Origin of the sequence: Winogradskyella marincola, from assembly GCF_029624125.1 — a bacterium.
Taxonomy (GTDB): Bacteria; Bacteroidota; Bacteroidia; order Flavobacteriales; family Flavobacteriaceae; genus Winogradskyella; species Winogradskyella marincola.
In genome coordinates, this window is record NZ_JARSBN010000003.1 from 1 (window position 1) to 57,220 (window position 57,220).

Sequence of the window (57,220 nt, forward strand, 5' to 3'; positions counted from 1 at the left end):
ATAAAACACCGAATATGGTATATTTAAAAACAGCGTAAATCAATCTTTAACCTGTAGCCATATTTCAGGACTAGACATTTCCCAAAAAATGAAAATTCGAGTTTTAACTATATTATTTTTAGCCTTTTTAAGTTGCAAGAATGCGACTGAAAAGGAAACTGAACAAATCCAAATCGTTACTGATTCGACTGAATTTAAAACTGCAGAAAAACAAATCGAAAAGATTAAACCTGAATTGGAATTTCAAAAAATTTCGGAAACAATAAAAACAAATTTCGGAATTGAAAATCCAAAATTAAAAGAAGTATTTAAGCCTTGGAAAACAGAATATTACAAACTTATAGATTCAACTAAAGTTAAAAGCTTTAAACACTATTCTGAATTTCTAATTATTGAATTTGAAAACCAAACTGACTCTGACATTGAATTTAAGAAAATAAAAACAATAGCAGAAAAATCGCTGAAAGACAAAAAAGAACTATTCGACTACTATGGAATTTTCAGTAAAGGCGGAATTAGTTTTAATAAAGTTGATAAGTGGATTATAGCGCATCTACTTCGTTGTAATATGTACCCTAAAGATTATGATATTGACAAAAAATTCACATCTGAATTAGAAAAATTTGATTCTGAAACAGATTGGATTAGGTCTTATTGTGGTTGGGGAAAAATGGAAATAAAATAAAAAACGTTGTACAACAACGTTTGTACGTCATTTGAGAAATGAAATTCTATAATAAATTAACAGACGGAAAAAAAAGTGCCTTAATAGGAGGAATATTAATTGTGATATTATTTTCTGTTCTTTTTTATGTCTCGGATAATCGAAAAGAAAAATTGGAATCTGACTATGTTTGGACTGAAGCAACAATTACGGATATTGAACTCAATGTTTCTAAAAGTACGATAACGAAAAAACATATTTTTCATTTTGAATATATCTACAACGGAAAAAAATATAAAAAGGTAAGACAAGTTTACCGACCTGAATTATTAAAAATTGGACAAAAATTTAAACTGAAAGTTCACAGAAAAGACCCTGAATTAATTGGATATGAACTGGAAGGAACTTAAAACGAATAAAAAAACGCCGTACAACAACGTGTATAATTAATTGCGGCTGAATTTCCTCTCGGAAATTCAATCTTATTAATTATCTTTCGCTTACGGCGGAAAAACCTCGCAGGTTTTCCCGCAACTAATCATACACAAACACGTTACCACACATTTGACCAAACAATGAGCAGATATTTAATAATGAGCAGATATTTAATATTGACAATAATTCTAACTTTTTTTACAGCTTCTTGCCAAAAGGAAATAGGAAAAGTGGAAAACGTGAAGTTCTTCTACGATAAAGAAAAAACAAAAATTGAAAAAGAAGGAACTGTTCTAAAAGTTGGTGGTTTAGAAACAGGCTATTGGAAATTATATTTCGAAAATGGAAATCTAAAAAGCGAAGGAGATTATCACGGAGGAAGGCAAACTGGAGATTGGAAATTTTATCACGAATCAGGTGAGCTAATGTCAAAAGGAAAAATGATTGAAGGAGCTAAAAATGGATTTTGGGAACAATATTTTACTAATGGGAAAATAGCTTCTCAAGGAAACTACGATAAAGGAAAAGAAACAGGAACTTGGAAATACTATTATGAATCTGGACAGTTAGAACAAGAAACTGATTTTGTTAATGGAGTTCTAAATGGTTTAGTCAAGAATTACTATCCCAATGGACAGCTAATGAATAAAGGAAGTTCTTTAAATGGTGTAAAACACGGATTTATGACAACTTATTGGGAAAATGGCAATGTAGCTGGTCAAAATAATTTTGAGAATGGAGAAATGAAAGGACTATATCGAGAGTATTATAAAAATGGACAGCTATCAGTTGATGGAAATTGGAATATTGATAAACCAATTGGAGAAATGAAAACTTATACAGAAAAAGGAGAACTGAAAGCTGTTTATGTAATTGACAGTATAGGAGAAATAATCGACAAAAAAATATTAATAGAATAAAAACGTGTGGTAACAACGTGTATAGCTCATTGCGGCTGAATTCCTAATCGGAATTCATTGCAATTTTGCTATCTTTGGTTTACGGCGGAAAATCATAGCTGATTTTCCGCAACGAGCCATACACAAAACCGTTGGCAGTAATGTGGAAAAACGAGATAAATTGAAAAAAGTATAAATATGGACAGAAAAGAATTTTTAAGAAACACGGCAATTTTAGGTGGAGCGACAATCCTACCAATGAACAACGTTTTTTCACAAAATGTAACGGAAAACGGAATTGACAGATTAGTGGACAGTAATGGAAATTTCATTCAAAAATCACTTCCATACAATAAAACTTTTTTGGAGCCACATATGGATGAAGAAACCTTACATCTGCACTTTGAATTTCATCACGGTGGAGCAGTAAAAGGGGCAAACACAGATTTGATTAAAATTAAGGAACATCTAAAATCGGGCGATTTAGACCAAGTGGATTTGTGGACCCGAAAGTTAGCTTACCACTTTTCAAGCCACGTGCTTCATTCCATCTTTTGGACGAACTTAACGAATAAAAAAACTGAACCCAAAACTGAACTCTTAAAACAGATAGAAAAGGATTTCGGTTCATTTGACAAACTGAAAAGCTATATCGGGAAAATATCAAAAACTGTAGAAGGAAGCGGTTGGGGTATTTTGGGTTACCAACCTTATTCGGATAGCTTGACATTGTTACAATGCGAAAATCATCAAAAATTAACACAATGGGGAGTTGTTCCGATTTTGGTGATTGATGTTTGGGAACACGCCTATTATTTGAAATACAAAAATAAAAGAGCCGATTTTGTTGATACAGTTCTTGAAATTATCAATTGGGACAATGTAGCTGACCGATTTATGACAGCAAAACGACTGACAAAATAAACACTACTGCCAACAATGGCTATAAGTAATTGCTTGTTCTCGCCTACTTCTGAAAATCCTCACGGATTTTCAGTTTGGTGTGTACTTGCAAAGTTAAGTGCTAAACCACGCAACTACTCATAGCCGGAGCCGTTAGCCTACAATAGCCATCGAGGCACGCAATCAGCCTTTTAAAACCCATTCCAAATACATAATGCAGTTTTCATAACCAGCGATAGCGTCTTTTGTGCCACAAATTTGATTCATATTCATTTTATCATAATCAATACTATCTTCAAGTTCACGGTTGTGTTTTTTTAGTTCATTTATTTTCCCCAAAATTTGTTCTGGTGTTTTCATAATTCAAAGAGGTTTTAAAATTCTAAAAGATTGCTTATTGTAGGCTAACGGGCAACTTATGGCTCTGCATCAGCAATCGTCGGTTAATATTTATTTTGTTCGCTTCTTAATCGAGGGCAACAGATAGCTAACATTTTGTAAAGCTTATAGATGCACAGCTCAATCGGCTTTAACGTGTCTGCTGCGCATCCACAAGCCTTACAAGTTGCCCGTTGTAAATAATTTAAAACAAATATTATGAAAAAAACAAACATTTACTTATTCTTACTTATTAGTCTAACACTTGCATCTTGTTCATCAGACGATGATAATAATGAAAGTATAACTAATGGCTCAATTATTGGTCTTTAGGAAATTGAAAGTGCAACATACAATGGACAATCAATAAACGATACAGAAACAGTATTTTTTAAGAATGACAATACTGTAAGATTTGATTATGTCGGAAATGATTTTGGTAATGCTACTTGGACTAAAAGTGGAACTCAAATTGTTATGGAGTTTGGAGACCCAGAACCATTCGTAGTTGAGATTTTAGAACTTACAGAAACAAGATTAAAATGGCGTGAAGATGACAATGGAGATATACTAATCGAAACGTTTACTAAGCAATAAAATATTAGAGAAGTATATTTGGTGGTTAATCATAATTATTTATTAAGAACATTTAGGTTTATTGGAATGAAATAAAAATATTGACAAAATATTAAATGGTATATAATACGAGAACAGCGAAAAAGATTTTTAAACATAATGGACATTTGAATATGATAATTAAGAGCTAAAGTGGGAAAAACATCAAAATTGGAAAAGCTGAAAGTAAAAAAACTATTTACAACACCGTATATAATTTATTGCTAGTTCTAGCCTACTTACGAAAATCCTCGCGGATTTTCTATTCGGTTTTTATTTGCTAACTTTAGTGCTTAAACACGCAACGTATCATATACAAAACCGTTGTACACAAGCTACCGAATGAAACGAAATCTGATATTAATATTATTGACTTTGACTTTTACAAGTTGTTTTTTTAGCGACTATGAAAGTGAAAAGACCCAATCGTCAACTGGAAATTTTGAAATTTACGCAACCGTAAATCGGACTGACAAAAATGCGGATAATTACGCTGACGTTATCATTCACTTATATGATAAGAAAAATGAAAAACTAACTGAATTGAATACAGGAGCTGGAGATGCAAATAAATGGACAATTGGCTGGACTGAACTAGGAGATACAATTGTACTACAAAGTAGCGATATCGGAAATAAAGCGTGGATTTTACAAAACGACCAACCTACTGAAATAAAAATGACGGATGAATTGAATGAACGTGCTGAATTTCTGAAATCAATAAAATATGAATAAAAGCCAGTGTACAACAACGTGTATAATTAATTGCTTTTTATGTGCTTACTTGCGAAAATTCCTGCGGAATTTTCTCGGGTTCGTAAAAGTTTGCTAAATTAGCTACACAACCACGCAACTAACCATACACAAGACCGTTACCTACAATATTGAAAAAACTGCTTCAAATATTAATTCTGACTTTAATCACAGCTTGTGGTTCAACTAAAAATACGTCTGACCTAATTGCGGACGAAAAATTTGAATTATGCTCTGAAATCAAATATAATCGACTCGTAACGGAATTTGGACCAATTGAAGGAAAACTGATTTATAAACAGAATATTCATAGCTTATTTGAAAATTCACTGATTACCGAAAAATATCTAACTGAAATAAGTAAAAATGGATATTCGGAATTATTAAAAAAAGTAACCCGAAAAGAAATAAAACCAGAATTTTTTGAAAAACTTAAATCGGATTTAGGTTTTGACCCAGATTTGTTATTTCCAGTTAATTCTGATTTATCCTGTTATGGCTATTTAATCGAACAATTAAATATTCTAGACAAATCAAGTTGGCAATATGAATTTTGTTTAGCTCATAACAAATATGAGGCTTATGGAAATTTAAAAACTGATAGTCAATATCTGATTGATGTGCTGAATAAAATTCCAGATGATAAATTTAAATTAATAATGTATCGGAAATTATTCTTGGATATAATATATAGGACTCTGAATTAAAAATACTGTAGGTAACAACGGCTATAATTCATTGCGGCTGAATTCCTAATCGGAATTCAACGCAATTTTACTATCTTTCGGCTACGGCGGAAAGAATCCTGCGGATTTTTCCGCAACGAAATCATAGCCAAAACCGTTATAGCCAATGCTTAAAAACAAACTTGATCTAATGCTGTAGACAACTTTGATACAACTGCATAAAAAATTAATTGGCACTAAATTTAATTGTCATGGAGAAAATAACAGATTATAAATATGCTCTTGATGAATCATCAATTGTTGCTATTACTGACCAGAAGGGAGTCATCAAATATGTAAATGATAATTTCTGCAATATATCGAAGTATAGTGCTGAAGAACTAATCGGACAAGACCATCGGATTATAAATTCAGGGTATCATTCAAAAGAGTTTATCAAAGAGCTTTGGACAACTATTGCCAATGGAAAAGTATGGAAAGGTGAACTAAAAAACAAAGCGAAAGATGGTACTGCTTATTGGGTTGACACCACTATTGTACCTTTCTTAAATACGGATAAAAAACCTTATCAATATGTTGCCATTCGATCAGACATAACAGATAGAAAAAAGGGAGAAGAAGACCTTAAAAATACCTTAAAAGAAATTTCGGACTATAAGTATGCTCTTGACGAATCGGCGATTGTGGCAATTACCGACCAAAAAGGAATCATTACCCACGTAAATAATAACTTTTGTAAAATATCAAAATATTCCACCAAAGAATTAATTGGACAGGATCATCGTATTATAAATTCGGGACATCACTCGAAAGAGTTTATTAAAGAACTTTGGACCACTATTGCCAATGGGAAAGTATGGAAAGGCGAACTAAAAAACAAAGCAAAAGATGGGACTGATTATTGGGTGGATACCACTATTGTTCCTTTTTTAAATACGGATAAAAAACCTTACCAGTACGTTGCCATAAGGTCTGACATTACGGAACGAAAAAAAGGTGAAGATCTCATCAAAAAAAGCAACCAAAAAGCGATTGAACATGCCCATATATTGGAACTCAAAAATGCACAACTTGTTGACTTCTGTAATATTGTTTCCCATAATTTAAGAGCACCATTGATAAACATATCCATGCTAGTTGATTATATAGAACAATGCCAAGATGAGATTGAACGTAAAGAAGTACTGGTAAAAATAAAACCAGTTATAAATCATTTAATGGAAGTTTTTAATGAATTAGTGGAATCGATACAAATAAAGCAAGACACCGAAATAAAAGCCGATCGGATAATTTTAAAAGATTGTTTAGATAAAGTTTTGAGAGGGTTTGAAACCCAAATTAAAGAATATGAGGCGGATATTCAACTAGATTTAAATAACGCTCCTATAATCTATTTTCCTCAAAAATACATCGAAAGCATTCTTACAAATTTAATAAGTAATTCTCTTAAATATAAATCCCCAAAAAGGAAGCCTATAATTACAATAAAAACTAAAAAAGAAGTAAATAATGTAGTAGTATTATCGGTAACTGATAATGGATTGGGGATTGACTTAGTATTACATAAGGATCAAATTTTCAAAATTCGTAAAACATTTCACAAACATCCTGATGCAAAAGGATTTGGTTTGTTTATGACAAAAACCCAAGTTGAAGCTATGAATGGAAAAATTTGGGCTGATAGCCAGCCAGAAAAGGGCAGTACTTTTTTTATAGAATTTAAAAACCAAAATGTATGACCACAATAAAAACCCTTACACTCGTTGATGACGATGACATTTTCGTTTTCCTAACAACAAAAATAATTGAACAAACTAATCTTGTTGACCTAATAAAGGTTTTCGGAAATGGTTTAGACGCTATAAATTTTTTGAAAGAAAATAAAAACAATGTTGACGCATTACCTGAAATTATACTGTTAGACCTTAGTATGCCAATAATGAACGGTTGGCAGTTTCTTGAGAAATACAATAAACTTAATCCAACAATAGGAAAAAAAATTACAATTTATATATGTTCCTCATCTATTTCGCCTGACGATATTACACGCGCCAAGACTATTAGCGAGGTTTCTGATTATATTATTAAACCTATTACAAAGGACAAATTGATAGATTTGATAAAAAAACTATAAAAAGACGAATGACAAAAAAGCACTGGCTATAACAATGTATAAAATTAATTGCTAGTTCTAGCCTACTTACGAAAGTCCTCGCGGACTTTCTATCTGTGATTTATTTGCTAACTTCAGTGCCTAAACCACGCAACTAATCTTATACAAACACGTTAGCAACAATATGAACGAAACGAACAACATAGAAAAAATTAAGACTGAATTGATTAATTCGTGTGTGAATTACAACACAAAATCATTCATTCCTTTTCTAATGTCAAAAAACGTTCTGACTGCAATGCCAAATAAAACAAGATTTTACAGTTTTTTTAAATATATGGTTAGTTGTACAAAACAATGTTCTGAAGGACAACTAACATTCAAAATAGAACACGAGAAAAGAACAAATAATCGAAAAAAATATTATTTAAATTTTTACGACAAAATTCATAAACATTCTCGTTTATCAATCGAAGTTAGAGAGACGAAAGAAAATATTTATTTCGACACCTTACCTTTTTAAAATATTAAACCTAAAAATGAAAAAAGATTACAGAGTTTTAGAAATAAGAGAGGCTGAATTGAAAACAGACGGAACAAAAATTATCGTATTTAAATTATCAGAAGTTGAATATAGCAAATACAAATCCATGACTGGACAAATCTACTATGATTTCGGATTAGACGGTAGTGATTTTGCCTTTGACTACAAAGCTCATTCGGAACTTATAGACGACATAGTTTATTCGGCTCAAAATGAGGAAATTGTTTCTTTAGATTTAGCAGATTTTAATTTAAGAAAAGAAACAAAAAATGGAATTAAAAATGATACTTATTATCATAAATCATTGAAAATAGAATAAAAATACTGTTGCCAACACCGTATATAAAAAATTGCTGGTGTTTGGCTGTAACAAAGGAGGTTGCACGTTTGCTACATCTGATTTTCCTACGGAAAATCCTCGCTGGCAAACACGCAACTTTCCATATACAAAACCGTTGGCTGTAATGTAAAACGACATTCCCGAAAACAAAGAAAATGACCCAATCTGAACTTATAATTTTAAATTTTACAGAAATAAGGAGAAGAAGTATAAAACTTTGGAATGGACTACCTGAGAAATATTATAATTGGAAACCTGACGAAAAAGCAATGAGTGCGTCAGAAATGATAAGACACGTTTTGGAGGCTGATTATGGATGGAATCTTATTATTAATCAAGGTGATATGACAAATTATAAAACACCTTGGGAAAACCGAGCATTTATTAGCCTTACTGATGAACTTGAATTTGCCGAACCTTATAGAAAAACATTTATAGAAAGTATTGAACATTTTTCGGATAAGGAATTAAACGAAACCGAAATCGTTCACCCTGGAAATGGAGACAAGAAAATCCTTGCAAAATATTTGTTACGGATTGGATATCACGAATCAGTTCACGCAGGACAATTTCTGTCGTATTTAAGAGCAATGAAAATTGATAGACCAAACATATGGGATTGAAAAAAACACTACAGCCAACAATGTATAACCGCAATTTGCTTACGCCTGTTCGCTACGCTCGGGTCAGCGGATTCGACTACGTCCGAATCCACTCGGAGTTGGCTACGCCGAACCTAAAGGTTTGCTAACGTCTGTGCTTAACCGAAAAATTTGCGTACTTTAACCCGTAACTGACGGTTATACGAGACCGTAGCCATATACGAAAATCGACTAAAAAACGTTATTTTTGAACTGTGTTAAGTCGAATAAGAAATAGCGTATTTACGAAAATCCTATGGGGAATTATTGGGTTATATCTGTTAAACATAAGTATTGATCCGGCTGACCCAAACCCTGAACATATTCCTGAAGATTTAACTTTCAATGACCAAGAAAGTATAATTGAAATAGTTCTTGAAAAAGTATTGGGTTATGAAGATGCTATTAAAGAATATGATGATTATGATACTGAAGACCACAATACAAAAACAAATGTTAAAATTGATTTAGCAACGCATTACATAGTTAACAATAATCTAAATCAATCATTCGTTGAAATAAAAAAGCACAAATTTCCAGAGCATAAGATTAATTTAACAAAAGGCTTTCAAAAGCTCGATATTCCACCACCCAAGGTTTGATTTGTTTTACGAATAGACTAATCCCTGCCTATTAAATAGGTGTGGGATAATATCATAATGCTTAAAAAACAAATCAAAAAATGTATTTAAAAAAATTATTAATGCTAATAATACTATTAGCATCTTCAACATATTCAATTGCCCAAATTACAAAGGCTGAAAAGGACAGTATTTATATCCAACAAGTAGAAGACCATAAAGAACCTGACAAAGTTTTACATGCTGAACCACTTTACATTGATCTTATACGCGATTTGGGAGCAAGAAAAGGAGAGAAAGAATGGAACCTAGGTTTAGGCTTGACTGACAATTTAAGATTTGATGCTTATGAAGCATTAATTGAATATGAATGGGCACCTATTAACAGGTTGGGTTTTGAAGTGGAATTACCTTTTACTTTTTATTCCCCTCAAAGTGGAGTAAGCCGAGATTCAGTTCCTTCAAACAGCTTAAATAGTATTAAAATAGCAACTCAATGGTCATTCTTTGTTCGTGAAGCAATGGCAACATCAATGGCAATTGGATATATAAATGAGTTTGAGCTTTCAGATTTTAGTAATTTTGGAAGTCCTTTTATTAAAGGAAATATCTATAACCCTTTTTTAGTTGTTGCAAAACGTTGGGGAAACAACTTTCATTCATTGATTTATACAGGTCCAATGATTGAACAGAATTTCATTACCAATAAATTTCATACAACTTATGATATTAACACAAGTTTTCATTATATGATAACAGGTACAAGAAACTTCATTGGTATGGAATTTAACAAGACTCTTGACAACGAAGACTTCTATATGACAATACGACCACAAATGCGTGTAGGTGTAACCAACAACTTATTGATTGGTATTGTAGCAGGAATTCCTGTTAGTAGAGAAAATGAAAGGTTTAGTTCTTTTGTAAGACTCATTTGGGAGCCGAAACATAAGCATAAATAAAAATACGGTTACCAACAATGTATGTAAAAAATAGCGGTTTAGGTGTGAATTTGAACCGCTATTACCTTTAATATGAGTATATTGCTTTCCGAAAAGCTAGTGCTTAAAATCCGCTACTTTCCATACACAAAACCGTTACCCACAATTTGAGAAAACTATATTACATACTTATAATTTTGGCTTTAACTTGATGTACTTCGGTAAAAAAAGCACAATCAAATTATGATGTGACTCAAATTAAAAGTAATGAGTTAATAATATTTAATGGTACATATCAGAACAAATGTGAGAAATGCAAAGCAGAAATTTATTCACTTTGGTCATCCATAGATTATAGGTCAGAAAAACTCGAAGATTGGGAGGATTTGATTGTTAAGATAAAAGTTACCAATAATTTAAACTTAAAGGCAGAACTCTTTCGAAACGGGAAGATAATTGACAAACGAATTCTTAAAGGTAAAGTCTCGGGTAATTATTTTCAGCTTAAAAGACAGTGGAAAACGGATTTTAAATTTGTTGTTTTATGGTTTTTAGGCGATAGTTCGGTCAAACTGGCTATGAATGAGAAAAAAGAATTAGTAGTTTTAAGGGAAAGTAGTGGAGTTGCATTATTAGTTGCTTTTCCTGTATTTGGTGCTGACTCACGGTTAATTGAAACTAACTATAAACGTGTGGAATAAGCTGTTGGTAACAACATGTATAATTAATTGCATCTAATTTTCCTCCCGCTGAACTATCGCCAGTTTTATTTAATAAATTAATAACTAATCAACTCAACTACTCATAGCCGAGACTTATATAAACAGCTAAATCAAAAAAGTAGATGAATAATACTTCAATTTTAGAATCTAAATTAAAAAGACATAAAATTTCCTACTCAAATGAAAATGGAAAAATAATTATTGGGAAATCAAAGACCGATTTTACAACACTAATCGGACTTGTTATTCTTCCAATACTAGCTGGGCTTGGAATTTGTTTGTTTATACTTATTAATAATATAGAATTACGTGGTAAAATTATTGCTGGGATTATATTATTGTTTAGTACAGGATTTTTTAGCTATTCTAGATTAAGTGCAAAAAAACAGTCAAATGACAACTTAAAAACACTTGAACATAAAGTGATAAAAATAAAAAACGATTTTGGCGAATACATTTTTGACTCAAAAAGCATAAAGGATTTTGAATATTCTGCCGAACAGATTGACGAAGACTCCTATGAGGGAACTCTTTTCTTAATAGACAAAGACGAAAGGAAACATCAAATCCTAGGATTTGACGATGAGAATGAAAAATATGTCCTTAATGATTTAAAATGGTTCTCGGAATATTTAATCAATCATGTAGAATTGACAATAACTGTTGCGAACAATGATTATAAGTAATTGTTTATTCTTGCCAAATTTTCTTTAAGCTCAAATCGTCACTTCTTAAAATTTAGTAATACCAACATTAGAGGTTTGCTAAAGTATAGTTTACTACTCTTATCCGATAACGTTATACCAAAAAAAGCTCTTTAAACATAGCTGTTTTTGTTACCGGAGAGAATCATTTTTTATTATCAAAATTTTGCTTCTTTTCAATGATTTGGAGCTCTTTGTTCCTTTTTTATCTTACCGTTTGCAGTTTTATTAACAATAAAATGAGAAATTTTTATTATATTCAGTAGGGGTTTTAAAATTTGTTTTGGTTTGTTTATCTGAAATTAATGTATTGATATTCAATTTAATGTGTAAATTAAGGTTATGGGTAGTCTCAAATCAAAAATTAAAAGAAAGTACATTCAATTTGGTATTGCAGCTGTAGTACTATTTGTTGTTGTGTTTTCAATTATTCTTAGTCAGATTCTTGATCAGAATAATGATGCATTTTTAATAAATAAGTCTGGAAAACAGCGTATGCTCAGCCAGAATATAGCAAAAGTTGTTTATGCTATTAATGCAGAGTCCACCTTTTCTGAAAGACAAAACTCTATTAATCAACTGAAATTGTTGGCCTCAGAGATAGAGGCATCTCACCACTATTTGTACACAAAATTTAAAGAAGATAAGTATAGAAATGATAGGTTAGATTCCTTATTTAATGTGCTTACTGCATATCTAGATAAAATTTTGGCTTCATGCGAAAGTGTGATAGACTCAGAAAATTCAGAAAATCTTAAAAAAGGATTAAGCGCTATAGTAGAGGCAGAAGCACCATATTTAATAACTATGGATGCTATTGTTGATGAGTATCAGAGTATAGCAGAGGGCAATACGCAAAGGCTGAAAATTCACTTTTATATATTGTCTTTGCTCTCTTTTTTATTGTTGTTTGGCGGTTTTTTCTATCTCTTTAAACCAACGGTGAGACAATTGATACGAAAAAACGAAGATTTAGTTTTGGCAAATTCTGAGCTAGAAACATCTAAGTCTAAGATTAAGAAAAACTTATCTGACCTAGAGACTTTAAAGCAAGAGTTAGAAGCATCTAACCATTATAATAGAATTTTTATAGAGCAAGCACCACCATCTTTAGCCATGCTAGATAAAGACATGCGCTACATTGCAGTATCAAAAAAATGGAAGACTGATTATAAAATGGAAGGTGTTGATATTATTGGTCGTTCTCATTATGATATTTTTCCAGAGATAGGCGAGGATTGGAAAGAAAGACACAGAGCTTGCCTAAATGGAGCTACAGATGTCTGCGATGAAGCCTCGTTTGTAAGATTAGATGGTACAACTCAATGGATTTTTTGGGATGTTAGACCATGGTACAATGAGGTGGGTGAGATTGGAGGTTTGCTCATGTACACAGGAGATATTACGCATCTAAAAGAACAACGAGAAGCTAAAATAAGGGCAGAAGAGATATTAGATAGTACAACTAAGGTTGCCAGAATAGGAACCTGGGAACTAGACTTAAAAACCGATGAATATACACTAAGTAATATAACTAAGGAAATTTTGAAATTTCCGATTGGTTATGAAGTAAAAGGTAATGATAGTCTTTTATTTTATAAAGAAGGAGCGAGCAGAGATAGAATTATTAAGCATGTAAATGAACTTATAAAAACGGGAAAACCTTTTGATATTGAAGTTGAGGTTGTTGATTTTCAAGGAAACACTATTTGGGTAAGAGATATAGGCCAAGCCGAGTTTTCTGGTAATGAGTGTGTAAAGATCTTTGGTATTTTTCAAGATATTTCTGATGTTAAACAATCTGAAGCAGAGCTTTTGCGAAAAAATCAATTATTGAGTTTTGCAGAGAAGATTTCTTTAATGGGAAATTGGCAATGGGATGTTGTAAACAATACTGTTAAGTGGTCTTCTAATCTTTATAGAATCTTTGGGTTAGACGAGAGCGAAATGAACCTTACTTACGAAACGTATTTTAATTTTGTGCATCCTAACGACAAAAAAAAGGTTACAGGATTTGTAGAAAAGTCTATAGCAGAGAAAAAATTTCCTAATAATTTTATTCATCGTATTGTTACATCTACAGGCGAGGTTAAGACCGTTCATTTATTGGGTGAAGTATTTGAGGAAGAAGGAGCGGTTGTTGAGCTGATTGGTACCTGCCAAGATGTAACTGAGCAACGCTTGGCCGAAATAAAATTTAGAGGTTTATTAGAGTCTGCACCAGATGCTATGGTTATAATAAACCATAAAGGCAATATACACTTAATAAATAAGCAGGCCGAGTACTTATTTGGCTACACTGTAGAAGAGTTAGTAGATAAACCTATAGAAACACTTATACCTAACAAGATTATGGATGAGTTTATAAAGTATAGAGACGGCTTTTTTAAAGACCCTAAGTCTATTAGAATGGCAGACAAAAAAGAGCTTATAGGTATTAATAAAAAGGGAGGAGAGTTTCCTGTTCAGATTAGCTTAAGTCCTTTACAAACCGAAGAAGGTTTGCTGGTTTCTGCTGCTATAAGAGACGTCACAAAACAAAAACGATCTGAGCAAAAAATTATAAACACTAATGAAAGTTTACAGATATTAACCAAAAAACTTAAACGACAGAATACACAATTAGCCGATTTTGCCCATATAACATCGCATAACTTAAGAGCACCAGTAAGTAATCTTAATTCGCTTTTAGATATCTATCAAAATTCTGATGATGCAGAAGAAAGAGTGGCAATTTTTCAAAAATTAGAAAAAGTAATAAGCCACCTTACACTAACATTAAATACGCTAGTAGAGGCTATAAAAGTTAAAAATGAGGATGTTAACAAAGAGGATGTGTATTTTAATGAAACACTAAACAAAACCAAAGAGTTACTTACAGCTCAGATATCTGAGACAGAAGCAGTAATAACATCAGATTTCTCTGCAGTAAATAAAGTGGCTTATAACAAAATATACTTTGAAAGTATTTTTCTTAATTTAATCGAAAATGCAATAAAATATAAGTCAAAAGAAAGAAAACCTCAAATACATTTAGTATCTTCAATAAACGAAGGAAAAATAGTATTAAAGGTGTCTGATAACGGATTGGGTATAGATCTTAAACGACACGGACACAAACTATTTGGGCTAAACAAAGTCTTTCATAGGCATCCAGATGCTAAAGGAGTAGGACTGTTTATGACTAAGCTTCATGTAGAATCTATGGGAGGTACCATTAAGGCAGAAAGCAATGTTAATGTTGGTACTACATTTATAATTAATTTTAACTAAAAAAAGCAATGAACAGTTATTTTAAAGTATGTATTGTAGATGATGATGAAATTTACCAATACACCGTTGTAAAGGCTCTCGAAACTATAGGTCTTAAAGAGAAGATACAAGTCTTTTCTGATGGAGATGAGGCATTTACCTTTCTCTTAGATAACATTGATAATCCTGAAGCATTACCAGACGTTATATTATTGGATATTAATATGCCAATAATGGATGGTTTTCAGTTTATGGAAGAGTATGTAAAAATAAAACCCAAGGTTGGAAAGAAAATAGTTATTTATATGGTATCTTCATCTGTTGATTCTGTTGATATAGAACGCGCTAAAAGCATAAGCGAGATTTCAGATTATATTATAAAGCCAATAAAACCAGGCGAACTTAGAAGAATTATTAATGAACTTTACGAAGAAGGTAAGTTATAGTGTTGTTTGTAGACTACCTATACATAACATATTTTTATACTATAACTAATGAGTTTTTTTAGCAAAATTTTTGACACAAAATCTTCACAAAATAAAGAAGAAAAAATATTACCCTGGATTCCGCTAACTTCCACTGATGAGCTAGATCATATAGTCGAGCGCTCTAAAACTAAAACGCAACTTATTTTTAAACACTCTACACGTTGCGGTATTAGTCGCATGGTAATGAACCAGTTTGTAGCTAGTTACAATCTAGATCTTAATACAGATTTGTATTACCTAGACTTATTGAGCTACAGAGAGGTCTCTAACGAGGTTGGTTATAAATTTCAAGTACTACACGAGTCACCACAACTTCTGGTGATAAAAAATGGAGTAGTGGTAGCACATGCTAGCCATGGAGCTATTAATGATATGGATTTGGTAAAGTTTATTTAAAACTACGTAAGGTTACGTATTGATTTGTTGGGATAAAAAGGTGTACTTTGTTCATTGATTAGATATAGTTCATTGAAACGGAACTGTATCATTACTTTAGCAAACATTAAACCCAAATATTAACAAATGAAACAATTTTACACTTTTTTGAATTTAGCAGCTTTAATGCTTATTATCCCTTCACTTTCTAATGCTCAAACCACTTTATACTTCAATGATTTTGAAGGAACTGATTTTGATACATATCAACTATACAATGCATCTGGGAGTTCAGTCAACTTTATGACTGTAGCAGCAGATTATATAACTAGAGCTATACCTTCTAGCTTACCTCTGGGAAACGCCACTTCAGGATTTTCTGGAAATGTGATTGCATTAGAGGATTACGATGGAGCTGGCTTTTCAGCTGAGGATCATTATATCCAAACAAATCCAATAGATATTACTGGAGCTAGTGGTTTAGCTTTTGAATTTCGTCTAGCTGCACCTAGAGGAAACGATGGAAATAGGTATGAAACTAATGATATATTGCAAGTACAAATATCTATTGACGGTGGAGCATATCAAACGATAATAAGTTGTGGTGGTGGAACAGATACCCGTTTTTATTACGATTCAGGTTCAGATGGTATTAACATTGATGGTAATGATATATTAGTTGACCAAAATTCTCAAATAATTTCAAGTTCAATTTCAAGTACAGGAAATTCTATGTCTGTTAGAATTCTTTTTAATTCTTTAGGTTCTCAAGAGGAAATGCTTTTTGATGATATAAAAGTTAGCGCTACAAATGTATTAGGATTAAATGATCTTAATTATGATACTAAAATTAAAGTATTTCCAAACCCATCAAAAGAATTTATTCAAATTTCAAATTTAGATTCAAAAGAGCCATATACCATTTTTGGAGTTCTTGGAAATGAAATTAAAAAAGGAATTATTTCTGAAAATGAACAAATTGATATTAGCAATTTTACAAATGGAATGTATTTCTTGAAATTTGAAAATGGAAATACAATTAAATTTATAAAAGAATAAAAAAACGTTTGCAAACAATGGTGATAGGTAATTTGCTTGTTCTTGCCCACTTCTGAAAATCTTTGAGGATTTTCAGCTTAGTGTGTACTTGCAAACTTAAGTGCTAAACCATGCAACTACTCATAGCCGAGAACGATAAGCGTAATCAATAAAAAAACCTCTCAAATTTTGAGAGGTTTTTTATTACTAACTATTCAAACGATACGAACTGATAATGTTTTTTAGTTTCAGTTTTAGGTCTTCACCAGAGTCGTAAACCATTTGCTCATCACTTGGGAAATTAACTTGTCTTTGTCTTAATAAGTTAACATCGTCTCTGTTAAGTGCTCTTCTATCTCCTTTAAAACGTCCAAAAACATTTTCAAACGTAAATCCGCTATCTATAGTAAAGGCATCAATAACCTGGTTTTGTTTTAAGTCTTTATAGACCACATCTGCAATAACCTGTGAGGATTTGGTTTGTAACACTTCAAAAAATCTCGCTCTAACATTTACAATCTTATCCACTTTAATATCGTTGCCTAAGCTGTCTTTGGCTACATTACCGTTGTCATCCAAAAGGTATTCCCAACCATCAACAATTTGCTTTTCTCTTAATAACTGTCTTTCGTTAACACGCTCTGGAGATATGTTGATACGCTTTAATTGTAGCTCCATAGCAAAGTCATAGTCTATGGTGTTGTCTGCGATAGCGTGGTATGTTGTCCAGAATTGATTAAGACCATAGGTGTTAAAATCTAAAAGTTCAGCTTCTAAACGCTGTGGTATTATTTGGTGCGTTTCGTTTAAAATAGACACCTGTACATAGTCCATACCTTTAAAGTGTGCTTCTTGCATTAAGTCTCTAACATCTTCAAAATTTAGGTTAATGCTATCTACGTAATCAAAAAGGCTATAGGCTTCACGTGCGTTGAATTTGTCTTCAGTATCTAGCAAATCCAAGCCTTTATCCATTAAATAGTCTGAGGTTTTGTATCTGTACTCAACCAATGCGTTGCTATAATCGTTAAAACTAAAGCTAATAGTTTTACCATTTATTTTTAGAGGCATTACATGTTTTATAGCATTTTGTCTAGCTTCTAAATCGGCATAGCTTTCATAGATAGTTTTGTATAACTCAGGATTGCCATCTTTTTTTAGATGTTCAATTTGTGCCAAATCTTCCATTAAGACTTTATCATAAGCTTCTTTTAGCATGATTACATAGTCTTGCTTACGCTTTTTGTCTTTGTTGTTTTCTAATTTTCTTAGCGCTTCAGAAATGGCTTGGTCATAATTACCATGGCTGATAGCTTCTTCAATTTGTTTTTTGGCACTACAAGATACGAGTACCGAAACAAGGACTGTAAATAGTAAAAATCGTTTCATAATCTTGTATTTTATTGGTTATACAAAGTATAAACCAATGTTCGTGCCAAAAAAATAAAGCGCTAATTAATAGCGCTTTATGGTAATGTGTATGTGATTAAATCTTACTTTTCTTTTTAGGATTAAAAACAGGAAGTAACTGTGTTTTTACTTGACCAAAACCAATGCGAACATCATCATTTTCGCAATAGCCTCTCATTACCACAGTGTCGTAATCGTTGATGAATTTGCGCTCAGTACCATCCTTTAATTTCACAGGCTTAGTCCCTTTCCATGTTAACTCTAGCATAGAACCGTAAGAGTCTTCTGTTGGTCCAGAGATGGTACCACTACCCATCATATCTCCAGCATTTACAGGACAACCATTAACAGTATGATGTGCTAATTGCTGAGCCATATTCCAGTACATGTGCTTAAAGTTGGTTTTACAAACCGTAGTTTCTTTTCCGCCTTGAGGAATAATTCCGGCTTCTAAATGAATATCAAAACTGTGTTTTCCTTTAGTTTTTAAATACGGAAGCGGTTCTGGATCTTGCTTAGGACTTGCCACTCTAAAAGGCTCTAAGGCATCTAGCGTTACAATCCAAGGCGACATAGATGATGCAAAATTCTTAGCCAAGAAAGGTCCTAATGGTACGTATTCCCACTTTTGAATATCTCTTGCAGACCAATCGTTAAAAACAACCAATCCAAAGATGTATTCTTCAGCTTCTTCAATAGGAATAGGCTCTCCAAGATCATTAGCATCTGTAGTAATAAATGCCATTTCTAATTCAAAATCTACCAGTTTACTAGGACCAAAAACAGGTTTGTCTGCACCTTCTGGCATTGTTTGCCCTTGTGGTCTGTGTATTGGTATATGTGTAGTAACGATAGAAGAACTACGACCATGGTAACCAACCGGAATATGCAACCAGTTTGGTAAAAGAGCATTGTCTGGATCTCTAAACATGGTACCTACATTTGTTGCATGCTCTTTACTAGAATAAAAATCTGTGTAATCGCCAACAAGCACAGGCATTTGCATTTCAATCTCGTCTAGTCTGAAACAAATAATCTCTTTGTGCTTAGTATTGTTTTTTAATTCATCATTATTAGAATCAAAAATTTCAGCAACTCTGTTTCTAACAGCGCGCCAGGTTTTACGACCATCAGCGATAAAATCGTTTAATGAATCTTGAAGGAAAATATCGTCAGTTAAAGGAATTCCTTCAAAATACCCTAACTGATGTAATGCACCAAGGTCTATTGCTGTATCACCTATACGTGTCCCTATAGTAATAATGTCTTCTCTGGTTAAAAACACACCAAAAGGAATATTCTGAATAGGGAAGTCTGAGTATTTATTAACGTATAACCACGATGTTCTATTTGGGTCGTTGGCTGAAATTGGCATAATATATTTGTTGATTAAATGTTCATTATTTTCTATTCAAACCTACATAATTTTTGATATTAAAACTAATGTATTGCTTATTTTTGTTTTGTTTTAACAAAGACTTTATTTATGCAACGCGACGAACAAATTTTTGAACTTATACAGGCTGAAAAAGAACGCCAAACAGAAGGTATAGAACTTATTGCCTCAGAGAATTTTGTAAGCAACCAGGTTATGGAAGCTGCAGGTTCTGTATTAACAAACAAGTATGCTGAAGGCTATCCAGGTAAGCGTTACTATGGTGGTTGTGAGGTTGTAGATGAAGTTGAGCAAATTGCTATAGATAGAGCTAAAACGTTGTTTGGTGCTGCTTATGCAAATGTTCAGCCTCATTCTGGAAGCCAGGCTAACACTGCTGTTTTTCATGCGTGTTTAAAACCAGGTGATACTATTTTAGGTTTCGATTTATCTCATGGAGGTCATTTAACACATGGTTCTCCGGTTAATTTTTCAGGAAAATTATACAGACCTACATTTTATGGTGTAAAGAAAGATACAGGCTACATAGATTATGATATGTTGGCAGATCAAGCACAAAAAGAACAACCAAAACTTATTATAGCTGGTGCTTCGGCATATTCTAGAGATATAGATTTTGCAAAGTTTAGAGAGGTTGCCGACAGTGTTGGTGCTGTGCTTTTAGCAGATATTTCGCATCCTGCTGGTTTAATAGCAAAGGGTATTCTTAACGACCCAATGCCACATTGCCACGTGGTAACTACAACGACGCACAAAACATTACGTGGTCCTAGAGGAGGTATGATAATGATGGGAGAAAATATCGATAATCCATTTGGTATTACTTTAAAGAATGGTAAGCTTCGTAAGATGTCTGGTTTATTAGACTCTGGTGTGTTCCCAGGAAATCAAGGTGGACCTTTAGAGCATATTATAGCAGCTAAGGCGATTGCTTTTGGAGAAGCGCTTACAGACGAGTTTTTACATTATATGCTACAAGTTAAAAAGAATGCTGATGCTATGGCACAAGCTTTTGTGGCTAAAGATTATAATTTAATTTCTGGTGGAACTGATAACCACATGATGCTTATAGATCTTAGAAATAAAAACATTACCGGTAAAGATGCTGAAAACGCTCTAGTAAAAGCAGACATAACAGTAAATAAAAACATGGTACCGTTTGATACAGAATCTCCTTTTGTGACTTCTGGTATTAGAGTAGGCACACCAGCCATTACTACAAGAGGTTTAAAAGAAACTGATATGGCTTATGTTGTGGATTTAATTGATGAGGTTATCAATAATTTTGAAAATGAAACGGTACTAGAAGGTGTTGCTGAAAAAGTAAATGAACTTATGGGAGGCAGACCTTTATTTAATGCTTAATTAAAAAAGATTCTGAAACAAGTTCAGAATGACAATTATAAGAAAGCCTTTCAATTATCTTGAAAGGCTTTTTGTTTTTTACAATTTTGAAAGCAATTCATTTAGCGTTTCAAAATCTTTTCTTTTGTAATTCGTGCCATCCCTTTTATTAATGTAGTTGATGACATCTTTTTTTGGTCCTGAAGACCAAAAGTTATTGATGCTTATTAACTCATTGTCCTCTAAAACATAAACGTCGTTCATTGTTTTATTGTCAAACGGTTGTTCTAAAAGGTCGTAAATAGCATTAGCATCATCTTTTTTGTACAGCTCTCTGTAAAATTTGTTACTGTTTTCAAACTTTATAAACTCTGACTTATAAAGTTCATCATTTTCACTGCCAAACAGCGTAATAGAGGCTATATCTTCATTGCTGATATAGGCATATCCTTTATCTGTTTGTAGTATGGTTTCGTAATCTTCCTTGTTGTTGTGATTAATACTGATGTTACCTGTAAGAACTTCATTATTTTCTAAAATTAGCTTACCCTCAAAGAAAGAGATGTCTTCACTAAGATTTTGAATAGTAATAAAGTTAATGAGGTTGAGGTCGTTAGATTGTGCCTTAGTTTTAGAGACAAAGCATAAGAATAAAAGTACGACTAGACTTTTTTTAATGATTTTTGATTTCATAACTTAATTCGTTTAATGATTAATAATTGATTCTTTAAATGAATCAATTATTGTACCACAACAGAATAAAGGTTATTTATTAATCATTATCTTCAAAAATTACACTTTCATAAGCGCCAGAATCTGAATCTGCACTACGAGAAGTTCCCAAAATATCAGCAAATGTGCTAAATGTTGAATCTGCAAGTCCATTAGCACCAGAATCTTCACCTATACGCATTAGGTTTTCAAAAGGATTCTCAAAATCCGGATCTACATTACGGATAATACCTTCGTAACGTGTTGCATCGCTAAACACATAATTTCCGGTGCCTTCCAAATTAGAGTTGTTGAATCTTATAAGGCAGTTGGTAAATTTAAAGGTAAAGTCATCTCCTTCATTTTCTAATAGTAATTCAGGATTGTCGTTACCGTAAATGATACAGTTTGTAAACTCAGCTTGGGTAGTGTTAGTAAAAACTGTGTTGTTTTCTCCTACTGTATAATCGTTAAGTAGAAGTGAAGGGTATTGTCTAAAACTGCTATTCCAGTAATTGGCAATGGTACAGTGTGTAAAATTATATTTTCCACCCAAAGTGCCAGCAAAGGACGATTGACCAGAGTTATTAATCACTAGGTTTTCTGCTGTGATAGAGGTGGCTCTTCCCAATAAACCAAAAGCACTAGAATTATAGATTTGAGAGTTTGAAATACTTAATTTATCATTTGTGTCGTTCTGTCCAAATTCTGATAATACACCAATGGTTGCATTTTTAATAGTTGCATAATTAATAGTATTGTTTTCGCTACCATCAAATAACCAAATGGTTCCCCATTGACCAGGTACATCTTCAAAAAGCGGTTCTAATCTATCTCCTTCGAGAATGACTTCATTTTCTAAAGCCTCTTGATCTGTGCTAAGTTCTCCATTGATATTTAGTGTTCCTCCTTCGGTAACAATAATACCAGAATCGGCATGAAAATGTACACGAGCACCAGGTTCCATTGTTAAGGTTTGTCCTGCGCCAACACCAGCATAACCATAAATTACATAAGGTTTTTCATTGGTAAATGTAAGCTCGTCGTTCTCTAAATAGCGACCTTGTAGTGTGGTTTCGTCAGGTGTGCCATCACCATCAACATCAAAAGTTAGTGTTTCAATAATACCTGTATCTTCATCTCTGTTGGCATAGATAAACACAGCATCTTTTACCAAAGTTACCAAGTCAACATCTTGCTGGTTATTTCCAGAATCGAATAGTATTTTATCTGTGTATAAGAACTGATTTTCTAAAGTAGATAGCGTTGAAATGTCAATGGTAGTTTCTATAAAAATGAATAAACTATCATTAGCTAAAAGCTCTACATTTTCAAAGAATTTTCCTTGCTGTGCACCTTCTAATCCTGTGGTGCCATCTACGTTCATTCGGTAGAAAGAGTTGACACCATTTTCTAATTGAATGGTTGGTATTACAATATCTTCATCACTTCGGTTATATACTTTTAGGTTATATGTACTAGAGCCAATGTTTGTAAATACAGTATCCAGGTAAACCGTGTCTTTTGCAAATTCTAAATTTCCTGTGCTTGGAGAGAATTCAAAATCTTTACGGCAAGAACTCCAGAATAACAAAACAATAAAACAAATAAGGAAGGATAACAATCGCTTCATAAGAGATAAATATAATTTGGCTTAAAAATATAACTTTTGAAGTTATGATTTAGTATGCAGTGGTATAAATTATAGTATAGCAGTGACACTGAGCTTGTCGAAGTAAGGCAGAAATCTTCTGTTTAAAAATGGAAAGATTCCGTATCAAGTACGGATGACAATGATTAGTCTTTTGTCGTAGCTTCTTCACCATATTCATCAAGAAGAATAAGAAATAACTGGCTGTTAACTACCAATTTTTCTAAAAGCTGCATTTTGTTTTCGTCCTTTAATAATTCTTTTCTAATACCTTTCTCGGCACAATAATCGATAAAAAGGTTGATTTTGTTTTCAGGAATTTTTAAATCTAAAGTAAATAGCTCTTTATTAAAAAAATCATTTGTTGCAAAAAATGATTCTAATTCTTGATAGTCTACTGGAATTTTGTTTTTTATATTTTCATTTTTCCGTTTTCTAAAAAGTTTTGAAATGCCTTTATAAAGTAATTTAAGATCTAAAGTAGGCATTAAATTATCTCCACTTTTTACCAATGGTTTCTTTGATAGGTTTTTTTGTTCAGTTTTTATGGTAGAGTAATAAGATATAGAGTCAAACTTATTCTTCTTTTCATTATTGATTTTAACTTCATTTAACTCACTGACTATTTCACCGACTTCAAAAACAGTTAGGTCTTCAAAATGAGATTGTTTAACAACCACCTCTAAAGGATGGTAAAAAATGGATTGAAAAGAGAGTGTGTCGTTGACTTTGGCTTCTATACTAAAGTTTCCGTCTTTATTAGTAAAGGTAAGGATATTTTGGGTTTTGTTGATGATTTTCATATCCTTAACCACATTTTTAGTATCAAAAACCTTTCCTTTAATGGTTTGTGCTAAACTAAGATTGTGGTAAAAAAACAAGGCCGTAATGATAATAAAATAGCGCATAGGTAATATTTAATCTTTATTTACGGTTTCTTCACCATATTCATCAAGAAGGATGAGAAATAACTGGCTGTTAACTACCAATTTTTCTAAAAGTTGCATTTTGTTTTCATCCTTTAATAATTCTGAACTTATGCCTTTAGCAGAACAAAAATCGTAGAAGAGTTTGGCTTTATCCTCTGGTATTTTGAGGTTTTCAGTGACAAGTTGTTTGTTGAAAAACGAACTTTCCGAAAATAGAGAATCCATTTGTTTGTATGTAACAGGATGATAAACTGGTGCTTTGTGTTTGTTTTTCTTTTTGAAGAGTTTCACAACCTGATCTATTAGATAAATAAAGTCAACACCATATTGTGCATTTGGCGGTTGGTATAAGCCTGGATTGCGTTTTATGTCTTCCTTAATAAGGTTTTGAAGGTTTTGGTTGTAAGTTTCCTCTTCAAAAACAGGTTGCTCAGGTTCGGATTGAATTTCTACTTCATCAAGTTCACTTACAATTTCCTCAACTTCAAAAACATTAATATCATCAAAATGCGATTGCTTTAGTACAACTTCTAATGGATGGTAAAAAATGGATTGAAACGAGATGGTGTCATTGACTTTGGCTTCAATACTGAAGTCTCCATCTTTATTTGTTACTGTTAGGATATTCTGGGTTTTATTGATGACTTTCATATCCTTAACAACCGTCTTAGTGTCGTAAACTTTACCAGACAAGGTTTGCGCAGATAAGTTATAATAGAAAGACAAAAAGAGCAAAAAGGTCAGTAAAAAACGCATTATTGATTGATTAGTGCTTTAAAGAAACACTTTATCAGCTAAACCGAAGTTAAGATTAAAAAAACTTTAACCTAAAGAAATGTTAATCAAATAGTTTGGCAACCTCTGTAGGGATTCTCGCAGGCTTTTTGGTTGCTGTATTCATAAAACACCACTTTGTTTCAGATGTAACTATGAGCTTATCATTAGTGTTATTAGTGATTTCTACATGACGAATAGAGGTGAGGCCTTCTGATTTTGAAACAAAGGTTTTTACAGTTAACTCATCTCCTAATAAAGCTTCACCTTTATACTGAATATTATGACTTAGCATTACCCAGAAGTAGTTGTCTAAAATGGTTTTAGGTGCATTTTTTAACCAATGTGCTTCCGCAATATCTTGTACCCATTGCACATAACGCACGTTGTTAACGTGGTTGAGTTGGTCTAAGTCGTCTTTAGAAACAGTGATGGTTTTTTCAAAAGTTTGCAAAGTATGCTTATTGCTTTTTAATTTTTACTTCAAAAAGTTTGTCCCAGTTTTTTCCTGTTACAAAAATAGTTTTGCGCTCAGGATGGTAAGCAATACCATTTAAAACATCTAGCTCGTTGTGTTGTGTTACTAATTTTCTAAGAGGAGTAAAATTAATAACACCTTCTACACCTCCTGTTTTAGGATTAATAATAACCACACCATTTTTTTGATAAATGTTGGCAAATATTTTACCATCAATCCATTCCAGCTCATTTAATGCTGGAATTTTCCCTTTTTCAGTATAGACTTCAATATGATGCCCTTCAGTAAGATTATCAGGATTAAGAATCCAGATTTTTTCGGTACCATCAGATTTATACAGTTGTTTACCATCGTTACAAATTCCCCAACCTTCTTGGCTTGTACCGTAATTGAAAGTTTTTAATTTTTCAAACGTGTTTACGTCGTATACAAAACCACGTTTTGCTCTCCATGTAAGTTGGTATATTTTTTCGTCTAAAATTGTTAAACCTTCTCCAAAAAAATTGTCATCAAGGTTTACGTTATTTAGAACCTCTCCTGTTTCAAAATTTACTTTTCTAAGTTTAGACTCCTTGTATTGTCCTGTGCTTTCGTACAATTCTCCATTATGAAATTCTAGTCCTTGCGTGTAAGACGTGATGTCGTGTGGATAGGTATTTACAATTTCATAACTGTAAACAGGCGTAATTATATTGTTATAGATGGTTATGGTTTTGCTTACAGTCTCAGTGTTATCATCGTAATTTATTGTAGCAACCAAAGATTTCTCGCCTAGAGTAATATTGTCTAACACTTCATTTTTAGTGATAGATTTTCCGTCTAGCTGGTAGCTTACATTTGTAATGTTTAATTTCTTAGGATTATTGATTGTAAGGTTTAATGTATCGCCCAGTAATAACGATTTGGTATTAAGATCAATAGATAAGCCTGTTTGGTTAGCAGTATTTTTTTCACCACAGTTAATAAAAACTAGGCTTAAACAAAAGATAATGAGGTATTTGGAAAGGTGCATGTTCTGTTTTTAAATTTTAAGCAAGTTATTAAATAAAATTCAGTTTAAAAATCATTGCGAAAGTATTAAAAGATTGTATCTTTGCAGCCGGCAAGTCCTACACAACCAGCTCCTGCTTAATCCTCCAGGACGGGAACGTAGCAAAGGTACGCGGTCGTAGCGGTGTGATGTAGGTAGCTTGCCTTTTTTTATGCGCTAAAGTGAAATCTCTTTTAAGTACAAAACATAACATATTCTTAAACTTTGTACTTTTAGCTTCAAAACACACATTTTATTATTATGTCTAAAGTTGTTTTAATAACCGGAGGATCTTCAGGAATAGGTAAATCAATAGGAGAATTTTTGCAACAAAAAGGGTTTAAAGTATTCGGAACCAGCAGAAATCCTGAGAATTATCCAAACAGTAAATTTCCAATAGTTGCTTTAGACGTTACAAAGCCCGAAACGATTTCGACTTGCATTGCTGAAGTTTTAAAACAAGAAAACCGAATAGATGTACTTATAAATAATGCAGGAGCAGGCATTACAGGACCAGTTGAAGAAATTCCGGATGAAGAAATAAAACGAAATTTTGAAACTAATTTTTTTGGTCCTATTAATGTAATAAAGGCTACTTTGCCGACTATGAGAGCTCAAAACTCTGGTTTAATTATTAATATAACATCGATTGCAGGTTATATGGGTTTGCCTTTTAGAGGTGTTTATAGTGCCAGTAAAGGCGCTTTAGAAATTATAACCGAAGCCTTTAGAATGGAGCTCAAAGATTTTAATATTGAAATGACTAATGTAGCTCCTGGAGATTTTGCTACCAATATTGCTGCAGGCAGATACCACGCACCAGTTTTAGAAGATTCTCCATACAAAGAAAAGTACGGACATTCTTTAAAAACTATGGATGAGCATGTTGATGAAGGAGGAGATCCTAAAGAAATGGCAGAGGCTATTTATAAAGTAATAGAAACTAAATCGCCAAAGATTCATTACAAAGTAGGTGCGTTTATGCAGAAGTTTTCAATTGTACTTAAGCGTGTGTTGCCAGACAAGATGTACGAAAAGCTATTGATGAATCATTATAAGCTGTAAATCATTTTGGTACATTATTTGAGGTTTGAATTTTAAATTAGCTATTATGAAAAAACCTCTACTCATTACAACACTTCTGTTTCTGGCTTTAGTATCTAGTTGCCGTGAGCCATTATGTATTTTTCCAAAAGAACCGCAATTGCCCAATAAAGAATTTCCTATTGGTAGCACAGAGAGTTATTATTACGTAGATCTGAGTGCTGAAATTAATAACGAGCCTAGAGATAATGACTACGATTATTATTTTGATGTTGTAGGTCTTCCAGCAGGAATGGATTATTTTGTAAACTACAGAACGATTAGTTTAGAAGGTACTCCAGAAGTGTCAGGTATTTTCGATATCGTTATTTATCTAGAGGTTGAAGGACCGTTTAGAAATGACTATGACGATGATCCTGTGGAGTTATGTAACTACGGAACTTCAAAAACATATACGCTTATTGTAGAATAATCTGTGTTTCTATTCTTAGTAATTTGTTAATATATTTTATTAACTTCTTTAAAGTCTTCATTGCTAATAGTTGTAAATTCGCGACAACTAAAAAACACAACAAATCAAATTTATTTTAGATGAAATTTTTTATTGACACAGCCAATTTAGACCAGATTAAAGAAGCTCAGGATATGGGTATTTTAGATGGTGTTACTACAAACCCGTCACTAATGGCAAAAGAAGGTATTACAGGTGTAGACAATATTATGAAACACTATGTAGATATCTGTAATATTGTAGAAGGAGATGTATCTGCAGAAGTTATTTCTACAGATTTTGAAGGTATGGTTAGAGAAGGTGAGGCCTTGGCTGAGTTACACGACCAGATTGTTGTTAAGCTTCCTATGATAAAGGATGGTGTAAAGGCTTGTAAATATTTTTCAGACAGAGGAATTAAAACTAATGTAACGTTAGTATTCTCACCAGGACAAGCATTATTAGCTGCAAAAGCAGGTGCTACTTATGTGTCTCCATTTATTGGTCGTTTAGATGATATTTCTACAGATGGCTTAAATCTTATTGCAGAGATTCGTCATATTTTTGATAACTATGCTTTCGATACCGAAATATTAGCGGCTTCTGTACGTCATACAATGCATGTTATAGATTGTGCAAAACTAGGTGCAGATGTTATGACAGGACCTTTAAGTTCTATTACAGGATTGTTAAAGCACCCTTTAACAGATATAGGTCTAGAAAAATTCTTAGCAGATTATAAGAAAGGGAATTAAGATTTTATCGTTCTTAAATATTTTAGGCATCTTATTGTTTAGCAATGAGGTGCCTTTTTTGTAGCATGTCTCCAAGCATTTCTGTAAAATCAGATTTAAAAATGTTAACATTAGGATGCAGAATCATTCCGTTTTCGTTAACAATAATAGCTTTGTTGAGGTAATTTACAGCAAGTACTTTTCTTGCTTTAGCAGGAAACTTGAATTTATACTCGTTTTCAGTTGGAAAATCGTAATTGTTAATGATGCTTTTCCAAGATCTATCATCATTAGAATTAAGATTTATTGAAACAAATTCTACTTGAGGAAAGCTATTTTTTAAGCTTCTAACTCTATAATGGCTATTTCTGTATTGCATTTTAGAATTAGACGACCAAAAGTAAATTATTGTAGGCTTTTCTATAATAGAACCAAGATTATACTCGGTGTTATCGTAATTTATAACTTCTAGGTTTGGTATAGGATTCCCTTGTCTTAAAAGCTTTAAAGACAAAACCAACTCGTTTATGTAAGCTTTATCTTCTGCATTTGTACTTTTATCCAAATAGTAGTTTAGCATTTCGTTAGCCTCAACTTCTGTGTGGTTATGGCTTACAAAATCTCTGGTTTTGTACTTTAAGAGACTGTTTTTAATGACTTCATCAGAAACAATACTGTCTATTAAATCTAATTTAGACTTGTTGTAGTCTAAAGCATGTCTGTTAAAAGTGCTATGAAAATTATGTTTTTTGTAATAGTTATGAGCAGCAATATTGTCTATGTGTGTAAATAAAAAGCGATTGTAGGCATACAAATGACTTAGGTGTGTTGCGTTGTAATCTACAAGCGCTCTGTGAGCATAGAAATTTTCGGGTAAGTCTTTTATATGTATCAGCTTGTTGTTTCCAAAGTAAGCAAAAGGATAAATTTCTTTGTCTGCGTAAGAGTTGTAGTTAATGTTGGTTTCAATAATTGTTTTAAACAATTCAGATTCTTCTTTATTAAGAAGGAAATTTTGAAATTTGGTTAATTCCTTATTACGTCTTTCTTCAACAAAAGCATTGAACTCTTCAGGTTCCATTTTTGCATAATGCACAAGTTTTTTAGCCTGCTGTTCATTAGCTAAGTAGGTTTCAATAAGGTAATTGTTTTTTCTGGCACCTTCACCTGTAAAAACTAAAGACTCATCAAAATCATAAGTGTTTAGTCTAAACATTACACTATCATTAGGTTCTAGCAAAACCAGTTGATATTCACCTCCATGAGTAAAAGAATATAAACCAGGATTTAAATCCTTAACCTTATATATAAATCTATTATTACTATCTAGCGTTATTGAATCAACAATTTTCCCTTTTGTATTAAAAAGAATGATGCTATTGTTCTTAGGATTTACAATTTCACCACCAACATAAGCATAGTTGTCGTTGTTGGTGCTTGTTTTGCATCCAAACGACAAGAATAATAGTAATATTGAAAGTGAAATATATCTAGAAAACATGCTGATTTTACTATAGTTTGCAAACAAAAATATATGATGGAGGCATCAAGTCTTGTTAATACCTAGTTAAATCTTGTTATACGAGTCATTTATTTCGCTCAATCGCTTAATTTTTCTACTTTTGCACTCTCAAAAATCGAATAGTAATAAAGACTAAAATTATAAGCTATGTTATCAGTTTCTAATCTTTCAGTTCAATTTGGAAAACGTGTCCTTTTTGATGAAGTAAACACCACATTCAATAACGGAAATTGTTATGGAATTATAGGTGCTAATGGTGCAGGAAAATCTACTTTTTTAAAGATTTTGGCAGGAAAAATGGATCCAACATCTGGGCATGTACACCTGGAGTCAGGCAAGCGTATGTCTGTGTTAGAGCAGAATCATAACAAGCATGATGAAGACACTGTATTAGAAACAGTTCTTAAAGGAAACAAACCATTATATAAGTTAAAATCTCAGATAGATGCGTTATATGCAGATTATACAGACGAAAATGCTGAGAAAATTGGAGAGCTACAAGTAGAGTTCGAAGAAATGAATGGTTGGAATGCAGATAGTGATGCTGCAGCAATGCTCTCTAATCTTGGTATTAAAGAAGATTTGCATTATTCTTTAATGGGAGATTTAGATGGTAAGCAAAAAGTACGTGTTTTACTAGCACAAGCTTTATTTGGTAGTCCAGATGTATTAATTATGGATGAGCCTACCAACGACTTAGATTACGAAACCATCTCTTGGTTAGAAAACTTCTTAGCTAATTACGATAACTGTGTTATAGTCGTATCTCACGACCGTCACTTTTTAGATGCTGTTTGTACTCATATTTCTGATATTGACTTCGGAAAAATTAACCATTACTCTGGTAACTATACATTTTGGTACGAGTCGTCTCAGTTAGCAGCTAAACAGCGTGCACAACAAAACAAAAAGGCAGAAGAGAAAAAGAAAGAATTAGAAGAATTTATTCGTCGTTTCTCGGCTAACGTTGCTAAATCTAAGCAGGCTACGAGTAGAAAAAAGATGATAGATAAGTTAAATATTGCTGATATTAAGCCTAGTAGTCGTCGTTATCCAGCTATTATTTTTGAGCGTGAGCGTGAGGCAGGAGATCAGATTTTAAATGTTGAAGGTTTGTCGGCAAGCATCGATGGCGAAGTGTTATTTAAAGGTGTAGATATTAACTTGGCAAAAGGTGATAAAGTTGTTATTTATTCCAAAGATTCTAGAGCTTCAACTGCGTTTTATCAAATTATTAACGGAAAAGAACAAGCCGATTCAGGTAAATTTGAATGGGGAGTTACAACAAACCAATCGTATTTACCTTTAGATAACTCAGAATATTTTAATAATAAGTTAAGCTTAGTAGACTGGTTACGTCAATGGGCAACTACAGAAGAGGAAAGAGAAGAGGTTTATATTAGAGGTTTCCTTGGGAAGATGATTTTCAGTGGAGAAGAAGCTTTAAAAACATCTGATGTATTATCTGGAGGTGAAAAAGTACGTTGTATGCTAAGTCGTATGATGATGATGAGAGCAAATGTTGTTATGGTAGATGAGCCAACAAACCACTTGGATCTTGAAAGTATTACAGCATTTAACAATGCACTCAAAAACTTTAAAGGTACAGTAATGTTAACTACCCACGACCATGAGTTTGCACAAACAGTTGGTAACAGAATTATTGAGTTAACACCAAATGGAGTAATAGATCGTTATATGACGTTTGATGAATATATGAGTGATAAAAAGATCAAGGAGCAGCGTGAAAAGATGTATGGTGTTACTGTTTAATTATTCATTCGAATTAATTTTACATCTTTAGAGAAAGTATTTTGAAATTCAAATTTATAGTTTTGTTTTTCAATCATTCGATTTATAATCATTACTGAATCGGTAACACTTTTAATTCGCCATTTGATTTCTTTATCATAAATGTGACTTCTCAAGTTGGTAAATAGATATTCATTTGAATTATTTAACTCGTACTTTGATTCATTAATATCATAATGATTATTTGTTATTTTATCTTCTGAAATTTCATAATAAGGTGGCCAATCGTATTTCTCAGGAATTGGAGGTGGTGGAGGTGGAAAGAAATCTTCAGACTTTTCTAAATATATATCCTCAACCCATTTACCATATAGCTTTTCTTCACTCCATTTAGGATTTTTTAATATCATTTCAAATTTCATATCATCATGACTCACATTATGACATTTAAAAACGGAATCATTTAGTTGTTTAATCCCAATTGCAATTTTATCTAGAATTAAAAAATCTGAATCATTATAATTTGTAATGCGCCAGTTACGTTTTTCTTTACTATAATTTATATATTGGTAAGTTGTATCAGTAAATTCAATAATTAACGAATCTTTCTCAGTTTCATAATAAGAGACAAAAGTCTTGTTCTTAAATGTGCTTTCTGTAATTAAGTGTTTACTATCATGATTGCAATTAAAAAATAATGAGAAAATTATAGCGTATCTATAGATTCTAAACCTCATGCTTCCATCTCGGCTTTAACTTGGTCAATAATTTCAAGAGCATCTTTCAATTCATCATTATGAACAAAAACTTCCTGAAAGCCTTGATTCATTGAGCCATAACCAGCTAATCGCTGAGACTCGCCTTCATCTTTTACAATAGGTACAATACCTTTAGCTTCTAATTCGTCTTTAACTCTGGTTACAAGAATAAAATTGCCAGAGTAAACTTTTGTGTATTCTGATGTGCTCATGTCTGTAGGTTTTAAAATCCTTATATAAGTTACAATTTTTTTGATTAATAAGCTATTAAAAAACTTAAAAATAATTTTTAATTATTAAAAATTTAAAAATCATAAATAAAAACTATATTAAAATAATTTTAAAAAATAATCACACTTATTATTGAATCTATAATTTATTAACTTTAAACTGTTGAAATTATAATCAAAAACTAAAATAATGGACAATAACAACACAGACACATTTGAGCTTAATGAAAACGAAGCAAGTAAATGCCCTTTTCTTAGTGGAAAGCAAACCACAGTTGGTGGAGGAGGTGTAAAGAACAGAGATTGGTGGCCGAACGAGTTAAAGCTGAATATCCTAAGACAGCATGCTACCAAATCTAATCCACTTGGAGAAGATTTTGATTATGCTAATGCATTTAATAGTCTTGATTACGACGAACTGAAAAAAGATTTAACGGTCTTAATGACAGATTCTCAAGATTGGTGGCCAGCAGATTATGGACATTATGGTGGTTTTATGATTCGTATGGCATGGCACAGTGCAGGTACATATAGAGTTGGCGATGGACGAGGTGGTGCAGGTACAGGTAATCAACGTTTTGCACCAATTAATAGCTGGCCAGATAATGGTAACTTAGATAAGGCAAGATTGTTATTGTGGCCTATTAAAAAGAAATATGGGAACAAAATATCTTGGGCAGATTTAATGATATTAGCAGGTAATGTAGCCTTAGAATCTATGGGATTCCCAACCTTTGGTTTTGCTGGTGGAAGAGAAGATATTTGGGAGCCAGAGCAAGATGTATATTGGGGAAGCGAAACAGAATGGGGAGCAAATGAAGAGCGTTATGGCAATAGCGATAATTATAATGAACGAGATCTAGAAGACCCTTTGGCAGCTGTGATGATGGGTTGGATTTATGTAAACCCAGAAGGACCAGATGGTAAACCTGACCCAATGGGTTCTGCTCGCGATGTAAGAGAAACTTTTGGACGTATGGCAATGAATGATGAAGAAACTGTAGCATTAGTTGCAGGAGGTCATACTTTTGGTAAAGCACATGGTGCAGCAGATCCAGGACAATATGTTGGCGCTGAGCCACATGGTGCACCTATGGCAGAAATGAGTACAGGTTGGAAAAACACATACAAGAGTGGTGTGTTAGACGATACCATTACAAGTGGAATTGAAGGAGCTTGGACACCAAACCCAACACAATGGGATGCCGATTATTTTGATGTACTCTTAAATTACGATTGGGAGCTAACCAAAAGTCCTGCAGGAGCACATCAATGGACACCAACAGCCGAATCTAAAGCCCGAATGGCACCAATGGCAGGCGATGCTTCTAAGAAACAAGCTTTAATGATGACAACTGCTGACATTGCTTTAAAGACAGATCCAGAGTATTTAAAAATTTCAAAACATTTTCATGAAAATCATAAAGCATTTGAAGATGCCTTTGCGCGTGCTTGGTACAAATTAACACACAGAGATTTAGGTCCAAAAGATCGTTACTTAGGTCCAGAAGTGCCAAAAGAAGATTTAATTTGGCAAGATCCAATACCAAAAGTAGACTACACATTAAGTAATTCTGATATTGAATCTTTAAAGAAAATGATTTTAGCATCAGGATTAACCATTCAAGAATTGGTAAGAACAGCTTGGGCTTCTGCCTCAACCTATAGAGACTCTGATAAGAGAGGTGGAGCAAATGGTGCACGTGTAAGGTTAGAGCCTCAAAGAAGTTGGAAAGTAAACAACCCTAAAGAATTAGATAAAGTATTAAATGTTTTAGAAGGTATTCAAAATGAATTTAGTAGAGATGTTTCTATGGCAGATTTAATTGTTTTAGCAGGTAATGCAGCGATTGAAGAAGCAGCAAGCAAAGCAGGTCATAGTGTGTCTATTCCATTTTCTCAAGGTAGAGGAGATGCTACACAAGAACAGACCGACATTGAGCAATTCAATTATTTAAAACCTATTGGAGATGGATTTAGAAATTATATGAACGCCAATGTTAGTGTAAAAGCAGAAGACTTATTGATTGATAAAGCTAATTTAATGGCATTGTCAATACCAGAAATGACAGTTCTTGTTGGAGGTATGCGAGTATTGGGTGCTAACTATGATGGTTCTAAGCATGGTGTGTTTACTGATAATGTAGGCCATCTTACCAATGATTTCTTTAAGAATTTAGTAGATATGACCTACACATGGAGCGCAACTTCTGATGAAGAAACTCATTTTGAAGGAAGAGACCGTAGAACAGGAGAAGTGAAATTTACAGGAACACGAGCAGACTTAATTTTTGGTTCTAATACAGAACTGAGAGCAGTTTGTGAAGTTTATGCTGCAGATGATGCCGAATTAAAATTTGTAAATGATTTTGTTGCTGCCTGGACTAAAGTGATGAATGCTGATAGATTTGATTTAAAGTAACAACTGGTTAATAGCAAATAAACCTTAAAAGGAATGTGTAAATTTTTACACGTTCCTTTTTTTAATGAAATATAGAATGAACGAAAATGAACTTTTTTTTAGAACAATACAAACTGGTAATGCCGAAAATTTAGGCCTTCAATTAAAAAGAAATCCAGATTTGGCAAATATTAAAGATGCAAGAGGCTTTACTCCATTGATTTTTGCTACATACTTTGGGAAGGAAGACATAGCAAAACAACTAATAGAGCATGGAGCAGACATTAACGCTAAAGATGCGTCTGGTAATACAGCCTTAATTGGAGTAAGCTTTAAAGGTAATAAACCATTAGTAGAGTTGTTATTAGAGCATAATGCAGATGTTGACTTAAAAAATAACAATGGTACTACTGCTTTAATTTTTGCAACGCAATACAACCAGAAAGATATTGTTGAGATTTTACTACAACACAATTCTAATAGCTCTATTACTGATAACGAAGGTAAAACAGCTTTAGATTATGCTAATGAAAAAGGCTTAGAGGCTATTTCGCAAATGTTAAGTTAAGAGCATAAAAAAACCACTTCAAATTATTGAAGTGGTTTTCTTTCTTCTTTTTCAATTACTACTATTATTTATCAATAGATCCGAGAACGCGAGACATAAATGTATTTAAAGCTTCCTTTTTTGGTGTGCCATCTTTTACCATTTTATGTACTTCAATTGCACCATACATATTAGAAATTAATTCACCTATAACATCTAACTCTTCATCTTTTAAGGATGGTACTTCAGTTAGGTTTTCTAGGGTTTCAATAGTTTCAATTACGTAGTCTTCATCGTTTTCTTCGATAAACTGGGTTAATTGCTTTATTACAGGTAATTTCATGTTTTAAATTACTTCAGAAACAAGCTCTTTAAGAACATCAAACTTGTTTGTTTGTACTTGATTTTTGAACTCACCATTTTTAAAAGTAGCAAACGTAGGTAAATTATCTACAGTTGCTAATTTTCTACTTTCAGGAAATTTTTCAGCATCAGCGATAACAAATTTTACGTTTTCGTTTTCAGTTGCTAATTTCTTGAACTTTGGCTTCATTATACGACAGTTTCCGCACCATGTTGCTGAGTATTGTACAACAACAGTATCGTTTTCGGAAACTAAACTTTGTAAATTGTCTTGATCTAATTCTTGAATCATAACCAATAATTAGTTTAAGTGTGCTTTTAAATACTCTTTTGTACCTTGAGCATTAGCTTGCATAGCTTCTTTTCCTTCTTCCCAGTTTGCAGGACAAACTTCTCCTTTTTCTTGTACGTGAGTTAAAGCGTCTACGATTCTTAAATACTCATTTACATTTCTACCAAGTGGCATATTGTTGATGCTTTCGTGCTGTACGATACCTTCTTCATCAATAATGTAAGTAGCTCTATAAGTTACGTTGTCTCCATCTACAGTTACAACTCCAGTTTCTTCGTTGTAAGTTTCGTTAGAGATGTCTAAAATACCAAGAGTAGAAGCTAAGTTTCTGTTAGAGTCTGCTAAAAGTGGGTAAGTAACACCTTCAATTCCACCATTATCTTTAGCAGTACTTAACCATGCAAAGTGAACTTCTGCAGTATCACAAGATGCACCAATAACAATTGTATTACGTTTTTCAAACTCACCTAAAGCAGCTTGAAAAGCATGTAATTCTGTTGGGCAAACAAAAGTGAAATCTTTTGGGTACCAGAATAATACTACTTTTTTGTTGTTGTTTTTTGCTTCTTCAAGAACGTTAAGCTTAAAAGTGTCGCCCATTTCGTTCATTGCGTTTACGTTTAAATCTGGGAATTGTTTTCCTACAAATGCCATTGTATATTTTTTTAATTTATTAATGATTTAGCACAAAAGTACCCAATAGCTAAGTATGTTTTTATAGCAATTATTTATTATAAATCAATAGAATTATAGCGTGAATATATGGCTTCAAAAAAACACATCTATATTTAGTATAATGGCAAAATATAGTAGGCGATTATGAGAAGTTGTTAGTTTTTGGTGTTTTTGTTTGAAAAATTATTTTTCAGATGCTAATAAATATTTAATCTTTATTTTGAAAGCAGCAAAAAGTAACGTGGTAAAAGGACTAAGCCAGTTAAAAATAGCATAAAAGAAATACTCGCCAACACTAACTCCTAAAACACCACTTTGATAAGCACCACAGGTATTCCATGGGATTAAAACAGAAGTTACAGTACCAGAATCTTCTAGAGTTCTACTAAGGTTTTCTGGCGCAAGACCTTTGTCTTGGTATGCTTTTTTGAACATCTTGCCTGGTACCACAAGTGCTAAGTATTGGTCAGAGGCTGTAACGTTTAATGCTAAGCAACTTGCTACTGTACTTGCAAAAAGACCAAAAACAGACGTTGCCATGCTTAAAAGTGCTTTGCTAATTTTAGAAAGCGCACCAATGGCATCCATAACACCACCAAACGTCATAGCACATAGAATTAACCAAATAGTGCCAAGCATTCCGCTCATACCTTTTCCAGAGGCAGAGAAGAGGCTTTTTAAAGTTTCATTATCTGTTTCAATACTTGTGCTTACAGTAATAGCATCCATAACTCCCTTGTATGCAGACTTAATAGTTAATGACTCAACACCAGCTATTTGAGCAACAATTTGTGGTTGAAAAATTAAAGCAAAGATTCCTCCTAAAATTGTACCGACAAGTAATGCTATTAATGGAGATGTTTTTCTTACTATTAAAAAGATAACAAAAACAGGAACCAAGAATAACCATCCCGATATATTGAAAGTTTTATCGATATCATTAATTAGAGTAGAGGTCTCTGCAGCACCTTCAGTGTTTTGCGTAAACCCTAATATTATAAATACAATAAGTGTTATAACAATAGTTGGTACTGTAGTGTAGGTCATATATTTAATGTGAGAAAATAATTCTCCACCAGCCATTGCAGGAGCTAAGTTTGTAGTATCACTTAAAGGCGACATCTTATCGCCAAAATAAGCGCCAGAAAGCACTGCACCAGCAGTCATTCCCATAGGAATTCCTAATGCTTCTCCTATGCCTACTAAAGCAATACCAACAGTGGCAGAAGTTGTCCATGAACTTCCTGTGGCAACAGATATTATAGCACAAATAATAACGCAAGCAGCTAAAAATATAGTTGGGTTTAGTATTTGTAGGCCGTAATAAATCATAGCAGGTATAATACCACTTATTAACCAAGTGCCAGCTAGTGCGCCTACCATTAAAAGAATTAAAATTGCACCTGCAGTAGACCTTATGTTTTCTGCAATTTCTTCAACCATTTTGTCAAAAGAAACTTTATTAAAAAAGCCTACAATTGCAGCTACTGAAGCACCTAGTAACAGAATAAATTGATTGCTTCCGCTTAGAGCATTATCTCCGTACACAAAAACATTAAACGCTAACATACCAACTAGAGCTATTACAGGTATTAGGGCTTCCCAAATATTTAGCTCTTTGTTTTCAATAATAAATTCATCTTGTGGTTGTTTTGGTTTTATGTTTTGGCTCTCCATAAATTCTATTTTTATCTCCGTAATGTTACAACTTTCATTACTTATTTCAAAGAAATCAGAGCAGTTGCAGTTTATCTAAGATATCATTCATTTTAGAACAAAAAACATGTATTTCGTCGAAAACATGTGACTAAAGGTGTGGTAGTGTGTATCTTATAAGTATACGAACCTAATGTTATATGTGTTATGTCTCTTATTATTTATTCCGTAATTTTAATAGTATCTGTGCTTTTGTTGATTGTTTACTGCTCAATAAAAAGCGAAAACTTAGTTGTTTCTAATGCCAATTCTTCTGAAAATGGACTGGATATATTAAGACCTAGATTAAATTTTTCATTGTGCTGTTTGTTCAACAATAATAAGATGAGAGAAAAAAAGGCTACATCACAAGAGTTAGAAACTCAAAATGAAATGGAGAAACAAAGAAAACAGTTAAAGAGGAATTTGAGAACTCTAAATTATATTTCTCTTTTGTTGGCTAATGATCATATGGTTAAAAATCCCAAACGGTTAGAAGAGATATGTAATCTTAAAGAAGGAATAGAGCGCCAGATTATTAAAAATACAAGTACACTAAACAAAAATAGAAAACAACAATTTACACCTCATTAAAAGATTTTTAATCTACAAGAATCCATTAATCGTACTTTTGCTTTTTAGATTATGGATTCATTAACACAGATAGTTTTAGGTGCGGCTTGCGGAGAAGCTGTTCTAGGTAGAAAAATAGGTAATAAAGCTTTGCTTTTTGGCGCTATTGGCGGAACAATTCCGGATTTAGATGTTTTTGCAGGAGCAATTCTTTTTAAGAATGAAATTGATGCAATGCTCTTTCATAGAGGTTTTATGCACTCTATTCTTTTTTCAATTTTAGGAGCTTTTCTTTTCGGTTGGCTAGCTTACAAATTATACAATACCAAAAAAAGAATCAATACAACAACACGTGTAGATTGGCAGAAGCTATTCTTTTGGTCTTTGTTAACACATCCTATATTAGATTGTTTTACACCGTACGGCACACAGTTGTTTGCGCCTTTCTTTAATTATAGAGTTGCGTTTAATAATATATCTGTAGCAGACCCTTTTTATACAGTTCCTTTTTTAATCAGTATCATTATTGTAATGTTTCATAATCGAAATAATGAAAAACGAAGATTTTGGTTAAAAATGGGAATAGGAGTAAGTTCTGTTTATATGGTATTCACAATTTTCAATAAATTATATATAGATAATGTGTTTAAGAACTCACTAAAAGAGTCTAATATCAGCGTTACAAGATATAGTACTCAGCCTGTGATTTTAAATAATGTTTTGTGGTATGGTATTGCTGAGACTACGCGCAATTATTATGTAGGTTTTTATTCGTTATTAGACCAACAAAGACGAGTTTTGGACTGGAAGGAAATTCCTAAAAACAGAGCTCTAACTCCAGAGGAATATCAAGACATTAGCGATTTAGCTTGGTTTAGTAATGGTTATTATAATGTAGAGCCCATGGCTAATGATGAGTTTTTGTATAAAGATTTAAGGTATCCTATGGTGCAAACAGAAGAAGGGTATAAAGCTATTTTTAACCTCAAACTATATAAAGATCATAACCGTTTAAATATGATTCCTTTTGAGTCTAATATAGATGATGCTGGTAAAGTAATGAGTCAGCTTTGGATAAGGTTGAAAGGAAAATAAAAACAAAGCCTGATGTCATCAGGCTTTGTTTATTTTATGAGTTTTAAACCAATTCTGGTTTAAGAATATTTAATTCTATCATGCAAACTTTCATCATATTGTAGGTGCGTTCAATATCTGCATCTAGACCAATTGAAAAACGAATAAGTCCATCGCTTAATCCCATTTCTATTTGTTCGTCTTCAGGTATTTCTGATGACGTAGAGCTTCCAGGAGCACTAAATAATGTTTTGTAGAATCCTAAGCTAACAGCAAGATAGCCTAAGTTTCGTTCTTGCATTAATTCCATTAACGCATTTGCTTTGTCTAGTGAGCCTACATCAATAGTTAGCATTCCGCCAAAACCATATTTATCATTCATCATAGATTTAAATAATTCATGAGAAGGATGAGATGCTAAACCAGGATAAACGGTTTTAAGTCCATCGTTTTCAAATTTTTCAGCAAGATAACTCGCGTTATGGCTGTGCTGCTGCATTCTAATATGAAGTGTTCTTAAGTTTTTTAATACAGAGGCAGAACGCAAACTATCCATTGTAGAGCCTAATAACATAGCAGCTCCATCGTTTACATTTCTTAACTGATCTATAAACTCTTGAGTACCGCAAACAACTCCACCAACAGTATCTGAAGACCCATTAATAAATTTTGTTAAACTATGAATAACAATATCAGCGCCTAAATTTACAGGAGATATTGATAGTGGTGAGAATGTATTGTCAACAACCAGTTTTAAGTTGTGTTTTTGTGCTAATTCTGCTAAACCCTTAATATCGGCAACTTCTAGCAATGGATTACTTACCGATTCGCAGTAAAGTACTTTTGTTTTTGGTGTAATTGCAGCTTCTACAACATCTAATTTGGTAATATCTACAAACGAAGTATCAATACCTAGTCTCGGAGCAAAGTTTTTTAAGAAGGCATAAGTACCTCCATAGATCGTTCTGCTACTAACAATATGCTCACCTGCTTCACACAATTGCATAAGAACAGGCGTTATAGCTCCCATTCCAGAGGCTGTAACTGTTGCAGTTTCTGTGCCTTCCATTGCAGCAAGTGCTTCGCCCAGATATAAGTTTGAAGGAGATGAATGACGAGAGTATAAGTAACAGCCATCAGCATTGCCTTCAAATGTATCAAACATAGTCTTTGCTGATAAAAAAGTGTATGTTGAAGAGTCGGAAATTGATGGATTTACACCACCAAATTCTCCAAAGTATTGTAAATCTTGTATATTATTTGCAGGTTTAAATTTCATTTTTTGAAATGTTTAGAGTTGATTTATGCAAATTTGGATATTGATAGAATAAAAATCAATACAATTGATTTTAAGTAGAAAATTATATTGTTTTTAGTTGCTTTCTTAGAAGAAAAATCTTTATTTTTATTCAAACGTTAATAGATTCCGAAAAATATTAAGCTCATGTTAGACGATATAGATAAAGATTTGCTAAAACTTCTTCAAAATGATAGTAAGCAAACCAATAAAGCGCTTTCGCATGCATTAGGTTTGTCGGTTACTGCTGTTTATGAGCGTATTAGGAAGTTAGAAAAGAATGGAATTATAAGTAAGTATGTAGCGCTTATAGATAAAAAAAAGGTAGATAAAGCCTTTGTTGCTTTTTGCCATGTGAAATTAGTACAGCATTCTCAAGATTATGTTATGAAATTTGAAAGAGAAGTTCGTAAATTAGACGAAGTACTAGAATGTTATCATATTAGTGGAGACTACGATTACTTGTTAAAAGTACTGGTTGAGGATATGGAAGCGTTTAGAGAATTTATGGTTAAGAAGCTTACGAATATAAATCATATAGGTAGTACGCACAGTATGTTTATGATTAGTGAAGTAAAGCATACTACAGCAATAACATTATAATATGCAAAGCATAAGGTATAGACTTATTGAATTTTTTATCGTGTTCATAATAGTTCCGATAAGTTTTGTGCTTAATTTTCAATTATGGATGAAGTTGAGTATTGGTTTACTAGGCTTTATTTATATAATCTATGTACTTCTTAAGGTTGAAAATAATAAGTTTAAAATTAGGCAGCATATTAACTGGACACAATTTTGGCAACGGACAGCTGTTAAGTTTCTGGCGATAGCTTTTATAACTATTGCGTATATGTATGTTGTAGATTATAGCAATCTATTTATTGTTATACAGTCTAAACCGTTGTTGTGGGCAACAATTTTATTTGTCTATTCTGTTTTTTCTGTATATCCACAAGAATTGATTTACAGAACATTTTTCTTTCAACGATACGAGTCCTTATTTAGAAATAATGCATTGTTTATTATGGTAAATGCAGCGTTATTTTCATTAGCACATATCTTTTTTAAGAATACTTTGGTTATGATTTTTACGTTTATAGGAGGTGTTTTATTTGCACTAACATTTAAAAAAACAAAATCTACACTTTTAGTATCTATAGAACATGCCATTTATGGTTGCTGGTTATTTACCGTAGGTATGGGAGAGATGTTAGGATTCCCCAAATAAAATGAATTAGTAGTTTATGAATTATTCAAAAATAAAAGAAACATATCGATTTATCTTTGAGTCTTACGACAAGCCATCTTTACAAAAGCACATTGAAAAAATTATAGAGATGGACCAGTTTCTGCCTTACAGTTCAACCTTTTTTTGCATTACCAATACTCAGGATTTAACTTTTGAATATATCAGCAAAAACTATAATGCATCCTTAGGTTTAGATTCTAGCGAACTAAAGGAAAAAGGAATGCGTTATTTTTGGAGTAGAATTCATCCAGATGATGTAGAATCTTGGTTAAGAGCCTTAAACGAGTTAATGGAATTTACACTAGGAGAAATTCCAAGAGAAAAGCGGCAAGATGCCAGCTATACATGGAATTTTAGGTTTAAAAATGCGCAAGGTACATACGTTAATATGGTACAAAATACCACGCCATTAATTTTTGATTCTGATAACAAACCAATTATTGGGCTAGCACATTATACTGTTTTGCATCCAGATATTAAGTTAGACATTACAGCTTCTGCTAAATTATTAAATGCTAACCAAGAGTATGAAACCGTTTACTTTAATAGTTTCTCTCAAAAGCTATTGCACGATGGAGTTACCAACCGAGAACGAGATATTATACGTCTTTTAATTTTGGATAAATCGAGTAAGGAAATTTCAGAAAAGCTAAACATCAGTTCGCACACAGTAGACACGCACAGACGCAATATTTTAAAGAAATTAGAAATATCTTCAACAGGTGAGTTGGTAGGAATTTTAAAACTAAATCCTCATTGGTTATAAATTTACTCAATTTGAGTATTGTAAGTAAGTTAATAATTCTTCAATTTTGAATGCTATTAACTTTTAGGGAATAAAGAGTCCATTTTAATTAGATTTTGATCTGTTAACTATGGGCTTTTTTATTATTTACAACATCATTAAAATTTGTACTTCACTTTTCGTTAATCATAATCAATATTGTATTTTTGTGTAAGATAAAATTAACATCAAAAAAACACTTATGAAATCATACGATGTAGCAGTAATAGGTTCTGGTCCTGGTGGATATGTAGCAGCAATACGTTGTGCACAATTAGGCATGAAAACTGCAATTATTGAAAAATATTCTACACTAGGAGGTACATGTCTTAATGTAGGATGTATTCCAAGTAAAGCCTTATTAAGTTCTTCGCATCATTACGAAGAAGCTACAAAACACTTTGAAGAACACGGTATAGAAATACCAGGAGAAATTAAAGTAAATCTTGAAAAGATGATAGCGCGTAAGCAAGCTGTTGTTGACCAAACAACAGGAGGCATAGATTTCTTAATGAAGAAAAATAATATTGATGTTTATGAAGGTTTAGGGGCTTTTAAAGATGCTACTCATATAACTATTGAAGGAAAAGACGCAGGCGAGATAGAAGCTAAAAACACAATTATAGCAACAGGTTCTAAGCCATCTAATTTGCCTTTCATTTCTATAGATAAAGAACGAATTATAACTTCTACAGAAGCTTTAAAATTAAAAGAAGTACCAAAGCATTTAATGATTATTGGAGGTGGAGTAATTGGTCTAGAGCTAGGGCAAGTATACCGTCGTCTTGGTGCTGAGGTTACTGTTATAGAGTATATGGACAGAATTTTGCCTACCATGGATGCAGGTTTGTCTAAAGAGCTTAATAAAGTCTTTAAAAAAGCAAAATGCAGCATGATGGTATCTCATAAAGTTCAATCTGTAGAACGTAATGGAGATGAAGTTGTAGTTAAGGCCGAAAACAAAAAAGGCGAAGTAGTAGAGTTTAAAGGAGATTACTGTTTAGTATCAGTTGGTCGTCGTCCATACACAGATGGATTAAACGCAGAAGCTGCTGGTGTAAAACTTAACGACAGAGGACAAGTAGAAGTTAACGAACATTTACAAACCAATGTGTCTAACATCTATGCAATAGGTGATGTTGTTAAAGGAGCAATGTTAGCACACAAGGCTGAAGAAGAAGGTGTTTTTGTAGCAGAAACTTTAGCAGGTCAAAAACCACATATAGACTATAATCTAATTCCAGGTGTAGTTTATACTTGGCCAGAAGTTGCAGCAGTAGGTAAAACAGAAGAAGAGCTTAAAGAAGCTGGTACTGAATATAAAGTAGGTCAGTTTCCATTTAGAGCTTTAGGAAGAGCTAGAGCAAGTGGAGATATTGATGGCTTTGTAAAAATATTAGCAGACAAAACTACAGACGAAGTTTTAGGTGTACACATGATTGGTGCACGTTGCGCAGATTTAATAGCAGAAGCAGTAACAGCAATGGAGTTTAGAGCATCTGCAGAAGATATATCTAGATATTCTCACGCACATCCAACCTTTGCAGAAGCTGTTAAAGAAGCTGCATTAGCAGCAACAGACGATAGAGCGTTACACGTTTAGATTTTTTTAAAAACTATGTTATTCTGAACTTGTTTTAGTATTTCAGAATATAAAAAGCGAACCAAAAAGGTTCGCTTTTTTTGTTAAATAAATAGCGCAGCATTAAAATTATTGTGCGAAAATACTCAAATTGAGTATGTTGGTATTAAAACAAAAGTTATACTTTGCAAAATATATAAGCCTCTAAATCATGAAAAAATTATCTAAGACCAATATACTGTTATTGGTTTTCTTGTCTTTTACAAACCTTATTTTCAGTCAAGATTATTATAAATTATCCGAACAGTTTTTTAACGACACTAAGCCTGGCCATGTAGAGTTTTTAAAGCAAGCGATAAGAGAAAACAACGCAGAGCAGTTGTTAATTGATTTTCAGAATGTAGATATAGAAAACGAAAGAGATATTCAGCGAGTTGATGAACAATTAAAAGAAATAGAAGATAATTTTAAATCCAATTACACCAATCCAGAGTATGTATACGAATGCAAGAAAACGAAAGAATATAAAGATGAAGTAAAGCATTTAAATACTAGGCTAACTTACATAGAGTCCTCGTTAAATATTGCAAAAAGTTCTTACAATTTATGCAAAAACAATGTGTATAGAACAGGTAATTGTAGTCAGCAACAAAACAATTATAACAAACAAGTAAATCTTTATAATAGTGTATTGAGCGAATTAAATTCAGCTGTAGATAATTATGATTATTATAAAGATGATTGTAACGATGTTGTATACAAATATCAAAATGCTTTCGAATATGCAAAAAGGAGAACAGATAACTTAATAGCTGCTCGAAATCAAAGAACAGAGTCTAGAATCAGACAGTTTGAATACTACAGAGATCAAGTTAATGAGGTTATATTAAGCACACCTATGCATAATATAGAATATTATGATAACGGTAACAAAAGTAAAGAAGGCTATTTAGATTTAAGAACAAATAAGTACGTAGGGACATTTAAAAAATATTATTCTAATGGCCAGTTAGAATTAGAGTGTACATTCGAGAATGATCAGCTAGATGGGCATTATAGTGAGTATTATATATCTGGCACAAAAAAAACAGACTCAAATTATATAGATGGAATCCTTAATGGCAACTTTATCGAATATTTTGAAACAGGTGATACAAAAATTAAAGTCTATTATAAAGATGGAAAATATGATGGAAATTATGTTGAGTATTACGAAACTGGTACTAAAAAAGTAGATTCAAATTATAAAGAAGGAGAGCTCAACGGAAATGCAACGTTATATTATGAAACAGGAATAAAAAAATCTGAAGCAGATTTTGAAAGAGGAAACCTTGTAAATATTACAGAATATAATGAGCAAGGTGTTGATGAGCATGCCGAAATGCAAAATGAAATACTAGATCATTGGAGACAAGAACGAGAAGAAAGAGACAAGTACTACGAAACAATAGATAACGCTTCGGTAGCAGAAAGTATTGCGGCAAACCCAATAAGAACCATTAAAGAAGACCCTATAGAACTTGTTGTAGATTTTAGCAAAGCATCAAAAGAAACCGTTAATTTCTTTTTGGTAAGGCCAGATAACGAAAAATCAATAAAACTCAGAGAAAAGTATATAAATGATATTCATGATACCGACGGAGGAAAACTTTCTTGTAATTATTTTGGAGATGATGGACAAATTATATTAAAAGCAGTTTACGATGGGTTAACTGTAACTATAAATGATTATAATGAAGATGGAAGTTACTCACAAGCAGATTTTCAAAACCGAAATAAAATAGGCATGCTTAAAGAGTTTGATAAAAATGGAAATAGATTAGAAGGTGAAGAAAGGGAAGCAGACATCAATACATTCTTAAAACAAAAGAATTTTTATACACCAGCGACGTTATCTTACGGAAAAAACATTGAAATTTCTGATGGTATTTGGGAAGTGGTACATGGAGGTGGAGATCAGGACACCTATCGATATTCATATAAACAATTAAACGATACACAGATAGAATTAACGTTTATACAAAGTAATGACAGCTCTAATGAGTATAAAAAAGGCGATAAATTTATAGTAGAGTTACTTTTCATGAATATAAAAAGTAAATTCTATAAATTAACAATAACGCCGCTTGACACAAGCTATAATGGTTTGTTGGATGAGTATTACTATAAATAGTTTTTTGTATTAGACACTAATCTGATAATCTATTATGATTTAGATGAGACAGTTAAGTGGTTTCTAAGAAGTAAAACTATCATATTAAAGTAATTATTATAAAACACTTATCAATTAAAATCAGAGATCATGAAAAAACAACTAACACTAATCGTTATTTTATTAATAAATCTAATGGTGTTTGGTCAATCTCAAGATGAAAAACCACCCGAAGGAAAAATAAAAGACCACAAAGGCTATAACGATGCTGGTAAACTCATTGCCGAAGGTAAAATAGATGAAGGTTATCATAAGTACGGAAAATGGGTTTATTATCATTACTCAGGAGTAAAATCTCAAGAAGAAACCTATAAAAATTGGGTTTGTGTTGGTGAGAGAAAAAGATATTTTGAAAACGGAAAACTAAAAGAATATCTTTTGTACGATGATGAAGGAAACCTAAAAGAATGCAAACGCTATTATTCTAATGGCCAACTTAGACTAGAAAGTGCAACAGACGGACAGTTTGATGACTGGAATCCTTATTTTGATGGAACAGTAATTATGTATCATGAAAATGGAGCATTGATGATGGTTGGGCAAATGGAAGATAAAAAGTGTAAAGGAGATTGGGTTTATTACAACGATGATGGCACAATAAAAGAAACAGTTGATAAAACAGGAGAGTACTTCTACGATGATTAATCAATAAATATCTTTTAAATAAACTTTAAAAAGTTATAAAATAATTTCAATTATGAAAAAAATAATACTTACAATAGTACTCGGTCTTTCTTTTGCAACAAATCTTTACAGCCAAAAAGCGTATGATGATTTGTATATAAATAATGAAGAGTTGCAATCTCTCAAAAATGAAATTGATGCTGTAAGAAGTGCAATAGTTTATAATAATAGTATTTATGAACCAAATAATAAACTTCGAAAAACTCTATCAAAAATAATAAATAGATACAGGAGTTATTTATGGGAAGGTGGTGCGAATCAAGCTTTTTTTAATGCAGCTTTACATAGAGGACCATATCTAGATGAAGTATTAGAGATGTACGAAAACGCTCGCAAAGTATTACACAAACTACATGATACGAATACATATTTAGGTAATTTATTTGTTAGAGATGTAGATAAAGCTTGGCATTATAATATGGCTAAAGACTACTTCAACGAAGCAATTCTTTATTATAAAGATGTTAATAGGAATTTAAAAAACGTCAAAGATTACTATATCTCATCTATATTAAAGAAAAATGAATATAAAACTGAAGAACCTCAAAATGGAAAAGGTTTTTCTGGTGATAAAGAATTTATTACAGCTACCTTTTTTTACCAAGGAGAATTTAAAGATGGTAAAAAACACGGATACGGAGTTTATAAGCAGATTTTTAATTCTAACAGAAAGTTTGAATGCGATATGTATGTAGGATTTTATGAGAATGGTGAAGAACATGGACAAGGCACCTATATTTGGGTAAGTGGTACTAAATTTGTTGGAGAATGGAGAGAAGGTGAAATGTATAATGGTACAGCATATGATAATCGAGGTGCAAGAATATGTGACTATAGAAATGGCATTAGGCAGTAAGAGATGTAGCTAATCAAAAACCAAAATCATGAAACGCAATCATATTTTTTTCATAGTCATAATACTTTTTTCGTTAAACGTTAAAGCCCAAGACATAACAGACAAACAAATCCTGAAGCACATTAAAGGAAAAGAAATTGAGTGGATTACTGACGAAAATAATTTGGCAAAAGTAAAGATGAAATCCACCAAAAAATGGGGAGTTTACAATATAGATGCCTATTATGATTTAGATGAAGCAGTGATTGACTTTGATGAAGTAGTAGCACCAAAATTCGATTCCATTGGCTGGTTTAAAAATATGGAACCATTTACCATTGTAAAAATCAAAAAAAAGTACGGTATTCTTTTAAATCCTTACGAAATACACGATGCTGCTGAGAGAGCCAACTGCATCTATGACGCTATAAAAATGAAGGAAGTAGATGATAGGTTTTATGCACTTGTAAAGCAAAATGAAAAATGGGGATTAGTAGATTGGTTTGAAGATGTAGTTTTAGTAGATCCCACTTTCGATAATCCAGAAGATGTACCATTGGTTTGGATAGAAGGTTGGGCAAAAGATATGTTTGTAGCCTCCAAGAAAAAATTAAAAGCAGATATACTCATTTTTGATGAAAGTAATGGAGATGGTGTGTTTAAAGCAAGAAAAAAAGCCACTAAAAAATGGGGAATGTATCAGTCATTAGGCGAAAATGATTTAACAACACTCATACCTGCAAAATACGACAGTATTCGTTTTTTTGGATACAATTCAAAATACACGGCAGTTTACAACAAAGGAAAAGTAGGTATGCATTTGTCTTATTGGAGTTATAATGAAAACACCAAACTTTCAGTACCTTGTATTTACGAAGATTATAAAAATTTTGATGCAGATGGTGTACTAAAATTAGCTATGAAAAAAGATGGAAAATGGGGTTGGGTAAACTGGTTAACAGGCAAAGAAGAATCAGAATTTAAATACGAAACGCTCGACGATTTACCATATCCTTATTATAAACAAGCCATTTGGATTGAAGACTAAATAAAGTTTACATTAGTGATTTTTGAAAATGAACCTTCAACCCTTAAAAATACCAGCAGGCTGGACAGTTGATTGGAATTTGTTAACCGAAACAGACCCAACAGAAAACACCATACATGAGTTTACAGGCAGCTCTCTATTGCTTATCAGTTCACACACACGATTAAAAGCTATTGATGTATCATGGCGACCAGAAGGCGACATTAATGGTGCGTACCAATTGCAGGTTATTTATTTACTGCCAAAATTCAATATTAAAACCAATACGCTAGACTATGAAGGTGTTTGGGAAGCGCCAGAGTTAGAGTTTTCTACCCAAAACCGATTAGAACTGGTTGATAAGCTAAATCATTTACTCTTTTATTTAAAGCCTTACACAGATACACGCATTTTACTACAACCTGGTGTTGTAGACGAACCTAATGAAGCTATAAGACAAGAGTTGTTAGACAATGGTTTAACTGAAGAACTTGTAGAAAAAATAATAGCATCTAACCATAGAAAACTTCAGGAGTTACTATTAGACCACAAAGCTGTTTCCTATGCTGATGTAGAAAAATTATCCAAAGAAGGTGCTACTAAAGGTGTAAAAAATAAGGCAAAACAATTGCTAAATAGTAAACAGTTTAGAAATCAGAAATCTGAAACATCATCAGACGCTGATAAGGCTAAACTCATTTCAGCCATCACAAATAAGATGGAAGCTATTCTAGCTGAGTTACAACAGCTAAAACCAGAAAAAGAATTCACGCTTAAAACTCATGAGCCCAATGGATATTGGAGCTTCCATTGGAAAAGCACAAAACTTTGGAAAACCGAACATTATTTGAAAGAATGGTTTACTATTAGTTTATATGGTAATAGTGATGCGTTTTCATTAAGTGGCTCTCATAATATTAAAGATATTTTTGAACAACTTGAAGATGGACATTTTTTATATAAAGAAAAAACAATAGAAACCCTTTTTAAAATGCTTGATGCTATTGAAAAGCAAACCAAATCGTCTGTTCTAAAAGCTATAGACCAACAGTTTGATCCTAGTTTTTAACTTCAAGTTAAAGGCTTAAAGTTCTTGCATTAAATCGATAATTCTTAATCGCTTGGCGTAGCTGTCCTCGTTAACATCTCTAACAAAACAGTAGGCGCTAATAGTTTCGTTTTCAACCTTTTCTTTAAGCTCTTCAACCGTATTTGGCCCAAACTCTTTAGATTTAGAAATGTAGTAGAATTCGTGTTTGTGTATAACCTTGTTAACTTTCTTTTTGTACTTGTCTTTTAGGTAGCCTTGTATATCTTCAATAGAATTTAACTCTTCTGTATAATTTGTAGTGTTAATGTACATGGCAAATTCTTCTTTATCTTGATGGTTTAGCACTAAGATATCATCGTCTTTAAAGTAGGCTTTTACATTAATAACACCATCTTCCGTTTCAATGGTAAATATATTCTGTATACTTATTGTCCATGATGTTGTAATGGTAGCATCTTTTCTTTCAATTTCTAAGATATTATCATCTCTAAAGGTATAGATAGCTTTCTTTGTAGAAATGCCATTAACCAAAACCCATTGCTGATTTATAAAAAGCGAATCGTGATGACGATCGTAATCAAACGGTTTTAAATTAGGAATAGTATTATGAAGATATGCACTCATTAAGCGGTTAATAACATAGTCTAGAGACTATGATAACGAAAGATTTGGACTTTTATTTATTCTAAAGTTAATAATTTTCGAGATGATTTAAAACATCTTTCTTATAACTTCGACTAATGGGTAGCGCTTTTCGATTAACAGTAATTTCTTCATTTGTAAAGGATTGAATTTTATCGAGGCTAATAATGTAGGAGCGATGAATTCTTATGAAGTCTCGTTGAGGTAGTTTGGCTTCAATTGCACTTATAGTTTCTCTGGTGATAACGCATTGGTCTTTGAGATGAATTTTTATATAATCGCTTAAACTTTCGATGTAAATAATATCACTAAAAGTAATTTTTAGCATACGTCTTTCAGATCTAACAAAGATAAAATCGTTGTGGTCTGTTGGTTTTAATTCAATGTCTGTTTGATGAGTATTGACTTCAAAATAACGATTTACAGCTTTTAGTAATCGTTCAAAAGGAATAGGCTTTAGCAAATAATCCACAGCCTGAAGATCAAAACCTTCTACGGCATAATCTCTGTATGCGGTTGTAAAAATTATTTTTATGTTTTTGTTAATGGATTTTGCAAATGATATGCCTGAAATTTCAGGCATATTTATATCAAGAAAAATAAGGTCAACGTCATTGTTGTTTATAAAATTAAATGCTTCAATAGCATTCTTACACTGTGCAATGACTTCAATTTTATTAATACGAGATAGGTGTGTTGCTATAATGTCTCTAGCCACACTTTCGTCGTCAACGATTATGCAAGAAATTGGTTTAGTCATTGGTAGGGTTTGGACTTATGTTAAGTTTTAAGTGTACAGTGAACATTGCGTTGTTTTCATCTATATCTAGCGTATAGCGGTTAGGATACAACAACTCAAGGCGTTTTCTAATATTTTGTAAACCTATACCATTGTTGGGTTTCTCTTCATTGTGATTGCTGTTACTTATCTTAAAATTTATAGTTTTAGAATTAGCCTCAACAGATAAGTTTATAGTTAGCACACCATCCTTTAAAGTACCATGTTTAAAACTGTTTTCTATAAAAGGAATGAATAGCATTGGCGCAATATGAATTGTTTTTGATTGAATATGTTTAGAAAACGAAACATTTAAGGTATCGTTAAAACGCATTTTTTCTAAACTTATATAATCTTCAATATGATTTATTTCGTCCTCTAAACTTACAATAGGTTTATCAACCTGATAGAGAAGATAGTCTAGCAGGTTAGATAGTTTTAAAATCATTTCTGGTGTGTCATCAGATTTTTTTAATGCAGAACCATACATAGTGTTTAGTGTGTTGAACAAAAAATGAGGATGAATCTGCATTTTTAAATATTTGAGTTCTTGCTCTTTTAATTTAAGTTGGGTAGATAAGATTTTAGATTGAAGTTCTACATTGTTTTTTGATTGTTTTAAGTTGAGTTTTGAAAGCTTAAAAGCACTTACAATTAAGACAACAATATAGATGCAAGCTATTATGAATACGGCACTTCTGCCAATTGTATTTATTTTTTCAAACTTAAAATCACTTAAAAAAGCCAAAGCAAAAAAAATGGATAGACATATGCCAAAAACAGAAATAATTAGAGTGTATGAGCTATAAAGTCCAAATAAAAAGTAACGTTTTGTAATGAGGTAATTTGGGATTAGGTTATAAATAGAGACGTAAGTAGTGGCAATGGTTACTGGCATTAAAAACAAAGAAAAATAGAAAACATTGCTATCTATTGCATTATCTACATCAAAAATGGAAGTAAAAAACATAAGTACAGCAACCCAAAATATAATATGGAGCAGTACTTGTTTTAATCTTTTGTATTTTGAATGCATTAAACCTAAGTTAATCTCATCTATAGATGATACAATAATAATTCATTTTTTTTTGGACTTAGGGTTTTGTAGACGAATGACAGTTTTAGAGCCCTTTTTTACATTATGGTTAAATCCTTATGTAAAGTTGTTATTCGTCGCATTGTTTTAAATGGTAGGTTGATAGAATATACTTTTGAAGTATTAATTTTAAAAACACATTATTATGATTTCACACATTACTACAACCCAATTTGCAAGCCGAATGAATGAAGGCGGCCCAGCAATGTACATTATCTTGTTGGCTTTTTTATTATCGTTAATTTTTGTTGTAATCGCCTTTGTTAAACGTGATAAAGATAGTGTAATGGCTAAGAAAATGATAGGTCTTGCCACGGAAAGTAGCCTTATTGCTTTAGTTGTTGGTTGTTTGGCATCTGTTATGGGAATTATACAGTTATTTGATATGGTAGAAGCTCTGGGAGATGTAAATCCTGCTTTGTTTTCAGGAGGTCTAAAGGTGTCTTTACTAACCATTACATTTGGACTGTTTTCATTTGCAGTAGCACGTATTGGTGTTTTAATTTATAAATGGAGCTTAAAGTCTAACGAAGCAAACTAAACAAGAAGTCTTATGAAATTTTATTCGAAAAGAGGTGGTTTTTTAGGTTTAGCCATAGTTGGTCTTTTGTGTTTTTCTTGTAAAGATGTACCAAGCTCACCAAGTCAATCAGAAAGTGAGCTAATCACAAAAATCAATGCTGTGCAAGAACAAATTATGTCACAAGGAAATATAACCGAAAAGGAAGAGCAGGCTTTATTGAGTTTATGCAATATTGTATCTCATAATGATGGTTTAGCAAATTATGATTCTAATGATAGAATGGTATTAAAAGATGTAGAGATAGCACCTATACATTCAAATTGCGAAGCACTCTCTACTGAAGAAAAATTACAATGTTTTAATGAAGAAGTTTCAAAGTATATTAAAAAGGAATTTGACTCAAACATTTCAAAAGATTTAGATCTTTCTGAAGCAAAACAAGTAGATGCTTTTTTTATAGTTGACAAAAACGGAAAAGTCTCAGGCATAAAAGTTAGAGAAGCAGTGGTAAATGTCCAGGCAGAAATTTTGAGGATACTTAGAACTATGCCAGAAATGAAACCAGCCATGCATAAAGGAAAACCAGTTTCTGTATTGTGTTCAGTTATTATAAAATATGGTAAAGACATCCAAGCAGATGTTGTTTACATCCCAGAACTACCTAATGATTCATAATAGTTTTACCAATTATAATATTTAGTAAAAGTATGCATAGAGTGTAATTAAAATCGAGCTTTAATAAGTTCGATTTTTTTATGCCTAGAAATTAAATTAAGTAATTTTGCAAAAAGTCTTTTATGCAAGAACTTACGCTTACAACACCAGCACTTTTATTTTCAGCAATTTCTTTAATAATGTTAGCTTACACAAACAGGTTTTTGGCCTACGCAGCCATTATAAGAAACCTAAGTGATAAGTATATAGAACGAAAAGAAGCTGTGTTGATAAGGCAAATTAATAACTTAAAGTTAAGATTAAATTTAACACGTTGGATGCAAATTTTAGGCATATCAAGCCTTTTGTTGTGCGTACTAACTATGTTTTTAATCTATATAGATTTGCACAATGCTGCAGTGTGGATTTTTGGCTTGGCACTGCTACTGCTTATTTTGTCCTTGGCATTTTTAATAAGAGAAATTCAAATTTCAGCATTAGCATTAGAGCATCATCTTAGTGATATGGAAAAACAAATAGATTCATAAAATTTTTTAAATTTATTTGTGACTCATAAGAAATAGATGTGTCTTAATCATATAACTAACCAAGTTAAAAAAAGAATTAACCAACAAATTGACTAAAGAAGCAATTCATAGCCTAACCGATGAAGCGCTCGTAGAAGCAATCGTAAAATCTAACGACACAATGTTGTTTGAGGTGCTGTACGATAGATATGCTTCTATGGTGTACAATAAGTGCTATGGATTTGCTAATGGTGTTGATGAAGCTAAAGATTTAACTCAAGATGTATTTTTAAGAGTTTTTATAAAATTAGCTAGCTTTAAGGGCAAATCTAAATTTTCAACTTGGCTTTACGCTTTTACATACAATCATTGTGTAAATTACGTAACCAGAAATACAGCAAAGAAGATTGAAAAACAATCTGTAAGTTCTGAGAATGTTGATATTCAAAATATAGGTGAAGATATTGATTCTACAAGCGAGTTTGAAAGTATGCGCGTAGATCAGTTAAAGAAAGTGATGGAGTTGATTTCGCCTGAAGAAAAGATGATATTGTTACTAAAGTACGAAGATAACTTAACTATAAAAGAGTTGTCTGAAGCTTTAGAGATTGGTGAAAGCGCAGTAAAAATGCGTCTCAAAAGAGCAAAAGAAAAACTTGTACGCAAGTACAATAATTATACGAAAGATGGAGAATCCATTTAAGCAAATAAACCAGCCTCTCAAAGAGGTTCCTAAAGAGCTGAAAAGCAAAGTGATGCACGACATTGCTATGGCTAAGCTATTGATGGAGCTGGCTGAGTTATTCTCGTATAACATTGGCCACATTATAGATAGTGTAACGGCTAATAGAACTAAAGATTAAATACTTAACACACCCTAACCAAAAAAATAAGTATGAATAAGGTAAACGAATTCTCGGATGTAGCATTAAAATCTTTAAACAACATTTGGTTAGAGATTACTAAGATATTTCCAAACATTATAGGATCTTTTATAGTACTTATAATTGGTTGGCTTGCAACTAAGCTAGTTGTAAAAATTATTAAGAAAGTGCTTAAGCTTGTTAATGCAAACAAACTAGACGATAAGCTTAATGATATAGAAATAATTGAAGGTAAGAAACTGAACTTTGATACTGTAAAGTTTATTTCTAACCTTGTAAAATATCTTATGTATGTTATAATATTTGTTACAGCATCAGATATTATGGGCTTAGACATCATAACAGAGCAGATAAGCGATTTGCTGTCTTATGTACCTCAATTATTAGCAGCTGTAATCATTTTTGTAATAGGACTATTGTTTGCAAATTTTGTTAAAAATGGTCTTA

63 protein-coding genes and 1 other RNA gene (1 of these 64 cut by a window edge) are annotated in these 57,220 nt (G+C 32.4%); 44 read left to right on the forward strand and 20 right to left on the reverse strand.

Annotated features, from left to right (window positions below; translation table 11 throughout):
- Positions 1-88 precede the first annotated feature (88 nt).
- The 4 genes from P7122_RS05555 (at position 89) to P7122_RS05570 (ending at position 2,922) form a co-directional block, all read left to right on the forward strand.
- Positions 89-685, forward strand: a complete 597-nt coding sequence (locus P7122_RS05555; protein WP_278004790.1) for a hypothetical protein — start codon at positions 89-91, stop codon at positions 683-685.
- Between the two features lie 38 nt (positions 686-723).
- Entirely contained in the window at positions 724-1,074 is a 351-nt protein-coding gene (locus P7122_RS05560; protein WP_278004791.1) for a hypothetical protein, read from the forward strand.
- Positions 1,075-1,239: 165 nt separating this feature from the next.
- Positions 1,240-2,019 (forward strand): toxin-antitoxin system YwqK family antitoxin, encoded by a 780-nt coding sequence (locus P7122_RS05565; RefSeq protein WP_278004792.1) that lies wholly within the window; start codon positions 1,240-1,242, stop codon positions 2,017-2,019.
- 177 nt (positions 2,020-2,196) lie between these two features.
- A complete protein-coding gene (locus P7122_RS05570; RefSeq protein ID WP_009780324.1) occupies positions 2,197-2,922 on the forward strand; it encodes a superoxide dismutase in 726 nt (241 codons plus the stop codon).
- Between the two features lie 162 nt (positions 2,923-3,084).
- Here P7122_RS05570 and P7122_RS05575 read toward each other — a convergent pair whose 3' ends face one another.
- Positions 3,085-3,261, reverse strand: a complete 177-nt coding sequence (locus P7122_RS05575) for a hypothetical protein (protein WP_278004793.1) — start codon at positions 3,259-3,261, stop codon at positions 3,085-3,087.
- A gap of 354 nt (positions 3,262-3,615) precedes the next feature.
- Between P7122_RS05575 and P7122_RS05580 the strand changes: the two genes are divergently transcribed.
- From P7122_RS05580 to P7122_RS05650, 15 genes are all read left to right on the forward strand, one after another.
- On the forward strand, positions 3,616-3,876 hold the full coding sequence (locus P7122_RS05580; RefSeq protein ID WP_278005236.1) for a lipocalin family protein: 261 nt from the start codon (positions 3,616-3,618) through the stop codon (positions 3,874-3,876).
- A 360-nt stretch (positions 3,877-4,236) separates the two neighbouring features.
- A complete protein-coding gene (locus P7122_RS05585) occupies positions 4,237-4,629 on the forward strand; it encodes a hypothetical protein (protein ID WP_278004794.1) in 393 nt (130 codons plus the stop codon).
- Positions 4,630-4,778: 149 nt separating this feature from the next.
- Entirely contained in the window at positions 4,779-5,354 is a 576-nt protein-coding gene (locus P7122_RS05590; protein ID WP_278004795.1) for a hypothetical protein, read from the forward strand.
- Between the two features lie 230 nt (positions 5,355-5,584).
- A complete protein-coding gene (locus P7122_RS05595; RefSeq protein ID WP_278004796.1) occupies positions 5,585-7,072 on the forward strand; it encodes a PAS domain-containing sensor histidine kinase in 1,488 nt (495 codons plus the stop codon).
- A complete protein-coding gene (locus P7122_RS05600) occupies positions 7,069-7,467 on the forward strand; it encodes a response regulator (protein WP_278004797.1) in 399 nt (132 codons plus the stop codon). The genes P7122_RS05595 and P7122_RS05600 overlap by 4 nt, the downstream gene beginning before the upstream one ends.
- Positions 7,468-7,985: 518 nt before the next feature.
- Positions 7,986-8,309 carry a hypothetical protein gene (locus P7122_RS05605; RefSeq protein ID WP_278004798.1) on the forward strand — a complete coding sequence of 108 codons (324 nt, stop codon included), beginning with the start codon at positions 7,986-7,988 and terminating at the stop codon, positions 8,307-8,309.
- Positions 8,310-8,485: 176 nt separating this feature from the next.
- The gene (locus tag P7122_RS05610) at positions 8,486-8,953 is read left to right on the forward strand and encodes a DinB family protein (protein ID WP_272856472.1); all 468 of its coding nucleotides are present in this window, start codon (positions 8,486-8,488) and stop codon (positions 8,951-8,953) included.
- Between the two features lie 233 nt (positions 8,954-9,186).
- Entirely contained in the window at positions 9,187-9,573 is a 387-nt protein-coding gene (locus P7122_RS05615; protein WP_278004799.1) for a hypothetical protein, read from the forward strand.
- 80 nt (positions 9,574-9,653) lie between these two features.
- A complete protein-coding gene (locus tag P7122_RS05620; RefSeq protein WP_278004800.1) occupies positions 9,654-10,514 on the forward strand; it encodes an HAEPLYID family protein in 861 nt (286 codons plus the stop codon).
- A gap of 227 nt (positions 10,515-10,741) precedes the next feature.
- Positions 10,742-11,194, forward strand: coding sequence for a hypothetical protein (locus P7122_RS05625; RefSeq protein ID WP_278004801.1), 453 nt, complete (start codon positions 10,742-10,744; stop codon positions 11,192-11,194).
- A gap of 143 nt (positions 11,195-11,337) precedes the next feature.
- On the forward strand, positions 11,338-11,901 hold the full coding sequence (locus P7122_RS05630) for a hypothetical protein (RefSeq protein WP_278004802.1): 564 nt from the start codon (positions 11,338-11,340) through the stop codon (positions 11,899-11,901).
- 360 nt (positions 11,902-12,261) lie between these two features.
- Entirely contained in the window at positions 12,262-15,192 is a 2,931-nt protein-coding gene (locus P7122_RS05635; protein ID WP_278004803.1) for a PAS domain S-box protein, read from the forward strand.
- Positions 15,193-15,200: 8 nt separating this feature from the next.
- Positions 15,201-15,617: a response regulator gene (locus P7122_RS05640; protein WP_278004804.1), complete on the forward strand. Its 417-nt coding sequence runs from the start codon at positions 15,201-15,203 to the stop codon at positions 15,615-15,617.
- A gap of 48 nt (positions 15,618-15,665) precedes the next feature.
- Positions 15,666-16,055: a bacillithiol system redox-active protein YtxJ gene (gene ytxJ, locus P7122_RS05645; RefSeq protein ID WP_278004805.1), complete on the forward strand. Its 390-nt coding sequence runs from the start codon at positions 15,666-15,668 to the stop codon at positions 16,053-16,055.
- A gap of 126 nt (positions 16,056-16,181) precedes the next feature.
- Positions 16,182-17,093 (forward strand): T9SS type A sorting domain-containing protein, encoded by a 912-nt coding sequence (locus P7122_RS05650; RefSeq protein ID WP_278004806.1) that lies wholly within the window; start codon positions 16,182-16,184, stop codon positions 17,091-17,093.
- 186 nt (positions 17,094-17,279) lie between these two features.
- Here the strand turns inward: P7122_RS05650 and P7122_RS05655 are convergent, their stop codons facing one another.
- Both P7122_RS05655 and fahA read right to left on the reverse strand, forming a co-directional pair.
- Positions 17,280-18,461: a hypothetical protein gene (locus tag P7122_RS05655; protein WP_278004807.1), complete on the reverse strand. Its 1,182-nt coding sequence runs from the start codon at positions 18,459-18,461 to the stop codon at positions 17,280-17,282.
- Positions 18,462-18,558: 97 nt separating this feature from the next.
- Positions 18,559-19,857, reverse strand: a complete 1,299-nt coding sequence (fahA, locus tag P7122_RS05660) for a fumarylacetoacetase (RefSeq protein ID WP_278004808.1) — start codon at positions 19,855-19,857, stop codon at positions 18,559-18,561.
- A gap of 111 nt (positions 19,858-19,968) precedes the next feature.
- On the opposite strand from fahA, the gene glyA reads away from it, so the two are divergent.
- A complete protein-coding gene (gene glyA / locus P7122_RS05665; RefSeq protein WP_278004809.1) occupies positions 19,969-21,243 on the forward strand; it encodes a serine hydroxymethyltransferase in 1,275 nt (424 codons plus the stop codon).
- Positions 21,244-21,321: 78 nt separating this feature from the next.
- Here glyA and P7122_RS05670 read toward each other — a convergent pair whose 3' ends face one another.
- The 6 genes from P7122_RS05670 to P7122_RS05695 all read right to left on the reverse strand — a co-directional run bounded on the left by P7122_RS05670 (position 21,322) and on the right by P7122_RS05695 (position 26,777).
- Complete coding sequence (locus tag P7122_RS05670; RefSeq protein ID WP_278004810.1) at positions 21,322-21,915, reverse strand: hypothetical protein; 594 nt, start codon at positions 21,913-21,915, stop codon at positions 21,322-21,324.
- Between the two features lie 79 nt (positions 21,916-21,994).
- Complete coding sequence (locus P7122_RS05675; RefSeq protein ID WP_278004811.1) at positions 21,995-23,566, reverse strand: hypothetical protein; 1,572 nt, start codon at positions 23,564-23,566, stop codon at positions 21,995-21,997.
- A gap of 164 nt (positions 23,567-23,730) precedes the next feature.
- On the reverse strand, positions 23,731-24,492 hold the full coding sequence (locus tag P7122_RS05680; RefSeq protein WP_278004812.1) for a BamP family beta-assembly machinery protein: 762 nt from the start codon (positions 24,490-24,492) through the stop codon (positions 23,731-23,733).
- Positions 24,493-24,501: 9 nt separating this feature from the next.
- Complete coding sequence (locus tag P7122_RS05685) at positions 24,502-25,269, reverse strand: BamP family beta-assembly machinery protein (RefSeq protein ID WP_278004813.1); 768 nt, start codon at positions 25,267-25,269, stop codon at positions 24,502-24,504.
- A gap of 82 nt (positions 25,270-25,351) precedes the next feature.
- Entirely contained in the window at positions 25,352-25,741 is a 390-nt protein-coding gene (locus tag P7122_RS05690; protein WP_278004814.1) for an acyl-CoA thioesterase, read from the reverse strand.
- A 7-nt stretch (positions 25,742-25,748) separates the two neighbouring features.
- Positions 25,749-26,777, reverse strand: a complete 1,029-nt coding sequence (locus P7122_RS05695; protein ID WP_278004815.1) for a glutaminyl-peptide cyclotransferase — start codon at positions 26,775-26,777, stop codon at positions 25,749-25,751.
- An 88-nt stretch (positions 26,778-26,865) separates the two neighbouring features.
- Here P7122_RS05695 and ffs point away from each other — a divergent pair.
- From ffs to fsa, 4 genes are all read left to right on the forward strand, one after another.
- Positions 26,866-26,964: signal recognition particle sRNA small type (ffs, locus tag P7122_RS05700), an RNA gene on the forward strand.
- A gap of 92 nt (positions 26,965-27,056) precedes the next feature.
- A complete protein-coding gene (locus P7122_RS05705) occupies positions 27,057-27,860 on the forward strand; it encodes an SDR family oxidoreductase (protein ID WP_278004816.1) in 804 nt (267 codons plus the stop codon).
- Positions 27,861-27,906: 46 nt separating this feature from the next.
- Complete coding sequence (locus P7122_RS05710) at positions 27,907-28,311, forward strand: hypothetical protein (RefSeq protein WP_278004817.1); 405 nt, start codon at positions 27,907-27,909, stop codon at positions 28,309-28,311.
- Positions 28,312-28,430: 119 nt separating this feature from the next.
- The gene (fsa, locus tag P7122_RS05715; protein ID WP_278004818.1) at positions 28,431-29,084 is read left to right on the forward strand and encodes a fructose-6-phosphate aldolase; all 654 of its coding nucleotides are present in this window, start codon (positions 28,431-28,433) and stop codon (positions 29,082-29,084) included.
- A gap of 31 nt (positions 29,085-29,115) precedes the next feature.
- Here fsa and P7122_RS05720 read toward each other — a convergent pair whose 3' ends face one another.
- The gene (locus tag P7122_RS05720) at positions 29,116-30,564 is read right to left on the reverse strand and encodes a TlpA family protein disulfide reductase (protein WP_278004819.1); all 1,449 of its coding nucleotides are present in this window, start codon (positions 30,562-30,564) and stop codon (positions 29,116-29,118) included.
- Positions 30,565-30,732: 168 nt separating this feature from the next.
- On the opposite strand from P7122_RS05720, the gene P7122_RS05725 reads away from it, so the two are divergent.
- Positions 30,733-32,358: an ABC-F family ATP-binding cassette domain-containing protein gene (locus P7122_RS05725; RefSeq protein WP_278004820.1), complete on the forward strand. Its 1,626-nt coding sequence runs from the start codon at positions 30,733-30,735 to the stop codon at positions 32,356-32,358.
- On the opposite strand, the gene P7122_RS05730 is transcribed toward P7122_RS05725, so the two are convergent.
- Together P7122_RS05730 and P7122_RS05735 are read right to left on the reverse strand one after the other, a co-directional pair.
- Entirely contained in the window at positions 32,355-33,074 is a 720-nt protein-coding gene (locus tag P7122_RS05730) for a hypothetical protein (protein ID WP_278004821.1), read from the reverse strand. The two genes, P7122_RS05725 and P7122_RS05730, sit on opposite strands and share 4 nt — an antisense overlap.
- On the reverse strand, positions 33,071-33,307 hold the full coding sequence (locus P7122_RS05735; RefSeq protein ID WP_278004822.1) for a putative signal transducing protein: 237 nt from the start codon (positions 33,305-33,307) through the stop codon (positions 33,071-33,073). Before P7122_RS05735 ends, P7122_RS05730 begins: the two co-directional genes overlap by 4 nt.
- Before the next feature lie 208 nt (positions 33,308-33,515).
- On the opposite strand from P7122_RS05735, the gene katG reads away from it, so the two are divergent.
- Both katG and P7122_RS05745 read left to right on the forward strand, forming a co-directional pair.
- A complete protein-coding gene (katG, locus tag P7122_RS05740) occupies positions 33,516-35,747 on the forward strand; it encodes a catalase/peroxidase HPI (protein WP_278004823.1) in 2,232 nt (743 codons plus the stop codon).
- Positions 35,748-35,823: 76 nt separating this feature from the next.
- Positions 35,824-36,294: an ankyrin repeat domain-containing protein gene (locus tag P7122_RS05745; RefSeq protein ID WP_278004824.1), complete on the forward strand. Its 471-nt coding sequence runs from the start codon at positions 35,824-35,826 to the stop codon at positions 36,292-36,294.
- Positions 36,295-36,358: 64 nt separating this feature from the next.
- Here P7122_RS05745 and P7122_RS05750 read toward each other — a convergent pair whose 3' ends face one another.
- The 4 genes from P7122_RS05750 to nhaC form a co-directional block, all read right to left on the reverse strand.
- On the reverse strand, positions 36,359-36,616 hold the full coding sequence (locus tag P7122_RS05750; RefSeq protein ID WP_278004825.1) for a DUF6952 family protein: 258 nt from the start codon (positions 36,614-36,616) through the stop codon (positions 36,359-36,361).
- 3 nt (positions 36,617-36,619) lie between these two features.
- Positions 36,620-36,928, reverse strand: a complete 309-nt coding sequence (locus P7122_RS05755; protein WP_278004826.1) for a thioredoxin family protein — start codon at positions 36,926-36,928, stop codon at positions 36,620-36,622.
- 9 nt (positions 36,929-36,937) lie between these two features.
- Positions 36,938-37,582 (reverse strand): peroxiredoxin, encoded by a 645-nt coding sequence (locus tag P7122_RS05760; protein ID WP_278004827.1) that lies wholly within the window; start codon positions 37,580-37,582, stop codon positions 36,938-36,940.
- A gap of 204 nt (positions 37,583-37,786) precedes the next feature.
- A complete protein-coding gene (nhaC, locus tag P7122_RS05765) occupies positions 37,787-39,280 on the reverse strand; it encodes a Na+/H+ antiporter NhaC (RefSeq protein ID WP_278004828.1) in 1,494 nt (497 codons plus the stop codon).
- 363 nt (positions 39,281-39,643) lie between these two features.
- Between nhaC and P7122_RS05770 the strand changes: the two genes are divergently transcribed.
- Positions 39,644-39,892, forward strand: a complete 249-nt coding sequence (locus P7122_RS05770; RefSeq protein WP_278004829.1) for a hypothetical protein — start codon at positions 39,644-39,646, stop codon at positions 39,890-39,892.
- Positions 39,893-39,943: 51 nt separating this feature from the next.
- On the forward strand, positions 39,944-40,966 hold the full coding sequence (locus tag P7122_RS05775; protein WP_278004830.1) for a metal-dependent hydrolase: 1,023 nt from the start codon (positions 39,944-39,946) through the stop codon (positions 40,964-40,966).
- Between the two features lie 43 nt (positions 40,967-41,009).
- Here the strand turns inward: P7122_RS05775 and P7122_RS05780 are convergent, their stop codons facing one another.
- Positions 41,010-42,224, reverse strand: coding sequence for an aminotransferase class I/II-fold pyridoxal phosphate-dependent enzyme (locus P7122_RS05780; RefSeq protein ID WP_278004831.1), 1,215 nt, complete (start codon positions 42,222-42,224; stop codon positions 41,010-41,012).
- Positions 42,225-42,389: 165 nt separating this feature from the next.
- Between P7122_RS05780 and P7122_RS05785 the strand changes: the two genes are divergently transcribed.
- The 9 genes from P7122_RS05785 (at position 42,390) to P7122_RS05825 (ending at position 51,687) form a co-directional block, all read left to right on the forward strand.
- A complete protein-coding gene (locus P7122_RS05785) occupies positions 42,390-42,845 on the forward strand; it encodes an Lrp/AsnC family transcriptional regulator (protein ID WP_278004832.1) in 456 nt (151 codons plus the stop codon).
- A gap of 67 nt (positions 42,846-42,912) precedes the next feature.
- Complete coding sequence (locus P7122_RS05790; protein ID WP_278004833.1) at positions 42,913-43,473, forward strand: CPBP family intramembrane glutamic endopeptidase; 561 nt, start codon at positions 42,913-42,915, stop codon at positions 43,471-43,473.
- A gap of 16 nt (positions 43,474-43,489) precedes the next feature.
- Positions 43,490-44,260: a LuxR C-terminal-related transcriptional regulator gene (locus tag P7122_RS05795; protein WP_278004834.1), complete on the forward strand. Its 771-nt coding sequence runs from the start codon at positions 43,490-43,492 to the stop codon at positions 44,258-44,260.
- 220 nt (positions 44,261-44,480) lie between these two features.
- A complete protein-coding gene (lpdA, locus tag P7122_RS05800; protein ID WP_278004835.1) occupies positions 44,481-45,881 on the forward strand; it encodes a dihydrolipoyl dehydrogenase in 1,401 nt (466 codons plus the stop codon).
- Positions 45,882-46,071: 190 nt separating this feature from the next.
- Positions 46,072-48,033, forward strand: a complete 1,962-nt coding sequence (locus tag P7122_RS05805; RefSeq protein ID WP_278004836.1) for a toxin-antitoxin system YwqK family antitoxin — start codon at positions 46,072-46,074, stop codon at positions 48,031-48,033.
- Between the two features lie 129 nt (positions 48,034-48,162).
- Positions 48,163-48,717 (forward strand): toxin-antitoxin system YwqK family antitoxin, encoded by a 555-nt coding sequence (locus P7122_RS05810; protein ID WP_278004837.1) that lies wholly within the window; start codon positions 48,163-48,165, stop codon positions 48,715-48,717.
- A 52-nt stretch (positions 48,718-48,769) separates the two neighbouring features.
- The gene (locus P7122_RS05815) at positions 48,770-49,612 is read left to right on the forward strand and encodes a hypothetical protein (protein WP_278004838.1); all 843 of its coding nucleotides are present in this window, start codon (positions 48,770-48,772) and stop codon (positions 49,610-49,612) included.
- A gap of 28 nt (positions 49,613-49,640) precedes the next feature.
- The gene (locus tag P7122_RS05820) at positions 49,641-50,639 is read left to right on the forward strand and encodes a WG repeat-containing protein (protein WP_278004839.1); all 999 of its coding nucleotides are present in this window, start codon (positions 49,641-49,643) and stop codon (positions 50,637-50,639) included.
- 28 nt (positions 50,640-50,667) lie between these two features.
- Entirely contained in the window at positions 50,668-51,687 is a 1,020-nt protein-coding gene (locus P7122_RS05825; protein ID WP_278004840.1) for a hypothetical protein, read from the forward strand.
- Between the two features lie 15 nt (positions 51,688-51,702).
- Here the strand turns inward: P7122_RS05825 and P7122_RS05830 are convergent, their stop codons facing one another.
- The 3 genes from P7122_RS05830 to P7122_RS05840 all read right to left on the reverse strand — a co-directional run bounded on the left by P7122_RS05830 (position 51,703) and on the right by P7122_RS05840 (position 54,125).
- A complete protein-coding gene (locus P7122_RS05830; RefSeq protein ID WP_278004841.1) occupies positions 51,703-52,293 on the reverse strand; it encodes a hypothetical protein in 591 nt (196 codons plus the stop codon).
- Positions 52,294-52,360: 67 nt separating this feature from the next.
- The gene (locus tag P7122_RS05835; protein WP_278004842.1) at positions 52,361-53,071 is read right to left on the reverse strand and encodes a LytR/AlgR family response regulator transcription factor; all 711 of its coding nucleotides are present in this window, start codon (positions 53,069-53,071) and stop codon (positions 52,361-52,363) included.
- A complete protein-coding gene (locus tag P7122_RS05840; protein WP_278004843.1) occupies positions 53,064-54,125 on the reverse strand; it encodes a sensor histidine kinase in 1,062 nt (353 codons plus the stop codon). The genes P7122_RS05835 and P7122_RS05840 overlap by 8 nt, the downstream gene beginning before the upstream one ends.
- 205 nt (positions 54,126-54,330) lie before the next feature.
- Between P7122_RS05840 and P7122_RS05845 the strand changes: the two genes are divergently transcribed.
- The 6 genes from P7122_RS05845 to P7122_RS05870 form a co-directional block, all read left to right on the forward strand.
- Entirely contained in the window at positions 54,331-54,726 is a 396-nt protein-coding gene (locus P7122_RS05845) for a hypothetical protein (protein ID WP_278004844.1), read from the forward strand.
- Between the two features lie 12 nt (positions 54,727-54,738).
- The gene (locus P7122_RS05850) at positions 54,739-55,383 is read left to right on the forward strand and encodes an energy transducer TonB (RefSeq protein WP_278004845.1); all 645 of its coding nucleotides are present in this window, start codon (positions 54,739-54,741) and stop codon (positions 55,381-55,383) included.
- Positions 55,384-55,505: 122 nt separating this feature from the next.
- The gene (locus P7122_RS05855) at positions 55,506-55,910 is read left to right on the forward strand and encodes a DUF2721 domain-containing protein (RefSeq protein ID WP_278004846.1); all 405 of its coding nucleotides are present in this window, start codon (positions 55,506-55,508) and stop codon (positions 55,908-55,910) included.
- Between the two features lie 88 nt (positions 55,911-55,998).
- The gene (locus P7122_RS05860) at positions 55,999-56,592 is read left to right on the forward strand and encodes an RNA polymerase sigma factor (RefSeq protein ID WP_278004847.1); all 594 of its coding nucleotides are present in this window, start codon (positions 55,999-56,001) and stop codon (positions 56,590-56,592) included.
- A complete protein-coding gene (locus P7122_RS05865; RefSeq protein WP_278004848.1) occupies positions 56,576-56,752 on the forward strand; it encodes a hypothetical protein in 177 nt (58 codons plus the stop codon). Before P7122_RS05860 ends, P7122_RS05865 begins: the two co-directional genes overlap by 17 nt.
- Positions 56,753-56,784: 32 nt before the next feature.
- On the forward strand, positions 56,785-57,220 hold the 5' portion of the coding sequence (locus P7122_RS05870; protein WP_278004849.1) for a mechanosensitive ion channel family protein. 398 nt of this gene lie beyond the right edge of the window; the window shows 436 of its 834 coding nt (coding positions 1-436); the start codon lies at positions 56,785-56,787; the stop codon falls past the right edge of the window.

What these genes read in the sequence shown, in the direction of transcription:
- P7122_RS05555 (WP_278004790.1), top strand. Translation starts at nt 89, where the DNA reads ATGAAAATTCGAGTTTTAACTATATTATTTTTAGCCTTTTTAAGTTGC.
- P7122_RS05560 (WP_278004791.1), top strand. Translation starts at nt 724, where the DNA reads ATGAAATTCTATAATAAATTAACAGACGGAAAAAAAAGTGCCTTAATA.
- P7122_RS05565 (WP_278004792.1), top strand. Translation starts at nt 1,240, where the DNA reads ATGAGCAGATATTTAATAATGAGCAGATATTTAATATTGACAATAATT.
- P7122_RS05570 (WP_009780324.1), top strand. Translation starts at nt 2,197, where the DNA reads ATGGACAGAAAAGAATTTTTAAGAAACACGGCAATTTTAGGTGGAGCG.
- P7122_RS05575 (WP_278004793.1), bottom strand. Translation starts at nt 3,261, where the DNA reads ATGAAAACACCAGAACAAATTTTGGGGAAAATAAATGAACTAAAAAAA.
- P7122_RS05585 (WP_278004794.1), top strand. Translation starts at nt 4,237, where the DNA reads ATGAAACGAAATCTGATATTAATATTATTGACTTTGACTTTTACAAGT.
- P7122_RS05595 (WP_278004796.1), top strand. Translation starts at nt 5,585, where the DNA reads ATGGAGAAAATAACAGATTATAAATATGCTCTTGATGAATCATCAATT.
- P7122_RS05600 (WP_278004797.1), top strand. Translation starts at nt 7,069, where the DNA reads ATGACCACAATAAAAACCCTTACACTCGTTGATGACGATGACATTTTC.
- P7122_RS05605 (WP_278004798.1), top strand. Translation starts at nt 7,986, where the DNA reads ATGAAAAAAGATTACAGAGTTTTAGAAATAAGAGAGGCTGAATTGAAA.
- P7122_RS05610 (WP_272856472.1), top strand. Translation starts at nt 8,486, where the DNA reads ATGACCCAATCTGAACTTATAATTTTAAATTTTACAGAAATAAGGAGA.
- P7122_RS05620 (WP_278004800.1), top strand. Translation starts at nt 9,654, where the DNA reads ATGTATTTAAAAAAATTATTAATGCTAATAATACTATTAGCATCTTCA.
- P7122_RS05630 (WP_278004802.1), top strand. Translation starts at nt 11,338, where the DNA reads ATGAATAATACTTCAATTTTAGAATCTAAATTAAAAAGACATAAAATT.
- P7122_RS05635 (WP_278004803.1), top strand. Translation starts at nt 12,262, where the DNA reads ATGGGTAGTCTCAAATCAAAAATTAAAAGAAAGTACATTCAATTTGGT.
- P7122_RS05640 (WP_278004804.1), top strand. Translation starts at nt 15,201, where the DNA reads ATGAACAGTTATTTTAAAGTATGTATTGTAGATGATGATGAAATTTAC.
- ytxJ (WP_278004805.1), top strand. Translation starts at nt 15,666, where the DNA reads ATGAGTTTTTTTAGCAAAATTTTTGACACAAAATCTTCACAAAATAAA.
- P7122_RS05650 (WP_278004806.1), top strand. Translation starts at nt 16,182, where the DNA reads ATGAAACAATTTTACACTTTTTTGAATTTAGCAGCTTTAATGCTTATT.
- P7122_RS05655 (WP_278004807.1), bottom strand. Translation starts at nt 18,461, where the DNA reads ATGAAACGATTTTTACTATTTACAGTCCTTGTTTCGGTACTCGTATCT.
- fahA (WP_278004808.1), bottom strand. Translation starts at nt 19,857, where the DNA reads ATGCCAATTTCAGCCAACGACCCAAATAGAACATCGTGGTTATACGTT.
- glyA (WP_278004809.1), top strand. Translation starts at nt 19,969, where the DNA reads ATGCAACGCGACGAACAAATTTTTGAACTTATACAGGCTGAAAAAGAA.
- P7122_RS05670 (WP_278004810.1), bottom strand. Translation starts at nt 21,915, where the DNA reads ATGAAATCAAAAATCATTAAAAAAAGTCTAGTCGTACTTTTATTCTTA.
- P7122_RS05675 (WP_278004811.1), bottom strand. Translation starts at nt 23,566, where the DNA reads ATGAAGCGATTGTTATCCTTCCTTATTTGTTTTATTGTTTTGTTATTC.
- P7122_RS05680 (WP_278004812.1), bottom strand. Translation starts at nt 24,492, where the DNA reads ATGCGCTATTTTATTATCATTACGGCCTTGTTTTTTTACCACAATCTT.
- P7122_RS05685 (WP_278004813.1), bottom strand. Translation starts at nt 25,269, where the DNA reads ATGCGTTTTTTACTGACCTTTTTGCTCTTTTTGTCTTTCTATTATAAC.
- P7122_RS05695 (WP_278004815.1), bottom strand. Translation starts at nt 26,777, where the DNA reads ATGCACCTTTCCAAATACCTCATTATCTTTTGTTTAAGCCTAGTTTTT.
- P7122_RS05705 (WP_278004816.1), top strand. Translation starts at nt 27,057, where the DNA reads ATGTCTAAAGTTGTTTTAATAACCGGAGGATCTTCAGGAATAGGTAAA.
- P7122_RS05710 (WP_278004817.1), top strand. Translation starts at nt 27,907, where the DNA reads ATGAAAAAACCTCTACTCATTACAACACTTCTGTTTCTGGCTTTAGTA.
- fsa (WP_278004818.1), top strand. Translation starts at nt 28,431, where the DNA reads ATGAAATTTTTTATTGACACAGCCAATTTAGACCAGATTAAAGAAGCT.
- P7122_RS05720 (WP_278004819.1), bottom strand. Translation starts at nt 30,564, where the DNA reads ATGTTTTCTAGATATATTTCACTTTCAATATTACTATTATTCTTGTCG.
- P7122_RS05725 (WP_278004820.1), top strand. Translation starts at nt 30,733, where the DNA reads ATGTTATCAGTTTCTAATCTTTCAGTTCAATTTGGAAAACGTGTCCTT.
- P7122_RS05730 (WP_278004821.1), bottom strand. Translation starts at nt 33,074, where the DNA reads ATGAGGTTTAGAATCTATAGATACGCTATAATTTTCTCATTATTTTTT.
- P7122_RS05735 (WP_278004822.1), bottom strand. Translation starts at nt 33,307, where the DNA reads ATGAGCACATCAGAATACACAAAAGTTTACTCTGGCAATTTTATTCTT.
- katG (WP_278004823.1), top strand. Translation starts at nt 33,516, where the DNA reads ATGGACAATAACAACACAGACACATTTGAGCTTAATGAAAACGAAGCA.
- P7122_RS05745 (WP_278004824.1), top strand. Translation starts at nt 35,824, where the DNA reads ATGAACGAAAATGAACTTTTTTTTAGAACAATACAAACTGGTAATGCC.
- P7122_RS05750 (WP_278004825.1), bottom strand. Translation starts at nt 36,616, where the DNA reads ATGAAATTACCTGTAATAAAGCAATTAACCCAGTTTATCGAAGAAAAC.
- P7122_RS05755 (WP_278004826.1), bottom strand. Translation starts at nt 36,928, where the DNA reads ATGATTCAAGAATTAGATCAAGACAATTTACAAAGTTTAGTTTCCGAA.
- P7122_RS05760 (WP_278004827.1), bottom strand. Translation starts at nt 37,582, where the DNA reads ATGGCATTTGTAGGAAAACAATTCCCAGATTTAAACGTAAACGCAATG.
- nhaC (WP_278004828.1), bottom strand. Translation starts at nt 39,280, where the DNA reads ATGGAGAGCCAAAACATAAAACCAAAACAACCACAAGATGAATTTATT.
- P7122_RS05770 (WP_278004829.1), top strand. Translation starts at nt 39,644, where the DNA reads ATGAGAGAAAAAAAGGCTACATCACAAGAGTTAGAAACTCAAAATGAA.
- P7122_RS05775 (WP_278004830.1), top strand. Translation starts at nt 39,944, where the DNA reads ATGGATTCATTAACACAGATAGTTTTAGGTGCGGCTTGCGGAGAAGCT.
- P7122_RS05780 (WP_278004831.1), bottom strand. Translation starts at nt 42,224, where the DNA reads ATGAAATTTAAACCTGCAAATAATATACAAGATTTACAATACTTTGGA.
- P7122_RS05785 (WP_278004832.1), top strand. Translation starts at nt 42,390, where the DNA reads ATGTTAGACGATATAGATAAAGATTTGCTAAAACTTCTTCAAAATGAT.
- P7122_RS05795 (WP_278004834.1), top strand. Translation starts at nt 43,490, where the DNA reads ATGAATTATTCAAAAATAAAAGAAACATATCGATTTATCTTTGAGTCT.
- lpdA (WP_278004835.1), top strand. Translation starts at nt 44,481, where the DNA reads ATGAAATCATACGATGTAGCAGTAATAGGTTCTGGTCCTGGTGGATAT.
- P7122_RS05805 (WP_278004836.1), top strand. Translation starts at nt 46,072, where the DNA reads ATGAAAAAATTATCTAAGACCAATATACTGTTATTGGTTTTCTTGTCT.
- P7122_RS05810 (WP_278004837.1), top strand. Translation starts at nt 48,163, where the DNA reads ATGAAAAAACAACTAACACTAATCGTTATTTTATTAATAAATCTAATG.
- P7122_RS05815 (WP_278004838.1), top strand. Translation starts at nt 48,770, where the DNA reads ATGAAAAAAATAATACTTACAATAGTACTCGGTCTTTCTTTTGCAACA.
- P7122_RS05820 (WP_278004839.1), top strand. Translation starts at nt 49,641, where the DNA reads ATGAAACGCAATCATATTTTTTTCATAGTCATAATACTTTTTTCGTTA.
- P7122_RS05825 (WP_278004840.1), top strand. Translation starts at nt 50,668, where the DNA reads ATGAACCTTCAACCCTTAAAAATACCAGCAGGCTGGACAGTTGATTGG.
- P7122_RS05830 (WP_278004841.1), bottom strand. Translation starts at nt 52,293, where the DNA reads ATGAGTGCATATCTTCATAATACTATTCCTAATTTAAAACCGTTTGAT.
- P7122_RS05835 (WP_278004842.1), bottom strand. Translation starts at nt 53,071, where the DNA reads ATGACTAAACCAATTTCTTGCATAATCGTTGACGACGAAAGTGTGGCT.
- P7122_RS05840 (WP_278004843.1), bottom strand. Translation starts at nt 54,125, where the DNA reads ATGCATTCAAAATACAAAAGATTAAAACAAGTACTGCTCCATATTATA.
- P7122_RS05845 (WP_278004844.1), top strand. Translation starts at nt 54,331, where the DNA reads ATGATTTCACACATTACTACAACCCAATTTGCAAGCCGAATGAATGAA.
- P7122_RS05850 (WP_278004845.1), top strand. Translation starts at nt 54,739, where the DNA reads ATGAAATTTTATTCGAAAAGAGGTGGTTTTTTAGGTTTAGCCATAGTT.
- P7122_RS05855 (WP_278004846.1), top strand. Translation starts at nt 55,506, where the DNA reads ATGCAAGAACTTACGCTTACAACACCAGCACTTTTATTTTCAGCAATT.
- P7122_RS05865 (WP_278004848.1), top strand. Translation starts at nt 56,576, where the DNA reads ATGGAGAATCCATTTAAGCAAATAAACCAGCCTCTCAAAGAGGTTCCT.